The organism is Allosphingosinicella deserti (assembly GCF_003012735.1).
GTDB classification, from domain to species: Bacteria; Pseudomonadota; Alphaproteobacteria; order Sphingomonadales; family Sphingomonadaceae; genus Allosphingosinicella; species Allosphingosinicella deserti.
Genome location: NZ_PXYI01000004.1, coordinates 617,172 through 673,509 on the forward strand (window position 1 = coordinate 617,172; position 56,338 = coordinate 673,509).

Below are 56,338 nucleotides of genomic sequence, written 5' to 3' on the forward strand. Positions count from 1 at the left end.
CGAGGGCCTCCGCGGATCCGCGCCAGCCGGTGCCCAACTTCCGCGCCGCCGACAACGGCGCCGCAGAGGTATACAGCGCCTATGCCGGCCCGACCTTGTCGACCCATGCCGGGCCGCTGAACGTCAACGCTGCCTATCGTCTCGGTTATGTCTATGTCGACGACGACAGCCTGGCCGGGGGCGACTTCCAGGCGAACCAGGCGCGTTTCGACCGCTACACGAGCAGCACCGTCCACAATCTCACGGCAAGCGTCGGCATGGATCCGGGCGCGCTGCCGTTCGGCTGGACGGTCGGCGGCGGCTACGTCCGCGAGGACATGAACCGCTTGGACGCGGCGTTCGAGGGAAAATATGCACGTGCCGACGTCGTTGTTCCAGTCTCGCCGACCCTGGCGGTGACTGGGGGGATCGGCGTCGAGGATCAGAAGAGCTCGCTGCAGAATTTCCGGCGCGACGCCGGCGGACTGCCGGTGATCGATGCCAACGGCCGCCTGATCGCGGACCCATCCAGGCCGCGCCTCGTCGCTTATGACGAGAGCGGACTGATCTGGGATGCCGGTATCCTATGGCGGCCGAGCCCCAGAACCGAGCTTCAGGCGCGGGTCGGTCACCGCTATGGCGGAACGACCTTCCTCGGCTCGCTCGAGCATCGGATCAATAGATCCTATGCGCTTAGCGCTTCCATTTATGATAATGTCTCAAGCTTCGGACGGTTGCTCGTCACCGATCTCGCTGGTGTGCCCCGCGGCTTCGACCAGCGCCGCGATCCGATGACCGGCGGCCCGATCGGCATCGGCGGCTGCACGTTCGGCAACGATCCCGGTACCGGCACCTGCTTCGACGATGCGCTGCGTTCGATCGAAAGCTTCAATTTCCGCAACCGCGGCGCCAACATCCTACTTTCCGGCGGGCGGGGGCCCTGGAGCTTCGGGGTCGGCGCCAGCTACGACACGCGCCGCTATCTGGCACCGCCGGACAGCAGCTTCATTCTGGAAGGGGTCACCGACAAGAATCTCAGCCTCAGCGCTTCGGCGACCCGCGAACTGACCCGCACGTCGAGCTTCGGAGTCGGCGCCTATGCCGGCTGGTTCGACAGCGGCATCCCCGGCGACGGCAGCAGCTTCCTGACCGGGGTCACCGCCAATTACGAGCGGCGATTGTTCGCGGACAACATCCGCGCCCATGTCGCCGCGGGTCTCTACACCAGCCAGGCCGGGGAGTTCGACAGCACCGTCGGATCGCTCCTGTTCGGCCTCAGCTACGCCTTCTGAGAAGGACGGACGATCATGTACACGGACTATTACGGCCTTTCCGCCCGGCCGTTCCAGCTGACCCCGGATGCCCGCTTCTGGTTCGACAGCAAGACCCACAAAAAGGCTCTGGCCTATCTCGGTTACGGCATCGCCCAAGGTGAGGGTTTCATCACGATCACCGGCGAGATCGGCGCCGGCAAGTCGACGCTCGTGGCGCACCTGCTCGCGACGATCGACCGCGAGCGGCTGAACGCGGTCAGCCTGGTCTCGACTCAGGTCGAGGGCGACGACATGTTGCGGATGACCGCCATCGCTCTCGGCATTCCGACCACCGGCGTACCCAAGGCACAATTGCTCGATCGTATCGAGCAGCAGATGAGCGACGACGCCGATCGGGGCAAGCGTACCTTGCTGATCGTCGACGAAGCGCAGAACCTGCCGACCTCGGCCCTCGAAGAGCTGAGAATGCTTTCCAATTACACGCGACAAGGCCGTGCATTGGTTCAGATATTTCTGCTCGGACAGCCGGAGTTCCGGGATCGGCTCGCCACCGACCCGGGCCTCGAGCAGCTTCGCCAACGGGTTATCGCCGCGCATCATCTCGATGCGATGGAGCCGGCCGAGATCGAGCCCTATATCGTTCATCGCCTGGCGATCGCCGGGTGGACCGGACGGCCGTCCTTCGATGCCCCGGCCTATGCAGCCATGCATCGCCACAGCGGCGGGATCCCGCGCAAGCTCAACCAGCTTGCCAATCGCATCCTGTTGCACGGCGCGATCGAGCAGCTCGATCGGATCGGCACCGCCGCGATCGAGACGGTGGTCGCGGACATGGCAGCCGACAAGCCGCAGATCTCGGATCGAGTCCACACGCTGCGTCCGGCCGCAGTGCCGCCTTATGCCGCCGCGGCCTCGGTCACGAATGCGGAACCTGTGCGCGATCTCGCGCTCGAGCGCCGCGTCGCAGCGCTCGAGGCCAAGGTCGATGAGCAGGACATCGTCCTGCGCCGCGTCTTGACCTTGCTCGTCGAGTGGGTCGAGAACAGCGACGCGCCGGGCTATCGCAGCAACGCCGCCTGACGGCGGGAGAGCCGACATGCTGAATGCCCTTTCGGTGGACGTCGAGGACTGGTTCCAGGTCGGCGCGTTCGAAACCGTCATCGACAAGGCCGATTGGGACGGGCTCGAACGGCGGGTCGAACGCAATTCGGACGCGGTGCTCTCGCTGTTCGCCGAAGCGGACGTGCGCGCCACCTTCTTCACCTTGGGCTGGGTGGCCGAGCGCCATCCGCAGCTCATTCGCCGCATCGTCGACGCAGGCCATGAGATTGCCAGCCACGGCTGGGACCACGACCGCGTGTTCACCATGAGCCCCGAGGCGTTCCGGGCGGATCTCCGCCGCGCCCATGCCGCCATCGTGGATGCCGGAGGCGTTGCGCCGACCGGCTATCGTGCACCCAGCTTCTCGATCGATGCGCGAACTCCCTGGGCTCATCCGATCCTGGCCGAGGAAGGCTATGCTTATTCCTCCAGCGTCGCGCCCATCGCCCACGATCATTATGGGTGGCGGGAAGCGCCCCGTTTCGCCCATCGCCCGCTGCCGGGATCGGAGCTGATCGAGCTTCCGGTCACCACCGTCGAAGTCGCCGGGCGGCGTCTGGCGGCGGGCGGGGGCGGCTTCTTTCGCCTCCTTCCTTATGCCTTCTCCGACTGGGCGGTCGGCCGGGTGAATGTCGCAGAGCAAAGGCCGGCAGTGTTCTACTTCCATCCCTGGGAGATCGATCCGGGTCAGCCGCGCGTTCCGAACGCACCGCTGAAATCGCGCATCCGGCATTACAGCAATTTATCGGTCATGCGACCCAAGCTGCTGAAGTTGTTCAAAAGCCACGCTTGGGCGCGGACCGATGCGGTGGTCGCGGCCGAGCGGGCACGGTTCGCGTGAACGCGCTGACCCCGATCCGCACGGTTCGCCGCGCTACGGCGAGCGACCGCGAGGCCGCGCGGGCGTTCGTGCTGGACCAAGCCGATGCGGAGCCCTTCCACCTTCCCGAATGGTCGGAGGCGGTGGAGCGCGGCTGCGGCCAGAAGGCGCACCTTCTCGTCGCGGAGGACGGACGCGGCGCGATCAGCGGGCTGCTGCCGCTGACCGAAATGCGCTCGCCGCTGTTCGGATCGGCGATGGTCTCGACCGGTTTCGGCGTGGGGGGCGGCATTCTCGGCGAGGGCGAGGATGGTCTTGGCGAGGCAGCCTGGGCGCTTGCCGGTGAACGCGGCTGCGCGAGTGTCGAGCTGCGCGGCGGACGCCTGCCCGAGACGTGGGAACAGCGGGCAGGGACCTATGCCGGTTTCGTGCGCGACCTTCCTACCGGCGAGGATGCGATCCTCAAAGCGATCCCGCGCAAGCAGCGCGCCGAGGTGCGCCGTTCATTGACTCTCGGCCTTGATATCGCAGTCGGTCGCGACACCGACGCGCATTATCGCGTCTACAGCGAGAGCGTCCGCAATCTCGGCACGCCGGTTTTCCCGCGCCGCCTGTTCGAAGCGATGCTTGGAGCGTTCGGGGACAATGCCGACATCCTCACGATCCGCAAGGGCGGTGTGCCCGTCGCGTCGGTGCTCAGCCTCTATTTCAAGGGCTGCGTCTTTCCCTATTGGGGTGGCGGTACCGCAGCGGCGCGGGCGCTTCGGGCCAACGACCTGCTGTACTTCGCTTTGATGCGTCATGCCGCAGAGCGCGGCTGCACGCGCTTCGACTTCGGTCGCTCGAAGCTCGGCACCGGCGCGTTCGCATTCAAGAAGAATTGGGGCTTCGATCCTGAACCGCTTGTTTACGCGATAAAAGGCGACGCACGCGAAACCAACCCGCTAAGTCCTAAATACCGCTTCCAGGTCGCCGCCTGGAAGAAGCTGCCATTGTGGCTGGCCAACCGGATCGGACCGCCGATCGCACGGGGGCTTGGATGAGCGAGATCCTTTTCCTCGCTCACCGTATCCCGTTCCCGCCCGATCGAGGCGACAAGATCCGATCGTGGAACATCCTGAAGGCGCTGGCCGAGCTCGGCACGGTCCACCTGGCGAGCTTTGCCGACGATGCCGCCGACGCCGCGCATCTGCCGGCACTTCGCGCAGCGCTCGGCGGACGGTTGGGAGAGGCGCACGTCGAGACCCGGACGACAGGGAAAGCGAAGGCCGGACTGCGTGCACTGATCACCGGCAAGCCCGTGTCGCTGACCCTGTTCGACAGCGGGAGGATGCGGCGCTTCGTCGAGCATATCCTTGCCGACCGGCCGATTGGCACGGTCTTCGCCTTTTCCGGTCAGATGGCACAGTTCGTGCCCCCCGGCGCGCGGCTGGTCATGGACTTCGTCGACCTGGATTCGGCCAAGTTCGAATCCTATGCGGAGGAGGGCGGGCCGCTGGCCTGGATCCATCGACGCGAGGCGAGAAGATTGTTCGCGTTCGAGCGGGAGACGGCGGCCCGCGCGGCAATCAGCCTGTTCGTGAGCGATGCGGAGGCGGCGCTGTTCGAGGGCCGCGCCGAATTGCCTGATGCCGACGTGCGTTCGCTCCACAACGGCGTCGACCTCGATTTCTACGATCCGCAAGCCGTCTTCCCACGCATGCGGCGCGGAGAGGGCCCCTTGCTCGTCTTCACCGGACAGATGGACTACGCGCCTAACGTGGATGCCGTCCGCTGGTTCGCCGAGACGGTGCTGCCGGCGGTGCCGAAGGCGCGTTTCGCCATCGTTGGCCGAAATCCAATCGAGGCGGTGAATCGGCTTGGCACCGACGATCGCGTTCTGGTCACCGGTGCGGTGCCCGATACTCGGACGTGGATCGACGCTGCCGACCTCGTTGTGGCGCCGCTGCGGATCGCCAGGGGCGTCCAGAACAAGGTGCTGGAAGCGATGGCGATGGCCCGTCCCGTGATTGCCTCTCCGGCCGCCTTCGAGGGTATCGAGGCGATGCCCGGCCGCGACCTGCTGGTGGCCGACGGCGCGGAGGCGCAGGCGAAGGCAATCCGCCAGTTGCTGTCGGATTCCGTTCGTGCGGCGACGATCGGCGCCGCAGCGCGGCGCCGCATGCAGGAGGCCTATCACTGGGACCTCCGGCTGGCACCGCTTGCCGTCATCGTCGGAACCTCGATGCGAGCGGAGGCGGCATGACGGCGGTCCTGCCGATCGCCGCGGCACCGCCGGCCGACACTGGGGCCGTTCGCGCGTGGCGCCGTCACCTGGTAGCGTTGGCATCGGTCTCTGCAGCGATGCTGCTGCTGTTCCACCGCGATCTGATCGACATGGCCGGTATCTGGTGGCGCAGCCCCACCTTCAATCATTGCTTCCTGGTGCTGCCGATTGCCGTGTGGCTGGTGTGGCAGCGACTGCCGGAGCTTGTGCGTCTCACGCCCGCGGCGTGGATGCCAGGCCTGCTCCTCCTCGCCGCCGGTGCGATGCTCTGGCTGCTGGGAGAGGCTGGCAGCGTCGCCCTCGCACGCCACCTCTCGCTCGTGCTGATCTTCCAGGGCGCCGTGATCGCGACGCTCGGAAAATCGGTCGCACGCGGCATCGCCTTCCCGCTCTTCTACCTGCTGTTCGCAGTCCCGGTCGGCGAGGAACTGGTGCCGCCGATGCAGACGGTGACGGCCGAGATCACGATGGCGCTGCTGCATCTCGGCGATATCCCGGCCCATATCGAAGGCATCTTCATCACCACGCCGATCGGGCTGTTCGAGGTGGCGGAGGCGTGTTCCGGCGTGCGGTTCCTGATCGCCATGGCCGCCTATGGCGCCCTCGTCGCCAATGTCTGCTTCCGCAGCTGGCCGCGGCGTCTGGTCTTTCTCGCCGCCGCGATCCTGATCCCCGTGCTTGCTAACGGTCTCCGCGCCTGGGGCACGATCTACGCCGCGGAGCGCACCGGAAGCCTCGAATATGCAGTCGGCTTCGATCACATTCTCTATGGCTGGGTCTTCTTCGCAGTGGTCATGGTGCTGATCATGGCGGCAGGCTGGCGCTTCTTCGACCGCAAGATCGGCGATCCGTGGTTCGATCCGACTCGCTTCCCGATCATCGTCGCGCCGCCACGGCGGCTGACCGAGGCCGCGGCCGCCGCGATCGCCATCGCCGCGGCACCGCCGCTCTGGTCGGCGATGCTCGCGTCGGTCGGCAGCGCCCAGGTGCCGGCGGAGATCGCAATGCCGGAGGTCGAAGGCTGGGCCAAGATCCCGGCAGACCGGGGCCGCCCCTGGCGCCCGCACTTCGGCGGTGCGGATCGGTTCCGGATCCAGCGCTACCGAGGCGCGGCGGGGCAGGAGGTCGATCTCGCCATCGCCATCTTCGCGCGGCAGACGGAAGGGCGCGAACTCGTCGGCTATGGCCAGGGCGCTGTCGGCCCCGAAGATGCCTGGGCGTGGACCGCCGACGCATCGCCGCCGGTGAATGGCAAGGCAGAGCGCATCGCCTCCCATGGCGAGAGCCGCGAGGTCCTCTCCTTCTACCGCGTCGGCACGATTGTTACCGGCAGCGCGGGAGCGGTGAAGCTGGAGACGATGAAGGTGCGCCTGCTCGGCGGACCGCGGCGCGCGGTCGCCATTCTCGTATCGGCACCGGAGCCGGCCAAGAGCATCAGCCCCCGTCCGGCGTTGGACGCATTCCTTTCATCGCTCGGGCCGATCGCACCGCTTGCGGACGCCGCCTCCATTGCGCCAGAGCCACGCTGATGTGTGGCATAGCCGGTCTCTTCCATCCGCTTGTCCCCAAGCCCGTCGATCCCGCGCGGATCCGGGCGATGGCGGACACGCTCGCCCACCGCGGGCCCGACGGCAGCGGGGTCTGGACCGGGCCTGGCGTCGGCTTCGGCCACCGCCGCCTGTCGATCATCGATCTGGAAGGCGGCGTGCAGCCGATGGTCTCGGCCGATGCGCGCCTCGCCGTCACCTACAATGGCGAGATCTACAATTTCCGCGAGGTCCGTGCCGAGCTCGAAGCCAAGGGTCACGTCTTCCGCACCGACAGCGACACCGAGGTGATCCTCGCCGCCTGGCTGCAATGGGGCGAGGAATGCCTGTCGCGTTTCAACGGCATGTTCGCGTTCGCGCTCTACGACGCTGACCGCGACTGTCTGTTTCTTGCCCGCGACCGGCTAGGTGTGAAGCCGCTCTTCTACGCGACCATTGCCGATGGCGGATTGATATTCGCTTCCGAGCTCAAGGGCTTGCTCGCTCATCCTCTGCTCAGGCGTGAAGTTTCTCCGCAAGCGGTAGAGGATTATCTGACCCTCGGCTACGTGCCTGATGATGCATGCCTCGTCGAAGGTGTTCGCAAGCTGCCGGCCGGCCACTTTCTGATGATCCGCCGCGGCCGCAAGGTGCCGGAGCCGTCGCGTTGGTGGGACATCGATTTCTCGAGCCCGTCGCGCAGCTCGGCCGCGTCGCTCGAGGAGGAGATGGTGGAGCGTCTGCGCGAGGCGGTGCGTTCGCGCATGGTGGCCGACGTTCCGCTCGGCGCCTTCCTCTCTGGCGGCGTCGATTCCTCCGCTGTCGTCGCGTTCATGGCCGAGGCGAGCCGTGCCGCGGTGGAGACCTGCTCTATCGGCTTTTCCGAGGCGGATCATGATGAAACCGCGTTCGCCAAGATCGTCTCCGACCGCTTCGCCACCAGCCACCGCACCCGCCGCGTTGCGGCCGACGATTTCGCGCTGATCGACACGCTCGCCGATGCGTTCGACGAGCCTTTCGCCGATGCCTCGGCGCTCGCCACCTACCGCGTCTCGGAGCTTGCCCGCGAACGGGTGAAGGTCGCCTTGTCCGGCGATGGCGCCGACGAGGCCTTTGCCGGCTACCGCCGCTATAAATTGTTCTCGGCCGAAGAGAGAATGCGCGGGCTGCTGCCGCAAGGCGCGCGCGCATTTGTCGGGCGGCTCGGCGATGCCTATCCCAAGCTCGACTGGGCTCCGCAGATGTTCCGCGCCAAGACCACGCTGCAAGCCTTGGGACAGTCGACCGAGGAGGCCTACGCCTTGGCGGTAAGTGTGACACGACCTCTCGCCAGATCAAGGCTTTACTCGTCCAACCTCAGACATGCTCTGCAGGGCCATCGCGGCGAACAGCGCTATATCGAGGCCATGCGGACGGCCCCCGCGCGTGATGCGCTCGGCCGGGCGCAATATGCCGATCTGAAGATTTGGCTGCCCGGGGACATCCTTACCAAGGTCGATCGCACCTCGATGGCAGTCAGCCTGGAGGCACGCGAGCCGTTGCTCGATCACCGCTTGGTCGAATTCGCCGCGCGGCTGCCGACCCGCATGCGTCTTCGCGGCGGCACGGGGAAATATCTGATGAAGCGAGCGCTCGGACGCTATCTCCCCGACGACATTCTTTACCGGAAGAAGATGGGCTTCGTGACCCCGATCAGCGCGTGGTTCCGCGGTCCTCTGGCTGGTGCCGCCGAAGCGATCGCCCGAAGCCCGGCCTTGTCCGAGCTCGGCTGGTTCGACGAGGCCGCGATCGCCAGGGCTGCCGCCGATCACCGTGCCGCACGCGCCGATCACGGGCGCCTGCTCTGGCAATTGCTGATGCTGGACAAATCGCTCGGCCGGATCTTCGGCCTCGGCGAAGCCGTGCCTCAGTACAGGGCCTCGACGAAGTAGAGACCGTCAGGCGGCGCGTTGAAGCCGAGCGAAGCCCGATCCCGGGCCTCGAGCGCATCCTGGAGATCGTCCGGCGTCCACTTGCCCCGACCCACCAATTGCAGGCAGCCGACCATCGACCGCACCTGGTGGTGGAGAAAGGAGCGCGCCGCCGCGTGGATCTCGATAATCTCGCCGCGGCGGACCACGTCCAGCCGGTCGAGCGTCTTCACCGGGCTCTCAGCCTGGCATTGGACCGAGCGAAACGTGGTGAAATCGTGAAGGCCGACCAGGCGCTGGGCCGCGTCGTCCATCGCCTCTGCGTCGAGCGGCACCGCCACCTGCCACGCCCGCCCGGTGTCCAGCGTCAGCGGCGCTCGTCGGTTGACGATCCGGTACACGTAGCGCCGGCCGATGCAGCTGAAGCGCGCATGCCAGTCGTCCGGAACGATCTCGGCCGACAGGATCGCGACGGGCAGCCGCCGAAGCTTGGCGTTCAACCCCTCGGCCAAGCGAAAGGGCGCAATCGGCTTGGCGATCTCCACATGCGCGGACATCGCAAGCGCATGGACTCCGGCATCGGTGCGCCCGGCGGCGTGGAGGACGGCGGCTTCGCCCGTGATCGCCTCAACAGCGTCCTCGATCGCCTGTTGGACCGAGGGGCCGTGCTTCTGCCGCTGCCAGCCCATGAACGGGCCGCCATCGAACTCAACGGTCAGGCGGAAACGGGTCATCCAAGCTGCGTGCCGGTCGGGATGGTGAAGCCACGGAGCAGTTCGGCGGTGGTCATCGGACCGCGGCCTGCGCGCTGCACTACGGATGGCACGATCGACCCTTCCGCGCAGGCGATCGCCAGGCCGTGGTCGAGGATCGTCCCGGGCGCCCCGCTCAGCGGGCTGACCTCGGCCGCATGCACCTTGATCCGCTCGCCCTCGACTTCGAAGAATGCGCCCGGCACCGGCGTGAACGCACGGATCTGCCGCTCCACATCGACTGCGGCGCGGCTGAAATCGAGCTTTGCCTCGTGCTTCTCGATCTTGGACGCGTAGGTGACGCCGTCATCCGGCTGGGTGACCGGAGAAATCTCATCCAGCCGTCCGAGGACGTCGACCATCGCGTCGGCACCCATCCTGGCGAGCTCCTCGGTGAGCTCGCCCGCCGTCTTGCGGCCGATCGGCGTCTTGCGGATGTCGAGCATCGGCCCGGTGTCGAGCCCGCGCTCCATTTGCATGATCGTCACGCCGGTCGTCTCATCGCCGGCGAGAATCGCGCGCTGGACCGGGGCGGCGCCGCGCCAACGCGGCAACAGCGAGCCGTGAACGTTGAGGCAGCCGTACCGCGGCGCCTCGAGGATCGGCAACGGCAGGAGCAGGCCGTAGGCCGCGACCACCGCGACATCGAGATCGAGGGTCGCGAACGCGGCCTGCGCGTCGGCATCGCGCAGGGTCAGCGGGGTTCGTACCGGTATCGCGGCCGCGTCGGCACGCTGCTGGACCGGGGAGGGGCGCAGCGCCTTGCCCCGTCCGGCGGGACGCGGCGGCTGCGAATAAACGGCGACGACGTCGTGCCCGGCCGCAAGCAGGGCGTCGAGCGTCGGCACGGCGAAATCCGGAGTTCCCATGAAGGCTATGCGCATGGCGGCGCCTTAACCGGGTGCGGGGCGCACGTCATCCTTCGCGGCGATTTGAAACCACGCACCCACGCCGCTACCTAGACGTCATGGCCTCTCCTGAAATCGACGCGCTGACCCAGGCGCTTGCGCGCCTCCCCGGGCTCGGGCCGCGCTCGGCGCGTCGCGCCGTCCTCCATCTGCTCAAGAAGCGCGAAGTCGCGCTCGCGCCCCTGCTGCGTGCCCTTGAGCAGGTCAATGAGCGCCTGTCGATCTGCTCCAATTGCGGCAATGTCGATACGGTCGATCCCTGTTCCGTCTGCTCCGATCTGCGGCGGGACGATCGTCTGCTCTGCGTCGTCGAGGAGGTTTCGGATCTCTGGGCCCTCGATCGTGCCCGCCTGTTCCCCGGCCGCTTCCATGTGCTCGGCGGGCGGCTGTCGGCGCTGGAAGGCGTCCGGCCGGAGGATCTCAGCATCGACCGACTGGTCGCACGCATCGCCGCGGGCGGGATCGACGAGGTCGTGCTGGCGATGAACGCCACTTTGGAAGGGCAGACGACCGCCCATTACCTGGCCGAGCGGCTGGAGACCTATCCGATCCGGATCACCCAGCTCGCCCATGGGCTGCCGGTCGGCGGGGAGCTCGACTATCTCGATGAAGGCACGCTCGCGCAGGCGCTGAGGGCTCGACGTCCGGTCGCATAAGGTCCCGCCGCAACTTGATTTTCTCCGTCTTCCGCCCTATTTTCTTGCCATGGCCATCCTCCCGATCATCGAGACACCGGACCCGCTTCTCCGGCAGAAATCCACGCCCGTCGAACAGGTTACGGAGGAGATCCGTACATTGATCGACGATATGTTCGAGACGATGTACGCGGCGCCCGGCATCGGGCTCGCAGCGATTCAGGTCGGCGTGCCGAAGCGCCTGCTGGTCATCGACCTGCAGGAAGAGGAAGACGCCGACGGTAAGCCGATCCGCAAGCCCCGGGTCTTCATCAACCCAGAGATCGTCGAGGAATCGGACCAATTCGTTCCCTATAACGAGGGCTGCCTCTCCGTTCCGGAAATGTATGCCGAAGTCGATCGTCCCGACCGCATCCGCGCGCGCTGGCTCGACCGCGATGGCGTCGCCCATGAGGAAGAGCTGACCGGCCTTATTGCTGTCTGCCTCCAGCACGAGATGGACCATCTCGAAGGCGTGTTGTTCATCGATCACTTGTCCCGCCTGAAGCGCGAGATGATCCTCAAGAAGCTGGCAAAGTACCGGAAAGAGCGCGCGAAGCTCGCGGCGTAAGCTCGCGGCGACGTTTCGCTTCAGCGCGTCACCCCTGCCGAAAGCCGGGATTTCCTCGAGGATGTGGTCAGACGCGTACAAAGGGCAGTGTCCTTCCGACCTGAGATCCCAGTTTCACTGAGCTGACGGGTAGGAGCTGATGGTGCGCCTCCCTTTTCTCCACAGCTAAATCAATCACTTCGCCGCGTGCCGCTTGAGCGTCGCGCTGGGGTCGCGTAAGTTCGCCCTTCGTTCCACCGGGGATCAGGGCATGGACAGCCTCGCACTCATCATCATTGCGGTTGCGGCGCTTGGCGGCGTTCTTGCCGGCTGGCTGCTCGGCATTCGCCAGAGCGCAGGTTTCCGCAAGGAGCGCGACGACCATCAGGAAGCCCATCGGCGGGCCGCCGCCGAGCTTGCGGTGGCCGAGGAGCGCGCAAGGCACGCCGCGGCGCTGCAGGATCAGCTGCGCCTGGTCACCACCGAGCGCGACACCGCGGCACAGGATGTCGCGGCCCTCCGCCCGGTCGCCGCGCGGGTTGAGCCGTTGCAGGAGCAGATCCAACTGCTCGCCGCAGAACGCGACACCGCGGTACAGGACGTCGCGGCCCTCCGCCCGGTGGCCGCGCGGGTCGAACCTTTGCAGGAGCAGATTCGCGTTCTCGCCGCCGAACGCGATGCCGCGGCGCAAGAGGCTGCAACCCTTCGCCCGGCCGCGGCGCGGGTGGCGCCGATGGAGGAGGAGCTTCGTGCTTTGCGGGCCGAGCGCCAGCAGCTTGCCGAAGCCAAGGCCGGGTTCGAGCGCGGCGAGGACGAGCGCCGGCGCAGCTACGAGGAGCAACTCGCGAACCTGAGGGAGATTGAGGCCAAGCTGCAGAAGACGTTCGGAGAGCTTGCCGGCAAGGCGCTGGAAGGGGCCCATGACAGCTTCCTGAAGCGCGCCGAGGAACGGTTCGGCCATGCCGGCAAGCAGAATGAGGAGAAGCTGAAGGCTCTCCTCCAGCCGGTCGAAGCCACTCTCAAGCGCTATGAAGAAGGCCTCTCGAACGTCGAGAAGGAGCGGGTCGGATCGTATCGCGAGCTCCGCGAGGCGGTCGAACTCGTCCGCTCCGGCCAGACCCAGGTGCGCGAGGAGACCGCGCGGCTGGTCAACGCGCTGCGCTCGAGCCCCAAGGCGCGGGGGCGCTGGGGCGAGCAGAGCCTCAGGAACGTGCTCGAGCAGGCGGGGCTCTCGGCTTTTGCCGATTTCCGCACCGAAGTATCGATCGATACCGACGAGGGCCGCCTGCGGCCCGACGTGATCGTGCGCTTGCCCGGCGGCCGCAAGCTGATCATCGACGCCAAATGCTCGTTGAACGCCTTTCTCGACGCCAGCGAGGCGGTCGACGACGTGATCCGCTCAGCGCATCTCAAGGCACATGCCCAGTCGATCCGGAACCACGCCCAGCAACTCGGGGGCAAGAATTACTGGGACCAGTTCGGGGATGCCGCCGATTACGTGGTGATGTACATCCCCGGGGAGCATTTCCTCACCGCCGCACTGGAGCAGGACGGCGGCCTGTGGGATTGGGCGTTCGAGCGCCGGGTTCTGCTCGCGACGCCGACCAACCTCGTTGCCCTGGCACGCACCGTCGCCAGCGTTTGGCGGCAGGAGCGTCTCGCCGAGGAAGCCGCGGAGATCGCCCGCCTTGGAAAGGAGCTCCATGCCCGCCTGGCGACGATGGGCGCCCATGTCGCTCGTCTAGGGCGCAACCTCGATCTCGCCACCGGCGCCTATAACGCCTTCGTCGGAAGCCTCGAAAGCCAGGTCATGACCCAGGCCAAGCGCTTCGAGGCTTTGGAAGTGTCGAGCGGCGCCAAGGAGATCGAGGCCCTCCCGGTGATCGACGCTACGCCGCGCGCGCTGACCAAGCTCGACACCGGCGAATTGCCGGAGGCCGCCGAGTAGGCGTTGCTCGTCTCCTGTCACCCATAAGTCGGAGGGTGAGAGACATGACCGACGGAGAGATGATGGCGCGGATGCTCGGCGGGCTCGAGACGTCCGGTCAGCCGCATGGAATCGAACTTACGGCCGTCCGGTTTCCGGAGCTCGCGTCTGCTCAGGCTTTCACCGACCAGTGCGAGCAGCATGGATTGTCCGTCGTGGTACGTCGAAGACCGCTGATGAGCGACTCGCAATGGGAGGAGTTGCTGCGGGAGGTCGGAATGCCTGGGGATGAGGACGTTCCCAGCCGCGAAGAGTTCAGGGACTGGCACGTCGATGCAGCCGCAAACCTGATCCTGACCGAAGAGACCGTCGCCAATATCTGGGACGTGCTTGCCGGACGGCGAAGGAGCTCGGCGGACATCTTTGTTCAATGAGCTTCCCCGCGAGGGCGAGGGACCTGCGCGTTCGATGCGGCTGAGCAGGGACAGGCCGGGCTCAATCGGGCTGATCCCCGATCGGGGCTTCTGGCTTTCGGCATCGAGCTTCAAGGACAGCTCGGACACTTTACGGCCAGGCCGTACCCGATCCGGAACTCAGACGTCCCATTCTTTCCGCCGCGCGCCGCCGCAGCCTCTGCGGGTTTCGCCATTGGCAGTGATCAGGACCTGGTGTTCGAAGCCGTGGCCGCTCAGATCGTCGTTGCAGCGGCTATAGGCGACGTCGACCGTCAGCCGGTCGGCGGCATAGCGCCGGCCATTGGCGCTCGGCCGAGGGTCTGGGCGATCGATCCGGATCGACTTGCCGCCGGAGCGGCTAGTGTAGTCGATGGTGCGATCGTGGATGACGAGACGCCATCCGGGCTCGTTACCCCGCGCCTCATAATGTTCGGGGCCAGGATCGTCGGGAATCGACGCGGTCATCGCCGGGTAGGCGCAGAGCCCGCAGACGGCGAGCATCGCCCAGGCAGGCCAGCGCGGCATGGTTACTCGGTTACTCATCCGCGCAACAAAGCACGTCCGGAATCGATGTTCCAGTGGGTTCTAAGGTGAAACTGTCCGGACGAATGATGAATGCGCCGGATCCGGATCACGCCGCTGAACCGTTGAGCCGGTCATTCGCGCCGCCACTGGTTGATCACCTCGTAGGCCATGACCGCGGTCGCCACCGCGGCGTTGAGGCTGTCCGCCTTGCCGAGCATCGGCATCTTCACCAGCAAGTCGCACTCGGCCTCATAAGCTTCGGGCAGCCCTTGAGCCTCGTTGCCGACCAGGATGAAAGCAGGCTTGCGGTAGCGGGGCTCCTGGTAATCGTGGGTGGCCTTGAGGCTGGTGCCGATCAGTTCGCCGTCGCCGCCGCGCAGCCAGGCGACGAAGTCCTCCCACGATGCGGCGGCGATTCGTTGGGTGAAGAGGGCGCCCATCGTCGCGCGCACCGCTTCGACCGAGAATGGATCGACGCAATCGTCCACCAGGATGAGGCCGCCCGCGCCGACCGCGTCACCGGTGCGCAGGATGGTGCCAAGATTGCCGGGATCGCGCAGCGACTGGGCAACGATCCACAAAGGCGCCGCGGCGCGGTCGATGCGGTCGAGGGACAGATCGAGCGCCCGATAGACTCCGAGCACCGTCTGCGGATTGTCTTTGCCGGAGAGCTTGTGGAGAATGTCGGAGGTGGTCTCGATGACGTCGCCGCCTCCGGCCTCGATGTCCGCAATCAGCGCCTCGAGCAAGGGATGCTGGGCATGTTCCCAGTAGAACAGGATTTCCGGCACGAAGCCGGCCTCGCGCGCTTCGGTCAGGATCCGCAGGCCTTCGGCAATAAACAGCCCTTCGCGGCGCCGGTTCTTTTTTTCGCGAAGACCGCGAACCTGCTTCACCAGCGGATTGGAGAAAGCGGTGATCTGCCTCGGCACTCGTTTATGCTCCGATTGGCGGCAATGCATGGCTCAGTCGAGCACCTGGCGGCTCGCGACGGCTATGCCGCCGAAGACGGGCTCAATCCTCGCCGAAGCGTTCCTCGACGAGCCCGGCGAGCGCGGCGACAGCCTGCTCGGCCTCCTCGCCCTCGGCGCTGATCGTGATCGAATCGCCCATCGCGGCGCCGAGCATCATGAGGCCCATGATCGACGTGCCGCACACTTTGGTACCGTCTTTCTCCACCTCGACTTGGGCGGTGAGCCCGGCAGCGATGGTGACGAACTTGGCGCTCGCCCGTGCATGGAGGCCGCGCCTGTTGCGTAGCTCGACTGTGCGGCTCGGCACGATCAAACCGTCTCCCCGAGAATTTCGGAGGCAACCGAAATATATTTGCGACCGGCATCCCGCGCCGCGACCACCGCGCCCTTGACGTCCATGGTCTTGCGCGCGCCCTCGAGGCGGATCAGCATCGGCAAATTGACGCCGGCGATCACTTCGACTCGATCGGACTTCATCAGTGAGATGGCGAGGTTTGACGGGGTTCCGCCGAACAGATCAGTGAGGATGATGACACCGGTTCCATCATCCGCGCGCGTGATGGCCGCTGCAATGTCATTGCGGCGCCCTTCCATGTCGTCGTCGGGACCGATGCAGATCGCTTCGATTCGTTCCTGCGGGCCCACCACATGTTCCATCGCGGTGACGAATTCGGCCGCGAGTCGGCCGTGTGTCACCAGAACCAAACCAATCATTCAACCATCCTATTCCTGCGGCCCGCCCCCGCGGGGCCGCCCTCCACGCCGTCGCGTGGCCGCGAGGCGAGATCCCGATGCTCGACCGTGGGCGAAAATCCATTCTCGCGCAACAGTCCGGCCACCCGTTCGGCCACGTGTACGGAGCGGTGTCTTCCCCCGGTACACCCGAAGGCGATCGTCACGTAGGAGCGGCCCTCGGCGCGGTAGCGGGGCATCAGGGTGAGGAGCAAGTCCTCGATCCTCGACAGCACCGGCTCGTAGGATTCATCCTCCGCGATATGGTGCCCGACGGCGGCATCGAGGCCGGTCAGATCGCGCAAATCGTCCTGCCAGTAGGGGTTTTTGAGGAAGCGCATGTCGAACACGCTATCGGCATTACGCGGCAGTCCGCGCGAGAAGCCGAACGACATGATCGTCACCGTGGTCGACAGGGCGCCGGCTGCGAAACGCTGGCGTATCTGCTGCTGGAGTGCGTTGGGCGGCGTTTCGGTGGTGTCGATGACGTGATCGGCCCAGCGCCGCAGCGGCGCCATCAACTCGCGCTCGGCGGCGATACCGTCGGTCGCGGGACGGTCCGGCGCCAGCGGATGACGACGACGGGTCTCGGAATAGCGGCGCAGCAGCTCGGCACCCGAGCAATCAAAGAACAGGGTCTCGACCGGAAAATCGTGATCGTTGGTCAGCGCCTTGATCTGCTCGACGATCCGACGGGCGTCGAAATCGCGGGTGCGGCTGTCGATGCCGAGCGCGAGCGGACGGTGGCGGCGGGCACTGCCCTGTCCCGGCGGGGTTTCGAGAAGGTGTTCGAGCAGCGACAGCGGGAAATTGTCGACGACCTCCCAACCAATATCCTCAAGCGTCTTGAGCGCGGTGGATTTGCCGGCTCCAGACAAGCCGGTGACGAGAAGGATGCGCTGGGGATCGGCGACGTCGGTCACGATAGCGGAAGTCCGAAGCGGAGGAGGGCACTCTCTACCTTGATCGGCGCCGACGCCTCAAGCGCGGCGAGGCCGATCACAGGAATTTCGATGCCGGCGAAAGAGCGGCTCGCGGCATCCGGCATGCGTTCCGGGCCAAGATCCAGATCGACGAGCAAGGCGACCGGGACATGGGCAAGCGGCTCCAGGTCTACGATTCCGATCCCGCGGACTTCGAGCTTGCCGGCGATTCGTTCCGGCGCGGCGGCGAGCAGCCGACCATCTCGCGCACATAATTCGGTGTAGTCGTCGCTGACGAGCCTGGCGCCGCGATCGATCAGGCGGAGCGCGAGATCCGATTTTCCGCTCCCGGACCGCCCTGCGACCAGCACCGCGCGGCCCTCGATCGCCACGCAGGAGGCGTGCAGCATGTTCGCGGTCATGACGCCGCCGCTGCCGGGAATCTGATCACGAAGCGCGCGCCGGATCTGCCGCCCTGACGATCCTCCGCGTGGATGCGGCCGCCGTGACCCTCGACCGTTGCCCGGACGATGGCGAGGCCAAGCCCGGAGTGCCGCCCGAATTCTTCTTCCTCCGGGCGGTCGGAGTGGAACCTGTCGAAAATTTTCTCCCGCTTCGCAGGCGGAACTCCGGGGCCCTCGTCTTCGACCGTGACGAAGATCTGGTCGTCGATCTCGACCGCGCCGACCTGGACGAGGCCGCCGCGGGGCGAAAAGGAGATTGCATTGTCGACGACATTATCAATCGTCCGTGCGAGGCGCTGTTCGTCGCCGGAAATCACCGCCGTCCCGGATCCGGGACGGGCAAAGGCGATGCGCACCTTATGCTCCGCGGCTCTCTTTTCCCAATGCGGCAGCATGCTCTCGATTACCGTTCCGAGATCGACCGGTTCGAACCGCGCCCGCGACAATTCGGCGTCGAGGCGTGAAATCTCGGCGATTTCGACAATCAGGCGGTCGAGTCGTGCGATGTCGTGGTGGACGACATCGAGCAATTGCCTCTGAAGATCGGGATCCTTGACCCGGTCGAGCGTGTCCACCGCCGAGCGCAAGGATGCCAGCGGATTCTTGAGCTCGTGGGTCACGTCGGCGGCGAACGCCTCGGTGGCGTCGATCCGCTGGCGCAGGGACTGGGTCATGTCGTGAAGGGCGCGGGCGAGGAGGCCGATCTCGTCGCGGCGCTCTGGCAGCAGCGGCACGGCCACTTCGCGCGCACGCCCGAGCCGAACACGGTGCGCGGCGCGTGCGAGCCGGCGGAGCGGACGCGCGATTGTCCGCGCCAAGAACAACGAAAGGGTGATCGAGACGATGATGACGGCGGAAAGGACGATGCCGAGGGTGAGGCGCTCGTCACGGACGACGGCCCGGATGTCGCGTGCGTTGCGGGTGAGCAACAGCACCGAATCCTTGCCCACCGGTGCGGCGGCGGAGATGTAGGGTGTTCCTTCCGGAGCACGGCGCAGCATTGTCGTCGTCCGCTGCGCCCGCAGCGATTCCCCGGCCTCCGGCCAGGCGGCGAGTTCGTCCTTCGCAGGCAAGACCAGATCGGGCGACGCCGGCGCCCCGACGATCGCGTCGAACGCATTGTCGAGCAGCCGGGCGATGTCCTTGCGGAACGGCTCCCGTGCGGGGTCGCGCAACTCGTAGGTCGGCCGCGCCCCGTTCCAGCTGTCCATCCACAAACTGCCGTCGTTCCGGTACACCCGCAGCCGAGTCCTCGTGTCGAGCCCGAGACGGCGGATCAGCCAGGGCTGCTCCTGGAGCTCGGCGACCCGCATCGCATCGGCGATGGTTTGCGCCTGGGTCTCGGCGTTGAGGGTCGCGCTCTCGGTCAGACGGCTCCGGAAGCCGTCGAGATAGAAAAGCGAGCCGGCGAGAATGGCCAAGGCGAAGATGTTGACGGCGAGGATACGATGCAAAAGCATCCACCGTCCCGTCCAGCGCGCATACAGTCCGGCCGGCTTATTCCTCGCCAAAGCGATAGCCCACGCCGTAGAGCGTTTCGATCCCCTTGAACTCGGTATCGACCTGGCGGAACTTGCGGCGTAAGCGCTTGATGTGGCTGTCGATCGTGCGGTCGTCCACATAGATATCGTCCTGATAGGCGACATCCATCAGCTGATTGCGGGATTTGACCACGCCGGGACGCTGAGCGAGCGCCTCGAGGATCATGAACTCGGTCACCGTGAGCGTGACGTCCTTGCCGTCCCAGGTGACGCGATGGCGGGCGGGATCCATCGCCAGGCGACCGCGAACGATCTGCGCTGCCTCCGGCGTCTGCGGCTCGGCATCGGAGGGGGTCGCACGCAGCTCGGCGCGTCGCAGGATCGCCCGGATGCGCGCGATCAACAGGCGCTGCGAGAATGGCTTGCTGATATAATCGTCGGCGCCCATCGCAAGCCCGAGTGCTTCGTCTAGCTCCTCGTCCTTCGACGTGAGGAAGATCACCGGCAGCTCGCTGCGCTCCCGCAACCGCCGCAGCAGCTCCATACCGTCCATACGCGGCATCTTGACGTCGAGCACGGCGAGATCGGGTGGATTGTCGACAAGAGCCTTCAGGGCTGTCTCGCCATCCGAATAGACGCGAGTCGCGAACCCTTCGGCCTGCAACGCGATCGACACGGAGGTCAGGATGTTCCGATCATCGTCGACGAGCGCAATCGTCACGGACATTGGAAAGAAATGCCTCTCGCCGCCATGGATGCGGCTTCTATCCCAAGCCTCGTGACGGAGCAACCGAGCCGCCCGAAGGTGACAGCGCTGTCTTTGACGGGCCTCCGGAGCTTCGATATTCGGCCAGCTTCGAAGAAGGGGCGCAAAGCCTCGCTTCATTGAAATCGGGAGAGAATTTGTGGTGAATCGCGTCCCCAGCCATGGACTCGACGATCAGGGTATTTCGACGCCTGCAAGTCTGTACTGGAATCTCAACACAGCCCAGTTGGTCGAGCAGGCGCTCGTCCGGGAAGAGGGCGTGCTGGCCAAGGACGGACCTCTGGTCGTGAAGACGGGCAAGCATACCGGCCGCTCGGCACAGGACAAGTTCATCGTTCGCGATGGCGAGACCGAAGGCACGATCTGGTGGGACAACAACAAGTCGATGTCGTCGGCGCAATTTGATGCCCTGCGCGAAGACTTCCTTGCGGAGCTCGGCAGCAAGGACAGCCTGTTCGTTGCCGATCTCTATGGCGGCTCGCAGCCGGAGCATCGTGTACGGGTGCGCGTGATCAACGAACTCGCGTGGCACAATCTCTTCATCCGTACCCTGCTCGTGCGACCGGACGCGCATGAGCTGGAAGGCTTTGCACCCGAATTCACGATCATCGACCTGCCGAGCTTCCGCGCCGATCCCGCGCGTCACGGCACGCGAAGCGAGACGGTGATTGCCGTCAACCTGTCCGAGCGGATGATCCTGATCGGCGGCACCGCTTATGCCGGCGAAATGAAGAAGTCGGTGTTCGGAATCCTCAATTATATGCTGCCGGCAAAGGGGGTGATGCCGATGCATTGCTCGGCCAATATTGGCCCGAACGGTGATACGGCAGTCTTCTTCGGTCTTTCGGGCACCGGCAAGACGACCTTGTCGGCCGACGCCAGCCGCACCCTCATCGGCGATGACGAGCATGGCTGGTCCGACACCGCCGTGTTCAACTTCGAGGGCGGCTGTTACGCCAAGATGATCCGGTTGTCGGAGGACGCCGAGCCGGAAATCTACGCGACCACCCGACGCTTCGGCACGGTGCTCGAAAATGTCGTGATCGATCCCGAGACCCGTGCCCTCGATCTCGACGACAACAGTCTCGCCGAGAATACCCGCGGCGCCTATCCGATCGAGTTCATCCCGAATGCCTCGGCCGACAATATGGGCCCGGTGCCGAAGAACATTGTCATGCTTACCGCGGACGCGTTCGGGGTGCTGCCGCCGATCGCGCGTCTGACGCCGGATCAGGCGATGTACCATTTCCTGTCCGGCTATACCGCGAAGGTGGCCGGCACGGAGATCGGCGTCACCGAGCCCGAAGCGACCTTTTCGACCTGTTTCGGTGCGCCGTTCATGCCGCGTCACCCGTCCGTGTACGGCAACCTCCTCAAGGAGCGGATCGCCAAGGGCGGGGTGTCGTGCTGGCTGGTCAATACCGGCTGGACCGGCGGGAAATACGGCGTCGGCAAACGCATGCCGATCAAGGCGACGCGCGCGTTGCTCAATGCGGCACTCGACGGCAGCCTGAACGCGGTCGAGTTTCGCAAGGACCCCTATTTCGGTTTCGATGTGCCGGTGTCGGTACCGGGGGTGGACAGCGCGATTCTGGATCCTCGTGGAACCTGGGCGGACGGGCAGGACTATGACGCCACGGCGCGCAAGCTCGTCGGCCTGTTCATCGCGAATTTCGCGAAGTTCGAAACCCATGTCGATCAAGGCGTGAAGGAAGCCGCACCGCACGCCGCCTGACGCCCAGACACAAAGCATCTTGCGGGGAGCGCGTCGGCCACGGCCGGGGCGCTCCCCCTTTTCTTGGGGAAATGGGGGAGAGAGTGATGAGCGAACATCATGCGCCGCGCCTGTTCGCGGGCGACACGTCCGTCCGTCATGTGGGCGAGGGGCTGCTCGCCTGTGCGCTGGCTCGCGAAGAGTGGACGCACGAGGCTCATCTCGGATCCTGCGCCTGGCTGATCATCGAACGTCCCGATATTCTGCCGGAGCGGGATCTGCCGGCTATCATCCGGCGCTTCAACGAGAGCCTTGGGGGGATCAACGACGAGACCCAGGGCTATCATGAGACGATCACCCAGTGCTTCATTGTCGCTGCCCGTGCCGCGCTCGCGCGGAGCGATCCGGCGTCGCCGCTCCACGCCAGGGTGAACGCCTTGCTTCAGGCGCGGGAGGGCCGGCGCGACTGGCCGCTCCATTTCTACTCGAAGGCACGGCTCTTCTCGGTGCCGGCACGGCTCGGCTTCGTTGCGCCGGACCTTCGTCCGTTGCCTGCATCCATTACGGACCCGGAGCGTTATCGCGACTCAATTCCACCAGAGGGAGCAGAAGCAATGGCCGTTCTCAGCCAGGTTCGCGAGCATATGGAGATTATCGGCGCGGATGGTGTCCACGTCGGCACCGTCGACAAGGTCGAAGGCAACCGGATCAAGATGACCAAGCCGGACAGCGGCTCGCACGCCAGCCACCACCATTATCTCTCCGAGGGACTCGTCGCCGCTGTCGAGGACGGCAAGGTGCGGCTCTCGGCCAACGGCGCCAACGCGGCGTTCCTGGAAGAAGAGAAAGGCGGCGAGGCGCTCGGCGAGACCAGCCTCTTCAGCTGGCGCAATATCGGTCTCGGTGCCGCGGCCGCCGGCGTTGCCGCAGCGGCAGGTGCGCTGTTCTTCCAGAGGCGGAAGGGCGGGGAGTAAGAGACGGTCGCTATTCGCTAGCGATGATCATAGCGGCGTTGGGATTTGCGGCTAAATCCGCGACCCACCGGTAGCCCCTCCCCCGAAAGGGAGGGGCTGTCGCCAAGGTTGGGTTAGCGACCTGCAGATTCTCAGCGTGGCGCTTCCAATCGGTAAGCGTTGTGACAGGCGCCACATGCCTTGCCGGTCTCGGCATAAGCGATCTTGAACGCTGCGGCGTCACCCGCCTGCGCTGCGTTCAGAAGGGCCGAGGTCGCCGTCTGAAATGCTGTTGCCTTCGCATCGAAGTCGGCACGGTTCTGCCATAGGCCGGGTTTTGCCCGGCTGGTCGACAGCTGGGTCCCGTCCGGGAACATGCCCGGCAGCGCCTTCGCCCAGAGATCGAGCCCGTGGGCACCGAAGGCAAGCGATTTCACGTCGCCGCCGTTTTCGACGACCGATTTCATGCCGCCAAAGGTGGAGCCGGTGAGGGTGAAGGCTGCCCGCCGTGCCGCGACGATCTGGTCGGGCGTGGGAGCAGCGACCTTCTGCTGAGGGGCGGCGAGCGCGGTGCCGAACGCCGCCATCGGAACAAGCATCAGCAACGCAACAGATCTCACGAACCTTCTCCTTCTGCTGAGTCACCGGTCGTGCGATGGGGCGAACCCGGTGTCGGCGGCGTCAGCGCTGCAGGCTCCACAAGCGTGACCTTGAGGCACGATCCGTCGGCGCCGACGACGCGCACCCGGCTTCCGACGGGGCAATCCGGGCCGCGGCAGGCCCACACGCTGTCACCGACCTTCACCCGGCCGCGGCCATTCTCGATTTCTGCGACCACGACCAGTGTCTCTCCGTAAAGTCGGGCGGCGCGGTCGTTGAGCAGCGGATCGCTGCTTAGCGGAGTGTTGCTGACGTACCAGCGGCGTCCGGCGTACACGGAAGCGACCGAAAGCAAGGCGAAGAGCAGGAGCTGGGCGGCGACGGGTACTCCGAAAACCATGGTAGCGAGGCCGGTCAGCGCGGCTGCCGCGGCAAGCCAGATCAGGAAGACGCCTGGAACAAGCAATTCGGCGATACCGAGGACGGTTGCCGCCAGTAGCCAAAGCCACTGCGGCTCGAGTTCGTTCACTGGCCACTGCTCCCGCCGGAACCTTCGAACGGTCCTCGCCGGCGCACCGCCGGAGGCGTGGCACCGCCGGCCGGCGCCGGATCGCTGCCGCGCCCGAAGGCCTCCCGGGCGATTTCGCCGATGCCGCCGAGCGAGCCGATCAATTGCGTCGCCTCGACCGGGAAGAGGATGGTCTTGGCGTTGGGCGAGGTCGCGAACTGGCTGACCGCCTCAACATACTTCTGGGCAATGAAATAGTTGATCGCCTGGGTGTTGCCGTCGGCGATCGCGTCGGACACCATCTGGGTTGCCTTGGCTTCCGCCTCTGCAGCGCGCTCGCGCGCCTCGGCGTCACGGAACGCGGCTTCGCGACGACCCTCGGCTTCCAGGATCTGGCCCTGCTTCTCGCCCTCGGCACGGAGGATCGCGGAGGCGCGACTGCCCTCGGCCTCCAGGATGACGGCGCGCTTTTCACGCTCGGCCTTCATCTGTCGGCCCATCGCATTGACGATGTCGGCAGGCGGGCGGATGTCCTTGATCTCGACCCGGGTGATCTTGACGCCCCAGCTTTCGGTCGCCTGATCGACCACCGACAGCAAACGGGCATTGATCTCATCGCGCTTGGACAGGGTCTCGTCGAGGTCCATCGAGCCCATCACCGTTCGCAGGTTGGTGGTCGTCAGCTGCATGATCGCGACATAAAGGTCCGACACTTCATAGGCCGCCTTGGCCGCGTCCAGCACCTGAAAGAAGACGACGCCGTCGGTAGAAACCATGGCATTGTCCTTGGTGATGATCTCCTGACCCGGAATGTCGAGCACCTGCTCCATCATGTTCACCCGCCGGCCGACCCGGTAGAAGAACGGCATGAAGAAGTTGAAGCCGGGATGGGCGACCGTGGTGAACCGGCCAAAATGCTCGATAGTGTAATGATAGCCCTGTCGGACGATCTTGATGCCCGACATCAGGAACAGGACGACGAGTATCACCAGCAGAGCGATGATGAATGTGAGCATCGGACCGCACCTCCCCCCTTGCGAAGATCGGCATAATGTAGGCAAGCGGGCAGCCTTCCAAGCGAATTCGAGACACGATGACAATCGACCTCCGGCTCTGCCGCTCCCTGCTGTTTCTTCCCGCCTCCAATCCCCGGGCGATCGACAAGGCACGTGGTCTCGACGCGGACATGATCTTCCTCGATCTCGAAGATGCCGTAAAGGTCGAAGACAAGGCCTCTGCCCGGCGCGCCGCGGTCGCGGCGGCGGCAGAAGGCTTCGGAGGACGGCCGGTGGCGATCCGGGTCAACAAGCTCGGTGATCCCTGGCATCAGGAAGACGTGGCGGCGGTGGCCGAGAGCGCGGCCGACGTGATGATCGTGCCCAAGGTGGATTCGGCGGCCGAGGTGCGGGCGATCCGCGCAGTCGGCGGGAAGCCGATCCTCGCGATGATCGAAACCGCCGCAGGCGTGCTGGATGCGCAGAACATCGCGCCGCTGACCGCTGGCCTGATCGCCGGCACCAACGATCTTGGCGCCGATCTCGGCCTGCCGCCCGGCGCCGGGCGGAGCGGCCTGATCCTTTCGCTGCAGACGATCGTCCTCGCTGCGCGTGCCGCCGGAGTTGCCGCATTCGACGGCGTGTTCAACAGGCTGGAGGACGAGATCGGCCTCGCTGCCGAATGCGAGGAAGGGCGCGGCTTCGGCTTCGACGGCAAGACGCTGATCCATCCGAACCAGATCGAAGCGGCGAACCGGATCTTCGGCCCCGCCGCAGGGGAGATCGACGCGGCGCGACGGCTGGTCGCCGCCGCGACGGGGGGGGCGGAGCGATTCGAGGGCCGGATGATCGAGATCATGCACGTCGATCAGGCGCGTCGGCTGCTCGCCCGGGCGCGCCTCCCGGCCTGATCCCACCGCGCATCGACACCCGAAAGGCGGGGTTGAAGGCGCGGGGCGGCTGCTCTAAGCGGCGGGATGGCCCCCAGAGTCGTCACCTTTTCGCTGCTGCTTGCTCTTGCAGCGCCGCTTCCCGCCGCAATCTCCACTGGTGCGCTCGAGCGCCATATCGACGTGCTTGCCAGCGATGCCTTCGAAGGGCGTGCGCCCGGCACCGCGGGAGAGAAGAAGACCACCGACTATATCGTCTCTCAATGGAAGGCGATCGGACTGGAGCCCGCCGGCGACAATGGCGGCTGGCTTCAGCAAGTCACGCTGGTCAATCGAACGCCGCTCAACCAGACCGTTTCCTGGCGCCACAGGCTGCGTCACCTTGGCCAGGATCAGTCCGCGATCCTGCTGCTTGGCAACGGACTGCGCGAAACGATCTCGGGTGCTCCGGTCTGGTTCGCGGGACACGGCGCGAACATCGACGATGCAAAGCTGGACGGGGCAATCGTCCTGGTCCTGAGCGAGTCGCACGAAGGCGTCGCCGATCTCGACAGCCGCATCGCGGCGCTTGCGGCCAAGGGCGCGGCCGCAGTGATCAGCATTGCGCCGGCCGAAATCCCCTGGAGGCGGATCCAGCTATCCTACGAACGCGGCCGCGACGTGCTCGATTCGAAGCTGGTGCCGCCGGTGCGCGGAGTCATCTCCGCGGAAGGAGCAGCCGAGCTGATCCGCTTCGCCGGGGGCGATCCGGACATGCTGCGCAAAGCGACCAAGGATATCAGCTTCGCGCCGCGCCGGCTGAAGACATCCGGCACGATCGATGCGAACACCCAGGTGCGGCGAACGATCACCCACAATGTGGTGGGGCGGCTGCGCGGCTCCGGGACCACCGGCGAATCGCTCCTCTACCTCGGCCATTGGGATCACCTCGGCATCTGCCGGGCGGAAGGGGAGCCCGACAGGATCTGCAACGGCGCCGTCGACAATGCCAGCGGCATTGCGGCGCTGATCGAGATCGCCCGCGGGCTCGCCGCCGCGCCGCGCCGTCCCCGGGATACGCTGTTCCTCGCCACCACCGCCGAAGAGATCGGACTGCTCGGCGCCCGCGCCTTCGCCGCGCGGCCGCCAGTGCCGCTCGCCTCGATCGTTGCTGCCATCAACCTCGACACGGTGGCGATCGCGCCGAAGGGCGAAAAGGTGGCCGTGATGGGACGCGGGGTTCCGGCGCTCGACGCCCTGGTCGATGCAACGGTGAAGCAGGCTGGCCGTACGCTCGACACCGACGATGAGGCCGACGCGCTGGTGCAGCGCCAGGACGGCTGGGCGCTGGCACAATTCGGCGTGCCGACTCTCATGGTCGGGGGTTCCTTTTCCGACATGAAGCTGCTCGAGACGTTTCTCAACGGCGCTTACCATGAGGCCACCGACAATCCCGGCCCCGGCCTGCCGTTGGAGGGGGCGGCGGAGGATGCCGATCTCCTCGTCGCGCTGGGCCTCAAGCTCGCCGATCCCACACTCTACCGGCACGTGCCCGCTGCTGGCACCGCCGCTCGCTCGCCCCTATAGACCGCCACCCGAAGACGATGAGGATAGAATGAACATCAGCCTGGGACTGACCTTCGACGACGTGCTCCTGAAGCCGGCGGAATCGAGCGTGCTCCCGAGCCAGGCCGACACCCGTACGCGGGTGACCAAGGAGATCGGCCTCAACATTCCGATCCTTTCGGCAGCCATGGATACGGTCACTGAAGCCGACATGGCGATCGTCATGGCCCAGCTCGGCGGCATCGGGGTGCTCCACCGCAACATGACGGTCGAGGAGCAGGCAGCGGCGGTGCGGGCGGTGAAGCGCTACGAAAGCGGAATGGTGGTCAACCCGATCACCATGACGGCCGAGCAGACGCTTGCGGACGCGCTCGAGCTGATGAAGCGCCACCGCATCTCGGGCATTCCGGTCACCGATGCGCAGGGCCGGCTCGCCGGCATCCTGACCAACCGGGACGTACGCTTCGCCGAAAATCCGAAGCAGCCCGTCTCCGAGCTGATGACCAGGGACAATCTGATTACGGTCGCGCCGGGAGTCACCCAGGACGAGGCGAAGCGCCAGCTTCATCACAACCGCATCGAGAAGTTGCTCGTCGTCGACGAGAATCGCCGCTGCGTTGGCTTGATCACGGTCAAGGACATCGAGAAGGCGGTCACCTATCCGGAAGCGACCAAGGACATTTCGGGCCGGCTCCGTGTCGCTGCCGCGACAACCGTGGGCGAAAAGGGGTTCGCGCGTACCGAGGCGCTGGTCGACGCCGAATGCGATTTGATCGTCATCGACACCGCGCACGGCCATAACCGCGACGTCGCCGCCGCCGTCGAGCGGGTCAAGAAATTGTCCAACCATGTCCAGGTCGTCGCCGGCAACGTCGCCACCGGCGAAGCGACCAAGGCGCTGATCGGCGCGGGCGCCGACGCGGTCAAGGTCGGCATCGGGCCGGGATCGATCTGCACCACCCGGATCGTCGCCGGCGTAGGCGTGCCGCAGCTCACTGCGATCATGGATGCTGCGGAGGAGGCCGCCAAGTCCGAGACGCCGGTGATCGGCGACGGCGGTCTGCGCACAAGCGGCGACATCGCCAAGGCGCTCGCCGCCGGTGCCTCCTGCGTCATGGTCGGTTCGCTGCTTGCGGGGACCGAGGAAGCGCCGGGAGAGACCTTCCTGTATCAGGGGCGCTCGTTCAAATCCTATCGCGGCATGGGCTCGGTCGGCGCAATGGCGCGCGGCTCGGCCGACCGCTATTTCCAGCAGGACATCAAGGATCAGTTGAAGCTGGTGCCGGAAGGGATTGAGGGGCAGGTCGCCTACAAGGGGCCTGCGCGCGAGGTCATCCACCAGCTCGTCGGGGGCGTGAAGGCGGCGATGGGCTATACCGGCTCGGAAACCTTGCAGGATCTGCGCACCCGCGCCGAATTCATCCGCATCACCAATGCAGGCCTGCGCGAAAGCCATGTCCACGACGTCTCGATCACCCGTGAGGCCCCCAATTATCCGACCCGCTGATCCGAGCCCCGCTCTTGCGGGAGCGCTGCCGGCATGACACCGGCGGCCCGAGTGCAGGCGGCGATCGAGCTGCTCGACGAGATCCTCGCCGCGGCGCGGACCGCGGGTCCCGCCGCGGACACTGTGATCACGCGCTGGTTCAAGACCCGTCGCTATGCCGGATCGAAGGATCGGCGGGCGGTGCGCGAACTCGTCTATCGAGCGATCCGCCGATCGGGCGAGATACCGGCCAGCGGCCGCGCAGCCTTGCTCGGCGTCGCCGAGGAGGAGCCCGAGCTTCGCACCCTGTTCGACGGATCGCCTCATGCTCCCGCGCCGGTTGGGGAGGGTGAGGCGACTGCGCCGGCGGCCGTTGCGCCGCACTGGCTGAACGACCTGTTCGATCCGGTCGTCGAACCGGGCACGCGTGCCGCCTTGCTCGCCCGAGCACCGCTGGATCTTCGGGTCAATCGATTGAGGGGCAGTCGGGACGAAGCGCATGCGGCACTTCCCGAAGCGACGCCGTCGCCGCTGTCGCCGATCGGGCTGCGCATGCCCGAGGGGTTCCGGATCGAGGACAGCGAGGCCTGGCTGTCCGGGCTCGTCGAGGTCCAGGACGAGGGCAGCCAATTGCTTGCGCTCGCCTGCGAGGCGCGGCCGGGTCTGACGGTGGTAGACCTTTGCGCCGGGGCCGGCGGCAAGACGCTGGCCCTTGCCGCAGAGATGGCCAATCAGAGGCGGCTCGTCGCCTCCGATGCCGATCGCGGCCGCCTGTCGCGGATGGCGCCACGGCTGCAGCGTGCCGGCGTGACCAACGTCGAGACCCGGCTGCTCAACCCCGGGTGCGAGCGGGACGCGCTCGCCGATTTGCGAAGCGGCGCCGATATCGTGCTGGTCGACGCGCCCTGTTCCGGCACCGGTACCTGGCGCCGCAATCCCGAGACCCGTTGGCGGCTGACGCCGGATCGGCTCGCGCGACTCGTCACGCTTCAGGCGCATCTTCTTGATGTCGCGGCGGAACTCGTGCGTCCGGGAGGGTTTCTCGTCTACGCCGTCTGCTCGCTGCTGAGACAGGAGGGGCGAGATCAGGCCGAACGTTTTTCCGACCGTTCATCCCTGGTTCCGTCGCCTCTGGCCATGGCAGCGGGGATCGCCGCCGGAACGGGCCGGATTCTCTCGCCCGCGCAAGACGGTACGGACGGCTTTTTCGTCGCACGATGGCAGGCGCCATGCTAAACCTCGCTGCGGCCCGCTAATGGAGACTCTGATGCGCCTTACCCCCATCGCCCTCTCGGCCGCGATCGCCTTGGCGACGATGGCGAGCGCAGGCCACGGTCAAAAGCCGGACGATCAGATCGCGCCGCGATCCCTGGAACTCACCGAGCAGGCCCGGACGCTCCAAGCCGGCGCGCGTTATTCCGAAGCGATCGATCTTCTGGAAAGCGCGCTCGCCGTCGATCCGCGCAACCGCCAAGCCTATGTCGGGCTTGCGCGCGTCGCTCAGAGCCAGAAGCTCCCCGGCAAGGCGATCCGCTTCTACAGCGAGGCGCTGAAGCTGGAGCCGAACGACGTCAATGCGCTGACCGGCCAGGGGGAAGCCTATGTCCAGCGCGGCGCCGTGGAGCGGGCGAAGCAGAATCTGGAGCGGGTGAAGAGCCTCTGCGCCAATCCGTGCCCTCAGTCGACGACGCTGTCCGCAGTGATCGCAAAGGGGCCGCCGGCCGAAGTGATGACGGCGCAAGCCCCCGCACCGACAACGGCACCGAAGCCCTAAGCGGCCTCTGCGCGGCAGGCGCGCGTCGCGAACTGCCGCCGATCACAACAGGCGCTGCCGACGCTGCGCGCGCTCATGCGAGTGCACGCTGTCACCGTCGATCAGCCCTGCTTAAGCGCGTCTCGGAGCCGCCGCCGGCCAAGCGCAGGTTCCTGTTCGAGATCGCCATGCTCCATGATCTCCTTGCGGAGCTCTGCCCGCTTCTCGTGAATCGAGGCGATCACGGGCCCCATCGCGATGCCCAGCTCGACGAGCACCGCTTCCGATAGCTGCAGCGACGCTTCGAGCGTCTCGGGGACGGCGTCGGTTGCACCGGCGCGATAGAGTTCGGCGGCGTGGCCGGCGTCCCGGGCTCGGGCCACGATGGTGAGGCCCGGGCACCATGCACGGACCTTCTTGGTCAGGCGGACGGTGAGCACCGGATCGTCCATGGTGAGGACCAGCGCCGTCGCATGGCCGAGATGGAGGCGATCCATCATCTCGGGTCGGGAAACGTCCCCGAACAGGATGGGAAAGCCTGCACGCCGCGCAGCGGCGACATTGTCGATGTTGGAATCGACTGCGATGTAGGCGCGGCCGTGGTTGGTCAGCATGTCAGCCACAAGCCGTCCGACTCGTCCGAAGCCGATCACGACCACCCGCGGCGTAGCTTCGCCGAGGTCCTGCGGGGGCGCGTCGAGGTCAGCGCCGACGTCCACCCGCCGGGCTGCATCGCGGCCGATGCGGGCGAGCAACGGGGTAATCGTGAGGCCGAGCGCGGTCACCACCGTCCAGAAGCTCGCGGTCTCGGCGCTGATCAGCCCGGCGGCCATTGCTGTGGTCAGCACGATCAGCGTGGTCTCCGACGGCGAGGCCATCAGCAGGCCGGTCTCGGCCGCCACCGCCTTGCGTGCACCGGAGAGACGCAGCAGGCCGAACGTGACCGCCGCCTTGATCATCACGATTGCGACCAGGGCAAGGAGCAGGATCTCCCACTGCGCCGCGACCTGTCGGACGTCGAGGCCCATGCCGACGGTGATCAGGAACACGCCGAGTGCCAGACCGCGGAACGGAGCCGTGATCACTTCGACCTCGTTCGAATAATCGGTTTCGGCGATGAGGATCCCGGCGACGATCGCTCCAACGATGGCGGAGAGGCCGACCGCCGCGCTGGCGAGGCTCGCAACGATCACGACGAGCAGGCTGACCGAGAGGAACAGTTCCGGGCTTTTGGTCCGCGCGGCCTGGCCGAACAGGCGGGGCAGCAGGAGACGGCCGAGCACCAGCATCGCACCAATGACCGCCGCGCCGAGAACGATCGTGCGAGCAAGCGCCATCCAGCCCTCGCCGGACGCCTGCGGGGCGAGCGCGCCGAGGAAGAAGATGATCGGCACGATCGCCAGATCCTCGAACAGCAGCATCGCAAAGGCGGAGCGGCCGACGGGGCCGGTGGTGCCGACCATGGGCAGCACCAGAGCCGTCGAGGACAGTGCCAAAGCCAGGCCGAGGCCGGCGGCACCGCCCCAGGATTGGCCGAGCAGGAACAATGCGCCGCCGACGATCAAGGCCGACAGCAGCAATTCCGCCGCGCCGAGGCCGAAGACCAACCGGCGCATTCCCCACAGCCGCTTGAAACTGAGTTCGAGGCCGATCGAGAAGAGCAGCAGGATGATGCCGAATTCCGCGAAAGGTTCGATCGCGTGCGGATTTGTGATCGTGAGGTAGCCGAGCCACGGATGCTCCCCGACGAGAGACCCGAGGCCTTTCGGGCCGGCAAGGACGCCGACCAGGATAAAGCCGATAACGGGACTGACACGAAAGCGTGCGAAGGCCGGGATGACGATGCCGGCAGCACCGAGAATCACGAGGGCATCGCTGAGGGGGGTCGTCTGAAATTGGGCGGCCATCTTGCCTTTATGCACCGGAAAGGGCGATTGTCAGCCCATGGATGGTGATTGCGACGTCTTGATCGTCGGCGGCGGGCCCGCAGGGATGATGGCCGGTCTGCTGTTCGCGCGCGCCGGGCTTCGCACCGTCGTGATCGAGAAGCATGCGGATTTCCTCCGGGATTTTCGCGGCGACACCGTTCATCCCTCGACCCTCAGGATCATTGCCGACCTTGGCCTCACCGAGCGCTTCCTCGCGCGGCCGCACGACAAGGTGCGCAGTCTGGGCGCGCTGGTCGGCGGGCGCCATTTCGAGATCGGCGATTTTTCCCACTTCGATCCGCGCTGGAACTTCATTGCGATGATGCCGCAATGGCACTTCCTCGACTTTGTCGCCGACGAGGCGCGGGCCTATCCAGGCTTTCGGCTGCTCGTCGAGACGGAGGCGACGGGCCTCGTCTTTGACGGCGACCGCGTCAGCGGCGTGCGCTGCCGGGGCCGCGGCGGCGGCGAGACGATGATGACGGCACGGCTCGTGATCGCCTCCGACGGGCGCCGTTCGATCCTCCGCGACGCAGCCGAACTCACCGTGCGCGATGTCGGCGCCCCGATGGATGTCTTCTGGTTCCGTCTTCCTAAGGAAAGAACGCCGGGCAACGACACGACCGGCGTGTTCGCGCCTGGACGGATTATCGCGCTGATCGATCGCGGCGACTATTGGCAGTGCGCCTGGGTGTTTCCGAAAGGCGAGGCGGAGCAGGTGCGGGCCGGCGGCATCACCGCATTTCGTGCAGAGGTCGCGGACGTGGCACCGATGGTGGCGGGCAGAGTGGATTCGCTTGGGGGCTGGGACGAGGTCAAATTGTTGACCGTCACCCTCGATCGATTGGAGACGTGGCATCGTCCGGGTCTGCTGGTGATCGGCGATGCCGCGCATGCGATGTCGCCGATCGGCGGCGTCGGGATCAATGTCGCCATTCAAGACGCCGTCGCAGCCGCCAACATCCTTGCCGGTCCGATGGCGCGCGGCGGGGATCCCGACCCCCTGCTCGCGAGGGTGCAGGCGCGGCGGCTGCCCGCGGTGCGCCTGATCCAAGGCGCTCAGGCGGCGGCGCAACGCGCGATCATCGCACCCTTGCTTCAACGACGAACGGCAGCGGTGAAACCACCGCTGCCGCTTCGTCTTCTCGATCGCTTTCCGCTCCTGCGCCGGCTGCCGGCAGCCTTTATCGGCTTCGGCTACAAGGCGGAACGGGTGCGCTCTCCGACGGCAGGCTGAGCGCCGGGGGCTCCCCACTGGTCGGCGAAGCACCGCCACCGGGGCGCGCCCGGGCTCAGGCGGCGCTCATCTTCTTTTCAAGATTTGCCCGGATTGCCTCGAAGAACTGCTCGGTCGTCATCCAGCTCTGCTCGGGGCCGATCAGGATGGCGAGATCCTTGGTCATCTGGCCCTGCTCGACCGTTTCGATGCAGACCTGCTCCAGAGTTTCGGCGAACTTGGTGACCTCGGGCGTATCGTCGAACTTGCCGCGATATTTCAGGCCTCCGGTCCAAGCGAAGATCGACGCGATCGGGTTGGTCGAGGTCGCCTTGCCCTGCTGGTGCATGCGGTAATGGCGGGTCACGGTGCCGTGCGCCGCTTCTGCCTCCACCGTCTTGCCGTCGGGGGTCATCAGGATCGAGGTCATCAAACCGAGCGATCCGAAACCCTGAGCGACCTGATCCGACTGGACGTCACCGTCGTAATTCTTGCAGGCCCAGACGAACTTGCCGCTCCACTTCAACGCGGAGGCGACCATGTCGTCGATCAGGCGGTGCTGATATTCGATGCCGGCTTCCTTGAAGTCCGCGGCGAACTCGCTCTCGAAAACTTCCTCGAAGATGTCCTTGAACCGCCCGTCATAGGCCTTGAGGATGGTGTTCTTGGTGGACAGATAGACGGGCCAGCCGCGGCCGAGGCCGAAGTTCAGGCTGGCGCGGGCGAAATCGCGGATCGAATCGTCGAGATTGTACATGCCCATGGCGACGCCCGCGCTCGGGAAATCGAACACCTCCTCCTCGATCCGTTGGCCGTCTTCGCCTTCCCAGATCATCCGGAGCTTGCCCTTGCCGGGCACCTTGAAGTCGGTCGCCTTATACTGGTCGCCGAAAGCGTGGCGGCCGACGACGATCGGATCGGTCCAGCCCGGAATCAGCCGCGGTACGTTCTGGATGACGATCGGCTCGCGAAAGACGACGCCGCCGAGGATGTTGCGGATCGTGCCATTGGGCGACTTCCACATCTTCTTGAGCTTGAACTCCTCGACGCGCGCCTCGTCGGGCGTGATCGTGGCACATTTAACGCCGACGCCGTACTTCTTGATCGCGTTAGCGGATTCGACCGTGATCTTGTCGTCGGTCTCGTCACGCTTTTCGACACCGAGATCGAAATAAAGGAGTTCCACGTCGAGATACGGCAGGATCAGCCGCTCGCGTATCCACTGCCAGATGATCCGGGTCATCTCGTCGCCGTCGAGCTCGACGACCGGGTTCTTCACTTTGATCTTGGCCATGCGAAGTGCGCTTTCCTTGGCTCGTGCTGGGGTTGGAGCGCCGTGTAGGCCGTGGCGCGCGCCCGATCAACCGGGCCGCTCCACGACAGCCAGGCAAGCTTCGCGTCGCGGTTGTCACCCGCATCCGCCGACTGTAGAGGCGGGGGAATGACCTCGCTCGAAAAGCCGGACCTCGTCACCACGAACGTCCGCTACCGCATGCCGAACGTGCATCCCGAAGGGCGCAAGTTCGTCGTGATCGCCGCGGTGATCGCACTCGTCTTCTTCTGGCTGATCGATTGGGATTGGGTCGGCTGGGTCATGACCGGCATCACCTTGTGGGTGGCTGCGTTCTTTCGCGATCCGATCCGCACGACGCCGAAGGGCGAGGGGCTGGTGATCGCCCCGGCCGACGGCATGGTGACGATGATTGCTACCGTCGCGCCGCCGCCGGAGATGCGCGGGCCTGACATGCTCGGCGATGCGCCGGTCACCCGGATCTCGATCTTCATGAGCGTGTTCGATGTCCACATCAATCGTGCGCCGATCTCCGGCGAGATCAAGCGCGTGATCTACATTGCCGGCAAGTTCCTCAACGCCGATCTCGACAAGGCAAGCGAGGACAATGAGCGGAACCATTTCCTCGTCGAAGGCCACGACGGCACCCGGATCGGTTTCACGCAGATCGCCGGACTGGTGGCGCGACGTATCGTTCCCTGGTCCAAAGTCGGCGATCACGTCGTCGCCGGTCAGCGGGTCGGGTTGATCCGCTTCGGCAGCCGTGTCGACGTCTATCTGCCCGAGGGCACGTCGTCGCAGGTCCTGCTGGGCCAGCGCACGATCGCCGGCGAGACGGTGATCGCCAAAGTTGGAGTCGCCGAGGCTTTGGAAGGTGTGGCGCAATGATGGGGGAATGGCGTTGATCGGTCCGGTACGCGAACGGCGGGGCATCCCGCTGCGCGCCGTCGTCCCCAATGCCATCACCGCGCTGGCGCTCTGCTCGGGGCTCAGCGGCATCCGCTTTGCGATTGCCGAGGATTGGGACAAGGCGATCGCCGCGATCATGATCGCGGCCGTGCTCGACGGTATGGACGGACGTATCGCTCGGATGCTCAAGGGCCAGAGCCGATTCGGCGCCGAGCTCGATTCGCTCTCCGACGTGATCGCATTCGGCGTGTCGCCGGCGATCATCATGCATTTATGGGCGCTGCAATATTGGCCGCGCTTCGGCTGGCTGTTCGCGCTTGCTTATGCCGTCTGCGCCGCACTGCGTCTTGCCCGATTCAACGCGAACATCGATGTCGAGGATCAGCCGCATAAATCAGCCGGCTTCCTGACCGGCGTCCCGGCACCGGCCGGGGCGGGGCTGATGCTGCTGCCCGTTTATGTATGGATCGCCACCAATCGCGAGCTGGACTGGCTTCACAACCACTATCTCGTCGCCGGGTGGGCGGCGATCTCCGCATTCCTGATGATCTCGAACCTGGCCACCTTTTCGTGGGGATCGATCCGTCTGCGTCGCAACGTCCGCTTCACCGCAATTGTGATCATTGCTCTGGTGGCCGGCGCGCTGGTGTCGGCGCCTTGGGAGACGCTCAGCGTCGCAGCCCTGCTTTATGCCGCCTCGATCCCGTTCAGCATCGCCAGTTACGGGCGGGTCAAGCGACAGCGCGCCGCCGGGCTGCAAAGGCCGGAGCCGGCGCCGTCCGTGCCTGCACCGACGGCCTGATCTCACGCCCGAGCTCGCCACGAAGCGCTGCCATGATCTCGTGCCAGGAACTGCGCACGGCCAAATGGCCGAGGACGCACGCCGCGAGCAGCGACAGGGTGAAGAAATTTGCAGCAGCGAGATAGATCACAGCGTTTCTCCTTGCATGCCCCGGCGAGAAGGAGCTCGCGTGGCGTTCCGATCCCGTGACGGGTCGCAGGGCAAAGATGTTCTCTCTCCGTTCCGCTGTCAATCACCCCGGAACGAAATGTGAAAATCAGGTAAAATGTGTGTCCGGTGGAACACATCGGGAACGGTGATCCGTTCTCGGCGGCGCTTGCGAACGGAGGCGTGTCTCGAGAAATCGCCGCACTTCTGCGTGGCAGGCGCTTGATCCCATACGGCAACCGACTTGCTTTTCCCGCCTCAAGCTCTTAAGTGCGCGCGCATTCCACATGCGGAGCCATCATACCGGTGGCTGGTGAGCGATAGCGCTTTCCGGTCTTCCGGCTTCGCAGAGGGTTAACCGGAAGGAGAAAGACTATGGCGTCCACCGACGTCACCATGCAGCAATTGCTCGAGGCCGGCGCACATTTCGGCCACCAGACTCACCGCTGGAATCCGAAGATGAAGCCGTACATCTTCGGCGAGCGCAACGGTGTTCATATCATCGATCTGTCGCAGACCGTGCCGCTGTTCGCGCGCGCGCTCGATTTCGTGCGTCAGAGCGTTGCCCATGGCGGCAAGGTTCTGTTCGTCGGCACCAAGCGCCAAGCGCAGGATCCGATTGCTGAGGCCGCGCGCCGTTCGGGCCAGCATTTCGTCAACCATCGCTGGCTGGGCGGCATGCTCACCAACTGGAAGACCATTTCGGGCTCGATCAAGCGCTTCAAGAGCCTCGAGGAGCAGCTTTCGGGTGACACCGCCGGTCTTACCAAGAAGGAAGTCCTCCAGCTCACCCGTGAACGCGACAAGTTCGAGCTTTCGCTCGGCGGTATCCGCGACATGGGCGGCCTTCCCGACGTGATCTTCGTGATCGACGCCAACAAGGAAGAGCTGGCGATCAAGGAAGCCAACGTGCTCGGCATCCCCGTCGTGGCGGTCCTCGACTCCAATGTCAGCCCCAAGGGCATCGCGTTCCCGGTTCCGGGCAATGACGATGCGAGCCGCGCGATCCGCCTCTATTGCGATGCGATTGCCGACGCGGTCCTCGCCGGCAAGTCGGGTGGCGCGTCGAATCGCGGTGTCGACATCGGTGCGATGTCCGAGCCGCCGGCCGAAGCTGCGCTCGCCGACGCGTAACCATTCTGGCGCGGGGGAGGGTGGCCTTCCCCGCGTCATCGAAGGCATGGGCTTCCCGTCCCGGCCTGTCACAGGCGGGACTTCAAGAAGCCCTAACGCACATTATCTCCCGGGACCCTGGTTCGACCGATCCGACAGGGTGGCTCGGGACGAACGCTTTTCATTTTGGCATCGCGCAGCGTTGCGCTGAGACAGAGGATAGAGACATGGCGGAAATCACTGCCGCATCCGTGAAGGAACTGCGCGAGCGCACCGGCGCCGGCATGATGGACTGCAAGAAGGCGCTGGGCGAGACTCAGGGCGAAATGGAAGCAGCCATCGACTGGCTGCGCACCAAAGGCCTCGCTGCGGCTGCCAAGAAGGCTGGACGTACCGCCGCCGAGGGTCTGGTCGGCGTGGCCGTCGCGGGCAATCGCGGTGCCGTGGTCGAGGTCAATTCGGAAACCGACTTCGTTGCCAAGAACGAGCAGTTCCAGGAATTCGTGCGCACCGTCGCCGAGCTGGCGCTGACCGGTTCGGGCAATGTCGAGGGTCTGCTGGCGTCGGCGTGGCCGGCGGGCGGCGGCACCGTGGAGGAGAAGCTGACCAGCAACATCGCCACCATCGGCGAGAATCAGTCGCTCCGCCGCTCGGCCGTGCTGCAGGTCAATGATGGCGTCGTCGTCTCCTACGTGCATAACGCCGCGGCCACTGGCCTCGGCAAGATCGGCGTTCTCGTCGCGCTGGAGAGCAACGGCGACAAGGCCGCGCTCGAGACGCTTGGCAAGCAGCTCGCAATGCACATCGCGGCGGCGAACCCGCAGGCGCTGCGCGGCGAGGATCTCGATCCCACGCTGATCGAGCGGGAGCGTTCGATCGCAACCGAGAAGGCGAACGAGAGCGGCAAGCCCGCCGACATCGTCTCCAAGATGGTCGACGGCGCGATGGCCAAGTTCCGCAAGGAAAATGCGCTTCTGTCGCAGCTCTTCGTGATGGACAACAAGACGAAGATCGAGGACGTGGTGAAGGCCGAGGCGAAGAACGCCGGCGCTCCGATCGAGCTGACCGCCTATGTCCGCTTTCAGCTCGGCGAAGGCATCGAGAAGCAGGAAACCGACTTCGCTGCCGAAGTTGCTGCCGCAGCCGGCAAGGCCGCGTAACACGAGGTGGGACTCCGCTCGGGCGCATCGCCGGGGCGGGGTCGTTCCAGGGGCGGGCCGGGTGCGGGAGCGGGAGCTCCGCATCCACCCGCCCTTTTTCCGGTTCCTGAGCTCGGCCTTTTGCCGGCTTGCCAATGCCCTGGGCGCTGCACGCAATGTGCACATTTTTCGCGCCGGGAACATGCTTGGCACCGCCTCCGTGCCTGACTAAGGTGCGCGCCGCCCCCCACTCTCAAGATTGGAAACCGAACGCCCATGACGCGCCCGCGCTTCAACCGCATCCTCCTGAAGCTCTCCGGCGAGGCGTTGATGGGAGACGGCTCCTTCGGCATCGATCCTGAGACCACCTCGCGCATGGCGGAGGAGATCAAGCACGCTAAGGAGGCTGGGCACGATCTCTGCATCGTTGTCGGCGGCGGCAACATCTTCCGCGGCCTGGCCGGCGCGGCGAAAGGCTTCGATCGGGCCAGCGCCGATTACATGGGCATGCTCGCCACCGTGATGAACGCGCTCGCGATGCAGAATGCGCTCGAGAAGATCGGGGTCGACACCCGCGTGCAATCGGCAATCCCGATGGCGAGCATCTCCGAGCCCTATATTCGCCGTCGCGCCGTCCGCCACATGGAAAAGGGGCGGGTGGTGATCTTCGCCGCCGGAACCGGCAACCCTTATTTCACCACGGACACCGCCGCCGCTCTGCGCGCCGCGGAGATGGGCTGCGATGCCTTGTTCAAGGGCACCAGCGTCGACGGCATCTACGATGCCGATCCCAAGAAGAAGCCCGATGCGCAACGCTACGAACATCTCGGGTTCAACCGCGTGCTCGCCGACGACCTGAAGGTCATGGACGCGAGCGCCGTTGCCCTGTGCCGCGACAACAATATCCCGATCGTCGTCTTCAACATCCGCGAGCAGGGCAATCTGGCCCGGGTACTGCGCGGTGAGGGGACCGCGACGATCGTTCAGAACGAGGAGTGACACATGCCCGCCTATAACAAGGCCGATATCCAGCGCCGCATGCACGGTGCCGTCGATGCGTTGAAGCACGACCTCGGCGGTCTTCGCACCGGTCGCGCGTCGACCACCCTGCTCGAGCCGGTGACCGTCGAAGTCTATGGTGCGCACATGCCGCTCAACCAGGTCGCCACCATCTCGGCGCCGGAGCCGCGCATGCTGTCGGTTCAGGTCTGGGACCGCTCGAACGTCAGCTCGGTCGAGAAGGCGATCCGCTCGTCCGGCCTTGGTCTCAATCCGATCTCCGAAGGCCAGACCTTGCGCTTGCCGATCCCGGACCTGACCGAGGAGCGCCGCAAGGAACTCGCCAAGCTGGCCAGTCAATATGCCGAAAAGGCGCGCATCGCCGTCCGCAACGTTCGCCGCGACGGCATGGACCTGCTCAAGCAGGACGAGAAGAAGCATGAAATCAGCGAGGACGAGCGCAAGCGTCTCGAGGCCGAGGTTCAGAAGCTGACCGACGACACGATCAAGGAGGTCGATGCGGCGGCTTCGGCCAAGGAGAAGGAAATCCTCGGCAAGTGATCGGCAGAGCGGCCAGCGTGCCGCCGCGGCGCGACGCAGGCGGGGCAGGGGACGGTAGCGTCCCCGGGCAGGGGGAGAATGGCGCCGTGCTTGCCGGCAATGGCAGCATACCGCGACACGTCGCGATCATCATGGACGGCAACGGCCGCTGGGCGAAGGCGCGCGGGCTTCCCCGCGCCGCGGGACACCGTCAGGGTGCCGAATCGGCGCGCAAGGTGCTTCGCGCCGCCGGCGAGGCGGGCGTCGAATGCCTGACCCTGTACGCGTTCTCGTCCGAAAATTGGCGCCGCCCGGAAGACGAGATCAACGATCTGATGGGGCTGCTGCGTTTCTATATCGGGCGTGAGCTCGGGGCGCTGCACAAGGAAGGCATCCGCCTCAAGATCCTTGGCGATCACAGTGCCTTCTCCGCAGAAACCGCGCGGATGGTCGACGAGGCCGTCGAGCGGACCGCCGCCAACACCCGCATGACGCTGGCGATCGCGCTCAATTATGGATCTCGGCTCGAACTCACCAACGCCGCCCGCGCGCTTGCGGCCCGCGTCGCCGCGGGCGAGATCGGCGCCGACGACATCGACGAAACAGCGATCGAAGGGGCGCTCGATACGGCCGGGCTGCCGCCGCTCGATCTGGTGATCCGCACGTCGGGCGAGCATCGATTGTCCAATTTCCTGCTCTGGCAGGCCGCGTATGCGGAGCTGCTGTTCGTCGACACTTTGTGGCCCGACTTCGACGGCGACGAATTCAGAAGCGCGCTCCAGGCCTTTGCCGGACGCGAGCGGCGTTTCGGCGGACGATGAGCGTCGAGGCGGCCAAGCCCGCGTCCGACCTTACGACCCGCTTTGCCGCCGCCGTGGTGATGATCGCGGTCGCGTGCTCAGCCATCTATTTCGGCGGCTGGCCGTTTCGGCTGCTGGTCGCCGCCGCTGCTGCGGTGATGATGGTCGAGTGGGGCGACATGCACCGCGCCGCGCGCCGCTGGAGCTGGATCGGCGCCGGTCTGCTCGTGCTCGGGCTGCTGGGCGCAGCGCAATGGTTGTACCCTGCGGGCGAAATCGACTTCATCGACGGTGCCGAAGCGATCAGCCTCCAGAGCTTCGACGAGCTTTGGATAGGCTTCGCAGCGCTGGCCGGCCTGGCCGTGCTGTTCGGCCTCATCACCCGTCGTCTGTCGATGGGTTGGGGCTTCCTCTACCTCGCATTGCCGAGCTTTGCCTTGCTGGTTCTGGAGTGGGCGCGGTTCGATCTCGTTTTCTGGCTGATGCTGGTCACCTGGTCGACCGACATCTTCGCCTATTTCGCCGGCCGCTCGATCGGAGGGCCGAAGCTCGCACCCAGAGTGAGCCCGAACAAGACCTGGGCAGGGCTGATCGGCGGCATGGCCGGTGCGGGCGTGATCGGCGCGGTTGCCGCATTGCTGTTCGATCTTGGCCCGATCTTCCTTGTCGCCGGCGCTCCGCTCGGCCTGCTCGCGCAACTCGGCGATCTGTATGAGAGTAGCGTCAAGCGCCGCCAGGGCGTCAAGGACAGCGGCAGCCTCCTGCCTGGGCACGGCGGCGTGCTCGACCGGGTCGACGGATTGCTCCCGGTGACGTTTGCGACGCTCGGCCTGCTGCTGCTTATCCTGGGCACGGCGTGACCGAAAGACGTACGATTACGATACTCGGGGCGACCGGCTCCGTCGGCGGCTCGACGCTCGATCTGATCGAGCGCAATGCCGCGGACTACCAGGTGCTCGCGCTCACCGCCCACCGAGATGTGGATGGCCTCGCCGCGGCGGCGCGCCGGGTCGGGGCAGAGCGCGCGGTGATCGGCGACGAGAGCCTCCTGCCGGGCCTCAGGGCTGCCCTTCAAGGTACGGCGATTCGGGCGGAAGGTGGTGAGGATGCGATCCTCGATGCAGCCGCCGCGGGCGCAGACTGGACGATGGCGGCGATCGTCGGCTGCGCCGGGCTGAGGCCGACCATGGCTGCCTTGCGCGGCGGCCGCACGGTCGCGCTCGCCAACAAGGAATCGCTGGTGTCGGCAGGCGCCTTGATGACCGACGCCGCACAGGCGAGCGGAGCGACCCTGCTGCCGGTCGATTCGGAGCATAATGCGATCTTCCAATGCTTCGACGCGGATCGCCCGGCCGGCGTGCGGCGGATCATCCTGACGGCCAGCGGCGGTCCGTTCCGCACCAGGAGCCGCGACGAGATGCGGTCGATGACGCCGGCGCAGGCGGTGGCGCATCCCAATTGGTCGATGGGCGCCAAGATCTCGGTCGATTCCGCCACCCTCATGAACAAGGGGCTCGAGCTGATCGAAGCCTACCATTTGTTCCCGCTCGATGCCGAGGGGTTCGATGTGGTCATTCACCCGCAGTCGGTGATCCACAGTCTCGTCGAATATGTCGACGGATCCGTGCTCGCGCAGCTCGGCGCGCCCGACATGCGAATCCCGATCGCCTACGCGCTGGCCTGGCCCCGGCGGATGGAGACTCCGTGCGAGCGGCTTGACCTGGTGCGCATCGGCAGCCTCGGGTTCGAAGCGCCGGACCTCGAGCGCTTCCCGGCCCTTGCTCTGGCCAAGGCGGCGCTTCGCGAGGGGGGCGCTGCCCCGGCGATTCTCAACGCTGCCAATGAGATAGCTGTGGCTGCCTTCCTTGAAGGATCGATCGGCTTTCTCGATATAGCTTCTATCTCGGCCGAAACCCTGCGATGCTGCACACCGCAGCCGCCGGCTTCGATCGAGGAGGTGCTCGACATCGACCGCGAGGCACGCGCGGTCGCGGCCGGCGTCAAGAGAAGGTATTTGCGTTGAACAGTCCCGGCTTCCTGTGGACGATCCTCAGCTTCCTGCTGGTCATTGGCCCGCTGATCTTCGTCCACGAACTCGGCCACTATTTCGTCGGCCGCTGGTTCGGCGTGAAGGCCGAGGTCTTTTCCATCGGCTTCGGACGGGAGATTGCCGGCTGGACCGACCGACGCGGCACGCGCTGGAAAGTCGCCTGGCTTCCGCTCGGCGGCTATGTCCGCTTTGCGGGCGACATGAACCCGGCGAGCCAGCCTTCGCCGGAATGGCTGGCGCTTCCGCCCGAGGAGCGTGCTCAGACGTTCCAGGCCAAAGCCGTCTGGCAGCGTTTCCTGATCGTCGCCGCCGGTCCGGTCACCAATTTCATTTGCGCGATCCTGATCTTCACCGGATTCCTGATGGCCTATGGCGAACCGCGGAGTTCCCCGGTTGTCGCGGCTGTGGAGCCGGGCTCTGGAGCCCAAGCCGCCGGGATCCTCCCAGGGGACCGGATCACCGGTATCGGCGGACACAAGGTCACGACGTTCGAGGACATTGCGCGCCAGGTCGTTCTGCATCCCGGCGAGACCCTGAAGGTGGAGTTCGTCCGCGAGGGACGCGCGCAGGAGGTGATGGCGACAGCGCAGGCGAAAGTGGAGCGTGACAAGTTCGGCAACGAATTCCGTCGCGGGCTGCTTGGCGTTCGCCCCGGCGAGCGCGTGATCGCGCCGCTCGGCCTTTCCGATGGCTTCGTCGGCGCAGTCCGCCTGACCGGTCAGGTGGTCGGAACCACGATCGAAGGCCTCGGCCAGATCATCACCGGTAAGCGTTCGGTCAAGGAGCTTGGCGGGCCGCTCAAGATCGCCAAATTCTCCGGTGAGCAGGCGAGCCTCGGGCTTCTCGCCTTCATCTGGTTCGTGGCCGTGATTTCGATTAATCTTGGCTTCATCAACCTCTTGCCAATCCCGATGCTCGACGGCGGTCATCTGCTCCTCTATCTGATCGAGGGGGTTCGCCGGAAACCGCTGAAGCCCGAAGCTCAGGAATGGGCGTTCCGAACCGGGCTCGCTGCGCTTCTGGCTCTGATGATTTTCGTCACAGTGAACGACCTGGCGTCTTTTGGACTGCTCACGAAGCTTGGCGGCTTGATCGACTGAGAATGATCGGGCAGGGCTGAGACGACAGGGACAATGGGCCGGGCGTTTGCACCGGCCGAATCTATTTAGGGCGGGGACCCGTGACAGCGACCAAAATCATCAACCATCGTCCGCGCCTGTGCTCCGTGCTTCTCGTCGGCACGATCCTTGGCGGCGCCGGCGTGCCGGCTTACGCGCAGCAGGGCCAGCCCGCGGCCGCACAGCCTTCGACCGCGGCTCCGGCGGGCACACAGGCTCCGGCGCCTGCCGTCATCGCGGCGCCCGTCTCACCTGCGGCGCAGCCCATCCGTTCGATCGCCGTGTCCGGCAATCAGCGCCTCGAGCCGGAGACGGTGATCTCCTACATGAAGCTCCGCGTCGGCGAGAGCTACACGCGCGAGCGGCTCGACGAAGCGCTGCGCGATCTTTACGGCACCGAGCTGTTCGCCGACGTCCAGATTCTCGGCAGCGACACCGGCAATCTGGTGATCCAGGTGCGCGAGAATCCGGTGATCAACCGGATCATCCTTGAAGGCAACAAGCGCATCAAGGACGACAAGATCGGTCCGGAGATCAAGCTCGCGCCGCGCCAGATCTTCACCCGCACCAAGGCGCGCGCGGACGTCGCCCGGATCATCGAGCTCTATCGGCGCCAAGGCCGCTTTGCCGCTGAGGTTGAGCCCAAGATCGTTCAGCTCGAGCAGAACCGCGTCGACGTGGTGTTCGAAATCAGCGAAGGACCCAAGTCCAAGGTTCGCCAGATCAACATCCTCGGCAACGAGAAATTCTCCGATGGTGAGCTGCGTGGTCACATGGCGACCAAGCGCACCAGCCTGTTCAGCTTCCTTGGCTCGGGCGCGGTCTACGATCCGGATCGCCTGGCCTATGATCAGCAGCAGCTGCGTCTGTTCTACCTGACCGAAGGCTATGCCGACTTCCGCGTCGTCTCTGCCGTGGCGGAGCTCACTCCGGACAGGCAGGATTTCATCATCACCTACGTGGTCGAGGAAGGCGAGCGCTACAAGTTCGGCGACGTCAAGGTCGAGAGCGAGATCCGTGACCTCAAGGGCGAGGATCTGACTCGCCTGCTGCCGATGAAGAACGGCCAATGGTATAATGCCAAGCAGGTTGAGGATACGGTGACCTCGCTGAACGAGAGCGCAGGCCTGTTCGGTTATGCATTCGCCGACGTCAATCCGCGGATCCAGCGCGACGCGGAGACGCGGACGATGGCGGTGACCTTCCAGGTTGCCGAGACGCCGCGAGTCTATGTCGAGCGCGTCAACATCAACGGCAACACCGTCACGCAGGACAAGGTGATCCGCCGCGAGTTTCGTCTCGCGGAGGGCGATCCGTTCAACAGCGTCCGGGTCAAGCGCTCGCGCGACCGCATCCAGTCGCTCGGTTACTTCCAGGACGATCTCGAGGTCACCCAGACCCAGGGATCGACTCCCGATCGCGTGATTCTCGGCGTCGACGTCGAGGAGAAGGCGACGGGCGAGCTCCAGGTTTCGGCAGGTTTCTCGAGCCTTGAACGTTTCCTCGTCAATCTTTCGATCCGTCAACGCAACTTCCGCGGGAAGGGCCAGGAGCTGCGTGCGGCGGTCAATTATTCCAGCTATTCCAAATCGGTGGAGCTCGGCTTTACCGAGCCCTATCTGTTCGACCGCAATATCGCCGTCGGAGCCGACGTGTTCCGGCGGGATTACAGCAGCTTCAACTATGTCGGCAACGAGCGCAACAACACCTACGAGCAGGTATCGACCGGCTTCCAGCTGCGCAGCGGCATCCCGCTGACCGAATATATGCAGCTTGCAGGCCGGTACGGGCTAAGCCTCGACGACGTCACGCTGGACGAGGATCTCTATTTCACGGATCCGGATGGGTCTGGTCCGCTGCCGGCATTCTGCGATCCGCTGCGGGTTGGACGATATCTGTGCCAAGCGGTGGGCAAACGCACGACCTCGTCGATCGGCTATTCGTTCGCTTATGACGACACCAACAACCGTATTCGCCCAACTCGCGGCCAGCGCGTGGTGCTCAATCAGGATTTCGCCGGCCTGGGCGGTAGCGTCAAATATCTGCGGACCCGTCTCAACGCGTCCAAATATTGGCAGCCGTTCGGCGGCTTTGTCTTCTCGCTAAGCGGCGAGGGCGGTTATATTCACAGCTTCGAGAAGGCGGACGAGCCCGGCGAAGATCCTGTCCGTCTCATCGATCGATTCTTCCTTGGTGAGCCGCAGATGCGAGGCTTCGACATTCGCGGCGTCGGCCCGCGCGTGATCCGGCAATATTTCAACGCCGATGGCCCGATCGAGGACAATAACGACCAGATCGACGACGCTCTCGGCGGGCGGGCTTATTATCTCGCACGTGCCGAGCTCGAGGTCCCGTTGAGCTCGGGACTGCGCGAGATGGGCTTGCGTCCGTCCTTCTTCGTCGACGCCGGAGCCTTGTTCGGCCTCAAGCGGCCGCTGACTACGACGCTGACGAATTGCGTCGACGATCCCGCCATTGCGGGCACGGTCGAAGCGTCCCAAGTGATTGGCAGCAAGACTTGCCCGACGGGAGCCGTGATCGGTGCTAACTCGTTCGAAGAAATTTATGCCGGCAACACCGCAAAGCCCCGGCTTTCCGTCGGCTTCGGCGTCAACTGGAATTCGCCGTTCGGCCCGTTCAGGATCGATATAGCCAAGGCGCTTATCAAGGCCGACGGGGATGATACCAAGCTTATTACCTTCAACGTAGGGACCGCATTCTAATGAAGAAGATTGTTATCGGCGCCGCCGCCGCTGCGGCGCTTTCGCTGGGCATGTCCGGTGCAGCGCTCGCGCAGCGCAACAACGCCGCGGCCGGTGCGAGCATCCTGGTGGTCGACACCGATCGTGTGATGACCGAATGCACGGCGTGCCGTGCCGCGCAGACCGCGCTTCAGGGCCAGGTTCAGCAGGCGCAGCAATTCGCCCAGGGCCTGGCGCAGCCGCTGCAGACGGAAGGACAGGCGATCGAGGCCGCCGTTCGTGCGCTCGCGGGCAAGCAGCCTGACGCCGCGCTCCAGCAGCGCGCCACTGCGTTCCAGACGCGTCAGAACCAGGCCAATCAGCAGATCAACCAGCGCGAGCAGACGATCCGCTCCACTCAGGCGCACGTGCAGCAGCAGCTCGGCCAAAGGCTGATCCCGATCATCGAGTCGATCCGTGCGTCGCGTCGCGCCGCCATCGCCGTCTCGAAGAGCTCGACGCTTGCCAACGACAATGCAATCGACGTTACTGCCGAGGTGCTGACCCAGCTCAACCAGCAACTGCCGTCGGTCAGCGTCACGCCGCTGCCACAGCAGAATGCCGCACCTGCGCCGGCCGGCACCCAGCCCGCGCAGCCGCAGCCGCAGCCGCAGGGCCGGTGAGCACCGAAGACACGGCAAGCACCGCCATCGGGCCGCTGGATATCCGGCGGGTGATGGCGGCGTTGCCGCATCGTTACCCAATGCTCCTGATCGACCGGGTCGAGGAGCTGGTCCCGAGGAAGCGGATCGTCGCAATCAAGGCGGTGACGATCAACGAGCCCTTCTTCCAGGGCCATTTCCCGACCCGTCCGATCATGCCCGGCGTGCTCCTCGTCGAGGCGATGGCGCAGGCGTCCGGCGTTCTTGCTGTCGAATCGCTCGGGCTCGCCGGCACGGGCAAGCTCGTCTACTTCATGGCGATCGACAACGCGAAGTTCCGCCGTCCGGTCGAACCGGGCGTGCTGCTGCGCATCGAGGTGGAACTCGTCCAGGATCGTGGATCGGTGTGCAAGTTCGCCGGCAAGGTGCTGGTCGACGGAAAACTCGCGGCGGAGACCAGCTTCACCGCGATGATCGCCGATCCGCCCAAGGACTGATCCCAGAAGCGAAATCGTCAGGCGGTACGATGCGGGGCCGGGCTCCAGCCCGCCTCGCTGTGCTCGATCCCGAAAACGGCCGGAATCACCGGACCGGCGACCAGCGCCCGCGGGTGACCGTCCGCGATGATCTGGCCGTTCTTCATGACGATCAGCCGGTCGGCGTAGCGGGCGGCGAGATCGAGATCGTGCAGCGCGACGATCGCCGCGCGGCCAGATGCCGCCTCGGCCTTGAGTATGTCCATCAGCCGCAACTGCCAAAGTGGATCGAGGTTCGCGATCGGCTCGTCAAGCAGCAGCAGCTTCGGGCGGGCGGCCAGCGCCCGCGCCAGCAGCACCCGGCTGCGTTCGCCGGTGGACAAACGGTCGACCCGGCGATCGGCGAAGGCCGAGAGTTCCAGCGTCGTCAACGCTTCATCCACTGCGCGCGCATAGTCGCCGAGCCCGAGCCCGGCGACATCGCGAACAGTGAGAGGCCAGGCGATGTCGCGGTTCGCCGGTAGGTAGGCGAACAGGCGCCGCCGCTCTGCCGGCCCCGCCCGGCGCGCGTCTTTGCCGTCTATGCGGACGCTGCCAAGGGGCGATCCGATTCCGGCAAGCGCGTGGAGGAGGCTGGTCTTGCCGCTGCCGTTCGGACCGACGAGGCAGACAAGGCCGGGCGTTTCCACCATCAAGTCGGTCGGGTCCAGCCGACGCGGCATCGCCAGAGCCGCGGCCTCGAGCAGCATCGTCATCGGCTGAGGCTCCACCGCATATGCGCAACCAGCCACAGGAAGAACGGTGCCCCAAGCAGCGCCGTGACCACGCCGATCGGCAGGATCCGCCCGAGCGGAGCTGCCCGTGTGACGAGATCGGCGGCGAGCAGAAGACCGCCACCGATCATCGCCGCCGGCAGGATCGCTCCCCCGGGGTGGCCGCGGCTGATCCGCCTGGCGAAGATCGGCGCAACCAGGCCGACGAACCCGATTGCGCCGCAGATGGCGACGCATGCGCCAACCCCGATCGCGGTCAGCGCAACGATCGCGATGCGAAGGCGGCGCAAATCATGGCCGAGGGACTGGACGACGTCTTCGCCGAGCGTGAGAAGGTCGAGCGGGCCGCCGAGGCGCAGGAGAAGCAGCACAGTAAGCAAGGCCGGGACACCTGCGAATGCTGCCTGCGCGAGGCTGCGGTCGACCAGCGAACCCATCAGCCAGTCATAGGCGTCGTAAAATGCGAATGGCGAGGGCGCGAGCGCCAGCGCCAGCGTGGTCAAGGCGCCGGCGAGGGCGCTGATCGCCAATCCGGAAAGGAGGAGTGTGGCCGTCTCGGCGCGGGGGCCCGCGAGCGCAATGAGCAGCAGCAGGGCGGCCAGCGCGCCGCCGACCGCCCCGATCGACAGAGCCACGGGAGAGGCGAAGCCGAGGATGTAAGCCGTCACCACGGCGCCGAGCGCGGCGCCGCTGGTCGTGCCGGTGAGATCGGGGGAGGCGAGGGGGTTGGCGAAGAGAGCCTGGATCGCCGCGCCGGCCGCGCCGAGCATCGCACCGTAGACGAGCGCGAGCAGCGCGCGCGGGAGCCGCAACTCACGGATCACGGCCCAGCCCAAATCGCGATCCTGCTGCAGGAGATCACGAATGACGCTCCACGGCGCCAGTACCGACAGCGCGAATAGGAACAGAACGGCGGCGCCGAGCAGTACCGCGACACGATTGCTCATCTGGCAATCGCCTTCAGCCGTCTCACTTCATCGATGAGCAGAGGTCCCATGCAGGTCCAGAGCCGGCCATCGGTGACGATCGTCCGAGACTTGCCGCCGCCCGTCGCCAGCGGGTGGGAGAGCCAGCGTTGCTCTCCGGAATATTGCCCGGCGCGATAATCGCTGCGGAGTAGGACGGCAGGTGGCGCGACCAGCAACTGCTCCAGCGATAGTCGCTCGCCCGGAAGAGCACGTTGGCGCAGGCCCGCCAGGGCCATCCATTGCCCGGCAAGGCTGGCCGGCGAAACGCTGCGGCCGCCGCCGCCCAGCCAGACGCTGTCGTGTGCGGGTGGCGGCGCATTGTGCTTCAGCGCGGCAATGGCGGCGAGGAGTGGTCTGGCGCGGTCCTGCCGGCCGAGCGCGGAGGCCGTTTCGACGATGCTCTTTTCGACGTCCGAGATCGTCTGCGGGAAGGGAAGGTCCAGCACCTTGATGCCAAGCCGCTCGGCGATCCGTACCCGATCGCGCGCGCCTCCGCCCATGGTGAGCACGAGATCGGGCCTGAGACCTGCCACCGAAACGAGGCTGCCGTCATTGGTCCGATGGCGGCGCGCCTGCCGCCACAAGGGCGTTTCGGCTTCCTTCTGCGCAAGATGAGTCACCGATGCGATCTGGCCGGGAGCGGCCAGAATCAGCAGCAATTCGTCGGTGCACAGGTTGAGCGACGCCGCGCGCTGCGGCGCCGCCTCACCGGGCCCGGCGAGTGCAACGAGGCTAATCGCCGAAACGAATGCGAAGGCCCGCATAGCCTGCCCTTCCCGGAGTATTGTAGCCGACGACATCCTGGTAATCCGCATCGAACGCATTCTCGATCCGGGCATAGGCCTCGATCCTGTCGTTGATGCGCCAGCCGAGGCGCAGCGAGGCAAGCAAGTAATCGTCCAGAGTGACGCGCGGGGAGGGGAAGAAATCGAAATCGGTGTCTCCGCGCTTCCCGACATAGCCAGCGGTCGCGCCCCAGCTGAGCCGCCCCGCGGTGCCGTTGGCAATCAGGTTGGCGCTATGCCGCGGGCGGCGCAGTTCACGGATCGGTGTCGTGCCGGATGTCTTCTGCTCCTCGGCGTCGAGATAGGTGTAGTTGACGCCGATCGTGGCCGCCGCCGATAGACGCCAGGACCCGTCCAGCTCGATACCGCGGCGCCGGCTCTTGCCTTGGGCATTGGCGGTGCTGGAGAGGAAGGTGGCGGGATCGTAGGTGTCGACGATCTCGCTGTTGAGCCGGTTGGAAAAGCCCGTGATCCCAGCCGAAAAGGCGCCACTTTGCCAGCGTGCGCCCGCTTCCCATCCCCGCGAGCTTTCCGCCTTCAGCATGGGATTGCCGGCGAACGAGCCCGGGAAGAAGCCGTAGAGATCGTAGAAACTCGGCTGAGCGATGCCCTCTCCGTAAGCGGCATGAAGGCGCCAGCCCGCAGTCGGCTCGATCACCGCTGCGGCCCGGAACGTGGTCGCATCGCGGAATTCGCTGAAGCTGTCGTGGCGAACCGAGAGGTCGGTGGAGATCTGCTCGCTCCAGCGCGCGTGCCATTCGCCGATGAAAGCGGTGAGGTGACGGCCGCGATCCTGATCGGTGCCGCCGAAATAGACCTGGTCGCGGGCGCGGAAATCCTCGGCCTGATGCTCGATCGCGGCGGTCAGGCGGCTCCTGCCAAGGGTGCGGCTCACCTGAGCACCAGCGCTCAACCGCTCGCCCGAAGTTCGATTGAGCGGCTCGTCATCCAACCGGTTGCGATTGGTGCTGCCAAGCCAGCCGAGATCGCCTTGCAGTGACCAGCCGTCCACGTCCGCTTTGGCCCAGCCGCGGATCGCACCGATCCGGTTCCTGGTTTCGTCGAGCGTGTCGGCCCGTGCAAATGTGACAGGATCGGTGCCGTCGAATTCGCTCGTGCCTTCGATCCAATGTCCTGCAACGCCCAGTTCGATGCCGTCGGCGGGGCGGACGATGCCCTTGAGGCTTGCGCTGAACGTTTCGAAACCGTCATTCTCACCGCCATCGCCGAAGCTGTCGATGCCGTCGCTGCTGAGCCAGCCGGCGGATCCCGACACGCCGGCCGTGTCGGTACCGGCGGCGAATTGGGCGGAGGCTCGGACGCTGTCGAAGCTGCCATATTCGCCGAGCAGGCTGGCTTTGGTCCCGCCGATCGGATCGGCGGTCTCGATCGCGATCACGCCGCCGAGCGCTTCCGAGCCCCACAAGGCCGATTGCGGGCCGCGCACGATCTCCACCCGGGAAAGAGAGTCGGTGGTGAGCAGCTCGAACCGGGCCTCGTTGCCGGCGGCGGGATCGTTGAAGCGAATACCGTCAACGAACAGCAGAGTGTGGTTTGCCTCGGCGCCGCGAATGCGCAGCTGCGTCTGGGTGCCGCGGGGTCCGGTCGTCGCGACCGAAACGCCAGGGCTGAGGCGAAGGAGGTCCGTCGCGGACGGAAGGCCGAGAGCCTGCATCGTCTCGCTGCCGAAGATCGTGACGGAAACGGGCGCGCTCTCGGCATCGAGCGGTTCGCGCGCCGCGGTGACGACGATGCTGTCCTGAGTGGCTGCGTCGGCTGCGGTAGTCGGCGCCGCGAGTGCTGCGAGAATCAGAAACGGTGACACTGTGTCCTCCTTGAACAACGACATGGCTGTCGTCTCGGAGGCCTTTCGCCGAGCCGGGCGAAGTGCCGCGCATCGCGCAGCTCCCGGCGCGGTGCGGACGACAAGGCGAAGGCAGGTCTCCTGGCTCCCGGGTCGTCGCCTGGTCCGGTCCGTTGTGGAGCGGGGGCTCACCGTTCACAGTTGCGGGTACAGCGCCGGTTTCCCACCGGCTTCCCATTTTCACCGCGCCACGGCGCGGCACCTTCGCTGAGCCGGCGCTAGTCGGGGGCAGCCCGTCTTGTCAATTCGCCCACTTTTGGCTACATGCCGCACCGCCTTCCATGAGGCTGGTCGGAACCAGCCAAACTCCAAGGAATATCAAGACGATGAAAGCCGAGACCCATCCCGATTACCACATGATCAAGGTGCAGATGACCGACGGCACCGTGTTCGAGACCCGCTCCACCTGGGGCAAGGAAGGCGACACGCTCCAGCTCGACATCGATCCCAAGGTCCATCCGGCCTGGACCGGCAACACCGGCCGCGTGCTGGATCAGGGCGGTCAGGTCGCGCGCTTCAACAAGCGTTTCGGCGGCCTTTCGCTCGGCAACCGCAAGTAAGACCGGCAGGCAGCCGCGTGGTCCCGATCCTCGAGACCGCGCGGCTGCGGCTCAGAGCATTTCGCGAGAGCGATCTCGACGGCCAGGCAAGGATGCTGGGCGACCCCGGCTTCATGCGCTATCTGGGCGGGAAGACGCTTACCCGCGAGGACAGCTGGCGACGGCTGCTCTCCGGGGCCGGCCTCTGGTCGATGCTAGGCTATGGCTATTGGGGCGTTGAAAACCGCGCGGACGGTGCCTTCATCGGCCAGGTCGGCTTTGCGGACTTCAATCGCGACATGACACCCTCGATCGAGGGGATCCCGGAAATGGGCTGGGTGCTCGCACCCGAGACACACGGGCAGGGCTTCGCCTCGGAAGCCGTGACTGCCGCGCTCGACTGGGCACGCCAAGCACTTAGCGGCCGCGAGATTGTTGCGATCATCGATCCTGCAAACACGCCTTCAATACGCGTTGCAGAGAAAGCCGGCTTCGCCGCCCGAGAAGAAGCCCTGTATCGCTCCGATCCCATCCTGCTCTTCCGCCGCGCGCCGGACTGAGGTTCAATCCTCGATCGTCTCCGCAAGTGCCACGGGCGAGAGGAAAGGTTTCCTTTCCTTCAGCACCAGATCCGCGACGGCCGCGCCGAACATTTCGGACGTCGGCTCGCCATGGTAGAGGCGCGGCATCATGCCCTCCGACCCCATGCTGATCAGCAAACCGTAGACCGGCTTGGTGAGCGTCAGCCGGCCGAATGCGTCGCTGAACAGGGGAACAACTTCAGGCGGCAGTCGGATCAGGCGATAGGTGGCAAGTCCGGGTACGGTGGCGACGTAGAGGATATCGTCAGACCCGCGCCGGATCGGCGCGTCGCCGAGCATTACCTTCGCTTGGCCGACGACCGGCAGTGATTCCTCCTTGGCAGGCTCGAACGTCATCGAGCGGGCCAGCAACCGGCCGAGCATGGATCCGCCGTGATCGCTGATGAACGGCTCGGAGGCCGGCATCGTGCATGCCTGCCCGGAGCAGTTCCCGGCGGCCGCGAGGATCTCGTTCCACGGCAAAGCCGTCACGAAGCCGTCCAGAGCCCTTTCCTGCTCGACGTCCTTGACGTTCGTTAGAGTGGCGCGGACCTTCGCCCGCCATGGACCGATGTCGGCGAAGTAGAGATAATCCATCACAGTGCCGGGGCCGATGCCGGTCTTGAAGGTCGCCTTGTAAAGATGGAGCGGCGAAGTGGCGGGAACATCGAAAGGGCCGGCCGACCAGACGAATGCAGTCGGCGACAGCGTTGCGAAGGAGAGGATCGAACCCTTCAGTCGGTGCTCGGGCAGGGCGCCGGGCCGGAACAGGTAGACGGTCGCGCTGATCTCTGCGCCGTCTTTCTTGAGCCGATAGGTTGCGGTCACGTCATTGTCGCTGATCTGACCGAGCTTGACACGCTTGAACCCGAACCTCTCAGCGGGGAAGCCGACCCGGCTCGCCCTGTGCAAGGCGGGGCCACCGTCTCCCGCCTGCCAGGCGCCGCCGGCACTTGCCTGTGGCGCCGCCGTGGCTCCACCGATCGGCAGGCATGAAGCAATCAAAGCTAGTGCAAGAATGATTCTCATCCGACATCCCCCCCCGAACCGAAGGCTATGTCAGCCATGCCCAAGTGGCAAGCGGCCGGGGATCAGCCGCCCGGTCGCCGCGCCATGAAGGCGAGGCGCTCGAACAGCATGATGTCCTGCTCGTTCTTGAGGAGCGCACCGTGCAGCGGCGGGATCGCCTTTGACGGATCGCGGGACTGCAGCACCTCGAGCGGCATGTCCTCGTGGAGAAGCAGCTTCAGCCAATCGAGCAATTCGCTGGTCGATGGCTTCTTCTTGAGGCCCGGCACGTCACGGACCTGGTAGAAGATGTCGAGCGCTTTTCCGACCAGCAGCTTCTGGATTCCGGGGAAGTGAACGTCGATGATCGCCTGCATCGTCTCGCGAGCGGGGAACTTGATATAGTGGAAGAAGCAGCGGCGAAGGAACGCGTCGGGCAGTTCCTTCTCGTTGTTCGAGGTGATGACGACGATCGGCCGCTCATGGGCCCTTACTGTCTCTCCGGTCTCGTAGACGTGGAATTCCATTCGATCGAGCTCCTGCAGGAGATCGTTGGGGAATTCGATGTCGGCCTTGTCGATCTCGTCGATCAGCAGGACCGGCAAAGCGGGACTGGTGAACGCCTCCCACAATTTTCCGCGCCGAATATAGTTGGAAATGTCGTGGACCCTGGGATCACCCAACTGGCCGTCGCGAAGACGAGCGACCGCATCATATTCATAGAGGCCCTGATGCGCCTTGGTCGTCGACTTCACGTGCCATTCGATCAGCGGCGCGCCGACGGCTGTTGCGATCTCATGGGCAAGGACGGTCTTGCCGGTCCCGGGTTCGCCCTTGACGAGGAGCGGGCGGCGAAGCGTGACGGCGGCGTTGACGGCGACCTTGAGATCGTCGGTCGCGACATAATCCTTGGTGCCCTCGAACCGCATGCCCGTCCTTCCGCTTACGTAAGCTGCGAGCGTTAAAGGAGGGGCGTTCCAAGGGCAAGCCGACGGCCCGCGCAGCAGCCAGGAGGATCAGCCGACCAGCCGCGCCTGATGACGGGCTTCCAGCACGTCCCACAGGCCGCGATGCTGCAGCAGCACTTGCTGGGCGCCGAACAGAAGAGCGCGCTGCACGGCGGCGCTGCCGGCGAAGGCGTCCGCCAGAGTAGCGATCGTTTCGATGTCCCCGGCCATGCAAGGCGGCGGCTCGACTCCGAAGCGGATTGCCGCCGAGTCGAGAACGGTGCGGACATGTGCCCAATCGAGCACGATCGCCATGGCAGTGCCGAGCGCACAGCCATGACGCTCGGACTGGGCGAGCATCTCCATCGCGTGGCGCTGAGCGATGATCGTCGAGTCGGTGCCGGCGGCGCCTGGCGTGCTCGGCACAGGACCTGCGGCCACCGCCAGACGCGCGAGATAGGCCCGCTCGCCGGCGAAGGCGTAGGTCGCCTGCGCGAGCCAGGCGCGGGAGGCGGGCTCGACCGCACGGGTCGATGCATGGTCGATCACGC

Annotated in this window: 55 protein-coding genes, 1 pseudogene and 1 riboswitch (2 of these 57 only partly in view); of the genes and pseudogenes, 34 read left to right on the forward strand and 22 right to left on the reverse strand. The window is 65.7% G+C overall.

Annotated elements, in window-relative coordinates; genetic code table 11:
* The 7 genes in view from C7I55_RS15015 to C7I55_RS15045 are tightly spaced (at most 16 nt apart) and all read left to right on the forward strand, a layout consistent with a single transcriptional unit that may run on beyond the window.
* On the forward strand, positions 1-1,271 hold the 3' portion of the coding sequence (locus tag C7I55_RS15015; protein ID WP_106513759.1) for a porin family protein. 307 nt of this gene lie to the left of the window's left edge; the window shows 1,271 of its 1,578 coding nt (coding positions 308-1,578); its start codon lies beyond the left edge, outside the window; it ends in the stop codon at positions 1,269-1,271.
* A gap of 15 nt (positions 1,272-1,286) precedes the next feature.
* Entirely contained in the window at positions 1,287-2,333 is a 1,047-nt protein-coding gene (locus C7I55_RS15020) for an ExeA family protein (RefSeq protein WP_106513760.1), read from the forward strand.
* 16 nt (positions 2,334-2,349) lie between these two features.
* Entirely contained in the window at positions 2,350-3,195 is an 846-nt protein-coding gene (locus C7I55_RS15025; protein WP_106513761.1) for an XrtA system polysaccharide deacetylase, read from the forward strand.
* A 5-nt stretch (positions 3,196-3,200) separates the two neighbouring features.
* Entirely contained in the window at positions 3,201-4,217 is a 1,017-nt protein-coding gene (locus C7I55_RS15030) for a FemAB family XrtA/PEP-CTERM system-associated protein (RefSeq protein WP_106513919.1), read from the forward strand.
* A complete protein-coding gene (locus C7I55_RS15035; protein ID WP_106513762.1) occupies positions 4,214-5,419 on the forward strand; it encodes a TIGR03087 family PEP-CTERM/XrtA system glycosyltransferase in 1,206 nt (401 codons plus the stop codon). Before C7I55_RS15030 ends, C7I55_RS15035 begins: the two co-directional genes overlap by 4 nt.
* Positions 5,416-6,969, forward strand: coding sequence for an exosortase A (gene xrtA / locus C7I55_RS15040; protein WP_106513763.1), 1,554 nt, complete (start codon positions 5,416-5,418; stop codon positions 6,967-6,969). The genes C7I55_RS15035 and xrtA overlap by 4 nt, the downstream gene beginning before the upstream one ends.
* Positions 6,969-8,897 (forward strand): XrtA/PEP-CTERM system amidotransferase, encoded by a 1,929-nt coding sequence (locus tag C7I55_RS15045; RefSeq protein ID WP_106513764.1) that lies wholly within the window; start codon positions 6,969-6,971, stop codon positions 8,895-8,897. The genes xrtA and C7I55_RS15045 overlap by 1 nt, the downstream gene beginning before the upstream one ends.
* Here C7I55_RS15045 and truA read toward each other — a convergent pair.
* Together truA and fmt are read right to left on the reverse strand one after the other, a co-directional pair.
* The gene (gene truA, locus C7I55_RS15050) at positions 8,873-9,610 is read right to left on the reverse strand and encodes a tRNA pseudouridine(38-40) synthase TruA (protein ID WP_106513765.1); all 738 of its coding nucleotides are present in this window, start codon (positions 9,608-9,610) and stop codon (positions 8,873-8,875) included. The two genes, C7I55_RS15045 and truA, sit on opposite strands and share 25 nt — an antisense overlap.
* A complete protein-coding gene (gene fmt, locus C7I55_RS15055; RefSeq protein ID WP_106513766.1) occupies positions 9,607-10,512 on the reverse strand; it encodes a methionyl-tRNA formyltransferase in 906 nt (301 codons plus the stop codon). Before fmt ends, truA begins: the two co-directional genes overlap by 4 nt.
* 83 nt (positions 10,513-10,595) lie before the next feature.
* On the opposite strand from fmt, the gene recR reads away from it, so the two are divergent.
* The 4 genes from recR (at position 10,596) to C7I55_RS15075 (ending at position 14,121) form a co-directional block, all read left to right on the forward strand.
* Entirely contained in the window at positions 10,596-11,192 is a 597-nt protein-coding gene (gene recR, locus C7I55_RS15060; RefSeq protein WP_106513767.1) for a recombination mediator RecR, read from the forward strand.
* 49 nt (positions 11,193-11,241) lie between these two features.
* The gene (gene def, locus C7I55_RS15065; RefSeq protein ID WP_106513768.1) at positions 11,242-11,781 is read left to right on the forward strand and encodes a peptide deformylase; all 540 of its coding nucleotides are present in this window, start codon (positions 11,242-11,244) and stop codon (positions 11,779-11,781) included.
* Between the two features lie 250 nt (positions 11,782-12,031).
* Positions 12,032-13,708 carry a DNA recombination protein RmuC gene (rmuC, locus tag C7I55_RS15070; RefSeq protein WP_233222223.1) on the forward strand — a complete coding sequence of 559 codons (1,677 nt, stop codon included), beginning with the start codon at positions 12,032-12,034 and terminating at the stop codon, positions 13,706-13,708.
* Between the two features lie 44 nt (positions 13,709-13,752).
* Positions 13,753-14,121 (forward strand): hypothetical protein, encoded by a 369-nt coding sequence (locus C7I55_RS15075; protein ID WP_106513769.1) that lies wholly within the window; start codon positions 13,753-13,755, stop codon positions 14,119-14,121.
* Positions 14,122-14,280: 159 nt separating this feature from the next.
* Here the strand turns inward: C7I55_RS15075 and C7I55_RS15080 are convergent, their stop codons facing one another.
* The 8 genes from C7I55_RS15080 to C7I55_RS15115 form a co-directional block, all read right to left on the reverse strand.
* Positions 14,281-14,667 (reverse strand): hypothetical protein, encoded by a 387-nt coding sequence (locus tag C7I55_RS15080; protein WP_106513770.1) that lies wholly within the window; start codon positions 14,665-14,667, stop codon positions 14,281-14,283.
* Positions 14,668-14,798: 131 nt separating this feature from the next.
* Positions 14,799-15,599, reverse strand: a complete 801-nt coding sequence (locus C7I55_RS15085; protein WP_106513771.1) for a TrmH family RNA methyltransferase — start codon at positions 15,597-15,599, stop codon at positions 14,799-14,801.
* Positions 15,600-15,681: 82 nt separating this feature from the next.
* Positions 15,682-15,951 carry an HPr family phosphocarrier protein gene (locus C7I55_RS15090; RefSeq protein WP_408640610.1) on the reverse strand — a complete coding sequence of 90 codons (270 nt, stop codon included), beginning with the start codon at positions 15,949-15,951 and terminating at the stop codon, positions 15,682-15,684.
* Positions 15,951-16,355 carry a PTS sugar transporter subunit IIA gene (locus C7I55_RS15095; RefSeq protein ID WP_106513773.1) on the reverse strand — a complete coding sequence of 135 codons (405 nt, stop codon included), beginning with the start codon at positions 16,353-16,355 and terminating at the stop codon, positions 15,951-15,953. Before C7I55_RS15095 ends, C7I55_RS15090 begins: the two co-directional genes overlap by 1 nt.
* Complete coding sequence (gene rapZ, locus C7I55_RS15100) at positions 16,352-17,296, reverse strand: RNase adapter RapZ (RefSeq protein ID WP_106513774.1); 945 nt, start codon at positions 17,294-17,296, stop codon at positions 16,352-16,354. The genes C7I55_RS15095 and rapZ overlap by 4 nt, the downstream gene beginning before the upstream one ends.
* Positions 17,293-17,718: an HPr kinase/phosphorylase gene (locus tag C7I55_RS15105; protein ID WP_106513775.1), complete on the reverse strand. Its 426-nt coding sequence runs from the start codon at positions 17,716-17,718 to the stop codon at positions 17,293-17,295. The genes rapZ and C7I55_RS15105 overlap by 4 nt, the downstream gene beginning before the upstream one ends.
* Entirely contained in the window at positions 17,715-19,220 is a 1,506-nt protein-coding gene (locus C7I55_RS15110; RefSeq protein ID WP_106513776.1) for a sensor histidine kinase, read from the reverse strand. Before C7I55_RS15110 ends, C7I55_RS15105 begins: the two co-directional genes overlap by 4 nt.
* Positions 19,221-19,257: 37 nt before the next feature.
* Complete coding sequence (locus tag C7I55_RS15115) at positions 19,258-19,968, reverse strand: response regulator transcription factor (protein ID WP_106513777.1); 711 nt, start codon at positions 19,966-19,968, stop codon at positions 19,258-19,260.
* Positions 19,969-20,149: 181 nt separating this feature from the next.
* Between C7I55_RS15115 and C7I55_RS15120 the strand changes: the two genes are divergently transcribed.
* Complete coding sequence (locus C7I55_RS15120; protein WP_408640611.1) at positions 20,150-21,742, forward strand: phosphoenolpyruvate carboxykinase; 1,593 nt, start codon at positions 20,150-20,152, stop codon at positions 21,740-21,742.
* Positions 21,743-22,335: 593 nt separating this feature from the next.
* Positions 22,336-22,569: pseudogene (locus C7I55_RS28875) on the forward strand (DUF2171 domain-containing protein); the annotation flags it as partial.
* 257 nt (positions 22,570-22,826) lie between these two features.
* Here the strand turns inward: C7I55_RS28875 and C7I55_RS15135 are convergent.
* From C7I55_RS15135 to C7I55_RS15145, 3 genes are read right to left on the reverse strand one after another with little or no spacing between them, the layout of a single operon-like run.
* Complete coding sequence (locus tag C7I55_RS15135; RefSeq protein ID WP_146151033.1) at positions 22,827-23,294, reverse strand: c-type cytochrome; 468 nt, start codon at positions 23,292-23,294, stop codon at positions 22,827-22,829.
* A complete protein-coding gene (locus tag C7I55_RS15140; protein ID WP_106513780.1) occupies positions 23,291-23,803 on the reverse strand; it encodes an NfeD family protein in 513 nt (170 codons plus the stop codon). The genes C7I55_RS15135 and C7I55_RS15140 overlap by 4 nt, the downstream gene beginning before the upstream one ends.
* A complete protein-coding gene (locus C7I55_RS15145) occupies positions 23,800-24,747 on the reverse strand; it encodes an SPFH domain-containing protein (protein ID WP_408640612.1) in 948 nt (315 codons plus the stop codon). Before C7I55_RS15145 ends, C7I55_RS15140 begins: the two co-directional genes overlap by 4 nt.
* Before the next feature lie 134 nt (positions 24,748-24,881).
* Here C7I55_RS15145 and C7I55_RS15150 point away from each other — a divergent pair, with 134 nt between their 5' ends.
* The 5 genes from C7I55_RS15150 to C7I55_RS15170 all read left to right on the forward strand — a co-directional run bounded on the left by C7I55_RS15150 (position 24,882) and on the right by C7I55_RS15170 (position 30,472).
* A complete protein-coding gene (locus C7I55_RS15150) occupies positions 24,882-25,688 on the forward strand; it encodes an HpcH/HpaI aldolase/citrate lyase family protein (protein ID WP_106513922.1) in 807 nt (268 codons plus the stop codon).
* A 66-nt stretch (positions 25,689-25,754) separates the two neighbouring features.
* Entirely contained in the window at positions 25,755-27,233 is a 1,479-nt protein-coding gene (locus C7I55_RS15155) for a M28 family peptidase (protein ID WP_106513782.1), read from the forward strand.
* 28 nt (positions 27,234-27,261) lie between these two features.
* On the forward strand, positions 27,262-28,719 hold the full coding sequence (gene guaB, locus C7I55_RS15160; protein ID WP_106513783.1) for an IMP dehydrogenase: 1,458 nt from the start codon (positions 27,262-27,264) through the stop codon (positions 28,717-28,719).
* Positions 28,720-28,752: 33 nt separating this feature from the next.
* On the forward strand, positions 28,753-29,934 hold the full coding sequence (locus C7I55_RS15165; RefSeq protein WP_106513784.1) for an RsmB/NOP family class I SAM-dependent RNA methyltransferase: 1,182 nt from the start codon (positions 28,753-28,755) through the stop codon (positions 29,932-29,934).
* Between the two features lie 31 nt (positions 29,935-29,965).
* Positions 29,966-30,472 carry a tetratricopeptide repeat protein gene (locus C7I55_RS15170; protein WP_106513785.1) on the forward strand — a complete coding sequence of 169 codons (507 nt, stop codon included), beginning with the start codon at positions 29,966-29,968 and terminating at the stop codon, positions 30,470-30,472.
* A 101-nt stretch (positions 30,473-30,573) separates the two neighbouring features.
* Here the strand turns inward: C7I55_RS15170 and C7I55_RS15175 are convergent, their stop codons facing one another.
* Positions 30,574-32,358 carry a cation:proton antiporter domain-containing protein gene (locus C7I55_RS15175; RefSeq protein WP_106513786.1) on the reverse strand — a complete coding sequence of 595 codons (1,785 nt, stop codon included), beginning with the start codon at positions 32,356-32,358 and terminating at the stop codon, positions 30,574-30,576.
* Positions 32,359-32,395: 37 nt separating this feature from the next.
* Here C7I55_RS15175 and C7I55_RS15180 point away from each other — a divergent pair, with 37 nt between their 5' ends.
* A complete protein-coding gene (locus C7I55_RS15180) occupies positions 32,396-33,616 on the forward strand; it encodes an FAD-dependent oxidoreductase (RefSeq protein WP_106513787.1) in 1,221 nt (406 codons plus the stop codon).
* A gap of 55 nt (positions 33,617-33,671) precedes the next feature.
* Here C7I55_RS15180 and C7I55_RS15185 read toward each other — a convergent pair whose 3' ends face one another.
* Complete coding sequence (locus C7I55_RS15185) at positions 33,672-34,889, reverse strand: NADP-dependent isocitrate dehydrogenase (protein ID WP_106513788.1); 1,218 nt, start codon at positions 34,887-34,889, stop codon at positions 33,672-33,674.
* A gap of 147 nt (positions 34,890-35,036) precedes the next feature.
* Here C7I55_RS15185 and C7I55_RS15190 point away from each other — a divergent pair, with 147 nt between their 5' ends.
* The 13 genes from C7I55_RS15190 to fabZ all read left to right on the forward strand — a co-directional run bounded on the left by C7I55_RS15190 (position 35,037) and on the right by fabZ (position 48,343).
* Positions 35,037-35,774 (forward strand): phosphatidylserine decarboxylase, encoded by a 738-nt coding sequence (locus C7I55_RS15190; RefSeq protein WP_106513789.1) that lies wholly within the window; start codon positions 35,037-35,039, stop codon positions 35,772-35,774.
* A gap of 7 nt (positions 35,775-35,781) precedes the next feature.
* Positions 35,782-36,597 carry a CDP-alcohol phosphatidyltransferase family protein gene (locus C7I55_RS15195; protein ID WP_106513790.1) on the forward strand — a complete coding sequence of 272 codons (816 nt, stop codon included), beginning with the start codon at positions 35,782-35,784 and terminating at the stop codon, positions 36,595-36,597.
* 522 nt (positions 36,598-37,119) lie between these two features.
* Positions 37,120-37,878, forward strand: a complete 759-nt coding sequence (gene rpsB, locus C7I55_RS15200; protein WP_106513791.1) for a 30S ribosomal protein S2 — start codon at positions 37,120-37,122, stop codon at positions 37,876-37,878.
* Between the two features lie 206 nt (positions 37,879-38,084).
* Positions 38,085-39,017: a translation elongation factor Ts gene (tsf, locus tag C7I55_RS15205; RefSeq protein ID WP_106513792.1), complete on the forward strand. Its 933-nt coding sequence runs from the start codon at positions 38,085-38,087 to the stop codon at positions 39,015-39,017.
* A gap of 255 nt (positions 39,018-39,272) precedes the next feature.
* A complete protein-coding gene (gene pyrH, locus C7I55_RS15210; protein WP_106513793.1) occupies positions 39,273-39,995 on the forward strand; it encodes a UMP kinase in 723 nt (240 codons plus the stop codon).
* A 3-nt stretch (positions 39,996-39,998) separates the two neighbouring features.
* Positions 39,999-40,556, forward strand: coding sequence for a ribosome recycling factor (frr, locus tag C7I55_RS15215; protein WP_106513794.1), 558 nt, complete (start codon positions 39,999-40,001; stop codon positions 40,554-40,556).
* Positions 40,557-40,642: 86 nt separating this feature from the next.
* Positions 40,643-41,356: an isoprenyl transferase gene (locus tag C7I55_RS15220; protein WP_269845220.1), complete on the forward strand. Its 714-nt coding sequence runs from the start codon at positions 40,643-40,645 to the stop codon at positions 41,354-41,356.
* Positions 41,353-42,195, forward strand: a complete 843-nt coding sequence (locus C7I55_RS15225) for a phosphatidate cytidylyltransferase (protein ID WP_106513796.1) — start codon at positions 41,353-41,355, stop codon at positions 42,193-42,195. Before C7I55_RS15220 ends, C7I55_RS15225 begins: the two co-directional genes overlap by 4 nt.
* Positions 42,192-43,358, forward strand: coding sequence for a 1-deoxy-D-xylulose-5-phosphate reductoisomerase (locus tag C7I55_RS15230; protein ID WP_106513797.1), 1,167 nt, complete (start codon positions 42,192-42,194; stop codon positions 43,356-43,358). The genes C7I55_RS15225 and C7I55_RS15230 overlap by 4 nt, the downstream gene beginning before the upstream one ends.
* Positions 43,355-44,485, forward strand: coding sequence for an RIP metalloprotease RseP (gene rseP, locus C7I55_RS15235; RefSeq protein ID WP_233222224.1), 1,131 nt, complete (start codon positions 43,355-43,357; stop codon positions 44,483-44,485). Before C7I55_RS15230 ends, rseP begins: the two co-directional genes overlap by 4 nt.
* Before the next feature lie 80 nt (positions 44,486-44,565).
* Positions 44,566-47,226: an outer membrane protein assembly factor BamA gene (gene bamA, locus C7I55_RS15240; RefSeq protein ID WP_233222225.1), complete on the forward strand. Its 2,661-nt coding sequence runs from the start codon at positions 44,566-44,568 to the stop codon at positions 47,224-47,226.
* Positions 47,226-47,867, forward strand: a complete 642-nt coding sequence (locus C7I55_RS15245; protein WP_106513800.1) for an OmpH family outer membrane protein — start codon at positions 47,226-47,228, stop codon at positions 47,865-47,867. The genes bamA and C7I55_RS15245 overlap by 1 nt, the downstream gene beginning before the upstream one ends.
* A complete protein-coding gene (gene fabZ, locus C7I55_RS15250) occupies positions 47,864-48,343 on the forward strand; it encodes a 3-hydroxyacyl-ACP dehydratase FabZ (RefSeq protein ID WP_269845219.1) in 480 nt (159 codons plus the stop codon). The genes C7I55_RS15245 and fabZ overlap by 4 nt, the downstream gene beginning before the upstream one ends.
* Positions 48,344-48,360: 17 nt before the next feature.
* Here the strand turns inward: fabZ and C7I55_RS15255 are convergent, their stop codons facing one another.
* The 4 genes from C7I55_RS15255 to C7I55_RS15270 are packed head-to-tail and all read right to left on the reverse strand — an operon-like array spanning position 48,361 to position 52,673.
* Positions 48,361-49,077, reverse strand: a complete 717-nt coding sequence (locus C7I55_RS15255) for an ABC transporter ATP-binding protein (protein ID WP_106513802.1) — start codon at positions 49,075-49,077, stop codon at positions 48,361-48,363.
* Positions 49,074-50,042, reverse strand: coding sequence for a FecCD family ABC transporter permease (locus tag C7I55_RS15260; protein ID WP_106513803.1), 969 nt, complete (start codon positions 50,040-50,042; stop codon positions 49,074-49,076). Before C7I55_RS15260 ends, C7I55_RS15255 begins: the two co-directional genes overlap by 4 nt.
* Positions 50,039-50,827, reverse strand: coding sequence for an ABC transporter substrate-binding protein (locus tag C7I55_RS15265; protein ID WP_158266440.1), 789 nt, complete (start codon positions 50,825-50,827; stop codon positions 50,039-50,041). Before C7I55_RS15265 ends, C7I55_RS15260 begins: the two co-directional genes overlap by 4 nt.
* On the reverse strand, positions 50,796-52,673 hold the full coding sequence (locus tag C7I55_RS15270; protein WP_158266441.1) for a TonB-dependent receptor plug domain-containing protein: 1,878 nt from the start codon (positions 52,671-52,673) through the stop codon (positions 50,796-50,798). Before C7I55_RS15270 ends, C7I55_RS15265 begins: the two co-directional genes overlap by 32 nt.
* A 93-nt stretch (positions 52,674-52,766) precedes the next feature.
* Positions 52,767-52,933, reverse strand: a riboswitch (cobalamin riboswitch).
* Positions 52,934-53,038: 105 nt separating this feature from the next.
* On the opposite strand from C7I55_RS15270, the gene rpmE reads away from it, so the two are divergent.
* Together rpmE and C7I55_RS15280 are read left to right on the forward strand one after the other, a co-directional pair.
* On the forward strand, positions 53,039-53,272 hold the full coding sequence (gene rpmE / locus C7I55_RS15275; RefSeq protein WP_106513807.1) for a 50S ribosomal protein L31: 234 nt from the start codon (positions 53,039-53,041) through the stop codon (positions 53,270-53,272).
* Positions 53,273-53,289: 17 nt separating this feature from the next.
* Entirely contained in the window at positions 53,290-53,811 is a 522-nt protein-coding gene (locus C7I55_RS15280; protein WP_106513808.1) for a GNAT family N-acetyltransferase, read from the forward strand.
* A 3-nt stretch (positions 53,812-53,814) separates the two neighbouring features.
* Here the strand turns inward: C7I55_RS15280 and C7I55_RS15285 are convergent, their stop codons facing one another.
* The 3 genes from C7I55_RS15285 to C7I55_RS15295 form a co-directional block, all read right to left on the reverse strand.
* Entirely contained in the window at positions 53,815-54,861 is a 1,047-nt protein-coding gene (locus C7I55_RS15285) for a hypothetical protein (RefSeq protein WP_146151034.1), read from the reverse strand.
* A gap of 62 nt (positions 54,862-54,923) precedes the next feature.
* Positions 54,924-55,769, reverse strand: a complete 846-nt coding sequence (locus tag C7I55_RS15290; RefSeq protein WP_106513810.1) for an AAA family ATPase — start codon at positions 55,767-55,769, stop codon at positions 54,924-54,926.
* Between the two features lie 87 nt (positions 55,770-55,856).
* Positions 55,857-56,338, reverse strand: the 3' portion of a protein-coding gene (locus C7I55_RS15295; RefSeq protein WP_199192835.1) for a DUF6975 family protein. Its footprint extends 190 nt past the window's final position; 482 of the gene's 672 nt are visible here — the last part of the coding sequence; its start codon lies beyond the right edge, outside the window; its stop codon occupies positions 55,857-55,859.

What these genes read in the sequence shown, in the direction of transcription:
- C7I55_RS15020 (WP_106513760.1), top strand. Translation starts at nt 1,287, where the DNA reads ATGTACACGGACTATTACGGCCTTTCCGCCCGGCCGTTCCAGCTGACC.
- C7I55_RS15025 (WP_106513761.1), top strand. Translation starts at nt 2,350, where the DNA reads ATGCTGAATGCCCTTTCGGTGGACGTCGAGGACTGGTTCCAGGTCGGC.
- C7I55_RS15035 (WP_106513762.1), top strand. Translation starts at nt 4,214, where the DNA reads ATGAGCGAGATCCTTTTCCTCGCTCACCGTATCCCGTTCCCGCCCGAT.
- xrtA (WP_106513763.1), top strand. Translation starts at nt 5,416, where the DNA reads ATGACGGCGGTCCTGCCGATCGCCGCGGCACCGCCGGCCGACACTGGG.
- C7I55_RS15045 (WP_106513764.1), top strand. Translation starts at nt 6,969, where the DNA reads ATGTGTGGCATAGCCGGTCTCTTCCATCCGCTTGTCCCCAAGCCCGTC.
- truA (WP_106513765.1), bottom strand. Translation starts at nt 9,610, where the DNA reads ATGACCCGTTTCCGCCTGACCGTTGAGTTCGATGGCGGCCCGTTCATG.
- fmt (WP_106513766.1), bottom strand. Translation starts at nt 10,512, where the DNA reads ATGCGCATAGCCTTCATGGGAACTCCGGATTTCGCCGTGCCGACGCTC.
- recR (WP_106513767.1), top strand. Translation starts at nt 10,596, where the DNA reads ATGGCCTCTCCTGAAATCGACGCGCTGACCCAGGCGCTTGCGCGCCTC.
- def (WP_106513768.1), top strand. Translation starts at nt 11,242, where the DNA reads ATGGCCATCCTCCCGATCATCGAGACACCGGACCCGCTTCTCCGGCAG.
- rmuC (WP_233222223.1), top strand. Translation starts at nt 12,032, where the DNA reads ATGGACAGCCTCGCACTCATCATCATTGCGGTTGCGGCGCTTGGCGGC.
- C7I55_RS15075 (WP_106513769.1), top strand. Translation starts at nt 13,753, where the DNA reads ATGACCGACGGAGAGATGATGGCGCGGATGCTCGGCGGGCTCGAGACG.
- C7I55_RS15080 (WP_106513770.1), bottom strand. Translation starts at nt 14,667, where the DNA reads ATGCCGCGCTGGCCTGCCTGGGCGATGCTCGCCGTCTGCGGGCTCTGC.
- C7I55_RS15095 (WP_106513773.1), bottom strand. Translation starts at nt 16,355, where the DNA reads ATGATTGGTTTGGTTCTGGTGACACACGGCCGACTCGCGGCCGAATTC.
- C7I55_RS15105 (WP_106513775.1), bottom strand. Translation starts at nt 17,718, where the DNA reads ATGACCGCGAACATGCTGCACGCCTCCTGCGTGGCGATCGAGGGCCGC.
- C7I55_RS15110 (WP_106513776.1), bottom strand. Translation starts at nt 19,220, where the DNA reads ATGCTTTTGCATCGTATCCTCGCCGTCAACATCTTCGCCTTGGCCATT.
- C7I55_RS15115 (WP_106513777.1), bottom strand. Translation starts at nt 19,968, where the DNA reads ATGTCCGTGACGATTGCGCTCGTCGACGATGATCGGAACATCCTGACC.
- C7I55_RS15145 (WP_408640612.1), bottom strand. Translation starts at nt 24,747, where the DNA reads ATGTCGGGCATCAAGATCGTCCGACAGGGCTATCATTACACTATCGAG.
- C7I55_RS15155 (WP_106513782.1), top strand. Translation starts at nt 25,755, where the DNA reads ATGGCCCCCAGAGTCGTCACCTTTTCGCTGCTGCTTGCTCTTGCAGCG.
- guaB (WP_106513783.1), top strand. Translation starts at nt 27,262, where the DNA reads ATGAACATCAGCCTGGGACTGACCTTCGACGACGTGCTCCTGAAGCCG.
- C7I55_RS15165 (WP_106513784.1), top strand. Translation starts at nt 28,753, where the DNA reads ATGACACCGGCGGCCCGAGTGCAGGCGGCGATCGAGCTGCTCGACGAG.
- C7I55_RS15170 (WP_106513785.1), top strand. Translation starts at nt 29,966, where the DNA reads ATGCGCCTTACCCCCATCGCCCTCTCGGCCGCGATCGCCTTGGCGACG.
- C7I55_RS15175 (WP_106513786.1), bottom strand. Translation starts at nt 32,358, where the DNA reads ATGGCCGCCCAATTTCAGACGACCCCCCTCAGCGATGCCCTCGTGATT.
- C7I55_RS15180 (WP_106513787.1), top strand. Translation starts at nt 32,396, where the DNA reads ATGGATGGTGATTGCGACGTCTTGATCGTCGGCGGCGGGCCCGCAGGG.
- C7I55_RS15185 (WP_106513788.1), bottom strand. Translation starts at nt 34,889, where the DNA reads ATGGCCAAGATCAAAGTGAAGAACCCGGTCGTCGAGCTCGACGGCGAC.
- C7I55_RS15190 (WP_106513789.1), top strand. Translation starts at nt 35,037, where the DNA reads ATGACCTCGCTCGAAAAGCCGGACCTCGTCACCACGAACGTCCGCTAC.
- C7I55_RS15195 (WP_106513790.1), top strand. Translation starts at nt 35,782, where the DNA reads ATGGCGTTGATCGGTCCGGTACGCGAACGGCGGGGCATCCCGCTGCGC.
- rpsB (WP_106513791.1), top strand. Translation starts at nt 37,120, where the DNA reads ATGGCGTCCACCGACGTCACCATGCAGCAATTGCTCGAGGCCGGCGCA.
- tsf (WP_106513792.1), top strand. Translation starts at nt 38,085, where the DNA reads ATGGCGGAAATCACTGCCGCATCCGTGAAGGAACTGCGCGAGCGCACC.
- pyrH (WP_106513793.1), top strand. Translation starts at nt 39,273, where the DNA reads ATGACGCGCCCGCGCTTCAACCGCATCCTCCTGAAGCTCTCCGGCGAG.
- frr (WP_106513794.1), top strand. Translation starts at nt 39,999, where the DNA reads ATGCCCGCCTATAACAAGGCCGATATCCAGCGCCGCATGCACGGTGCC.
- C7I55_RS15225 (WP_106513796.1), top strand. Translation starts at nt 41,353, where the DNA reads ATGAGCGTCGAGGCGGCCAAGCCCGCGTCCGACCTTACGACCCGCTTT.
- C7I55_RS15245 (WP_106513800.1), top strand. Translation starts at nt 47,226, where the DNA reads ATGAAGAAGATTGTTATCGGCGCCGCCGCCGCTGCGGCGCTTTCGCTG.
- C7I55_RS15255 (WP_106513802.1), bottom strand. Translation starts at nt 49,077, where the DNA reads ATGACGATGCTGCTCGAGGCCGCGGCTCTGGCGATGCCGCGTCGGCTG.
- C7I55_RS15260 (WP_106513803.1), bottom strand. Translation starts at nt 50,042, where the DNA reads ATGAGCAATCGTGTCGCGGTACTGCTCGGCGCCGCCGTTCTGTTCCTA.
- C7I55_RS15265 (WP_158266440.1), bottom strand. Translation starts at nt 50,827, where the DNA reads ATGCGGGCCTTCGCATTCGTTTCGGCGATTAGCCTCGTTGCACTCGCC.
- rpmE (WP_106513807.1), top strand. Translation starts at nt 53,039, where the DNA reads ATGAAAGCCGAGACCCATCCCGATTACCACATGATCAAGGTGCAGATG.
- C7I55_RS15285 (WP_146151034.1), bottom strand. Translation starts at nt 54,861, where the DNA reads ATGAGAATCATTCTTGCACTAGCTTTGATTGCTTCATGCCTGCCGATC.
- C7I55_RS15290 (WP_106513810.1), bottom strand. Translation starts at nt 55,769, where the DNA reads ATGCGGTTCGAGGGCACCAAGGATTATGTCGCGACCGACGATCTCAAG.